Origin of the sequence: Streptomyces sp. NPDC046805, from assembly GCF_040645355.1 — a bacterium.
Classification (GTDB): Bacteria; Actinomycetota; Actinomycetes; order Streptomycetales; family Streptomycetaceae; genus Streptomyces.
Genome location: NZ_JBEYYC010000040.1, coordinates 1 through 57,671 on the forward strand (window position 1 = coordinate 1; position 57,671 = coordinate 57,671).

Annotated in this window: 50 protein-coding genes and 2 pseudogenes (1 of these 52 running past the window's edge); 31 read left to right on the forward strand and 21 right to left on the reverse strand. The window is 69.3% G+C overall.

Translation table 11 applies throughout. The annotated features are described in order from the left end of the window. The 4 genes and pseudogenes from ABZ910_RS31850 to ABZ910_RS31865 all read left to right on the forward strand — a co-directional run. Nucleotides 1-143: pseudogene (locus ABZ910_RS31850) on the forward strand (4-hydroxy-3-methylbut-2-en-1-yl diphosphate synthase); the annotation flags it as partial. Nucleotides 144-249: 106 nt separating this feature from the next. Beyond that, a complete protein-coding gene (locus ABZ910_RS31855) occupies nt 250-1,098 on the forward strand; it encodes a GNAT family N-acetyltransferase (RefSeq protein WP_361371981.1) in 849 nt (282 codons plus the stop codon). 44 nt (nt 1,099-1,142) lie between these two features. Continuing rightward, on the forward strand, nt 1,143-1,673 hold the full coding sequence (locus ABZ910_RS31860; protein WP_361371984.1) for a GNAT family N-acetyltransferase: 531 nt from the start codon (nt 1,143-1,145) through the stop codon (nt 1,671-1,673). A gap of 114 nt (nt 1,674-1,787) precedes the next feature. Next, nucleotides 1,788-3,494, forward strand: coding sequence for a proline--tRNA ligase (locus tag ABZ910_RS31865; RefSeq protein ID WP_361371986.1), 1,707 nt, complete (start codon nt 1,788-1,790; stop codon nt 3,492-3,494). Nucleotides 3,495-3,638: 144 nt separating this feature from the next. Here the strand turns inward: ABZ910_RS31865 and ABZ910_RS31870 are convergent, their stop codons facing one another. From ABZ910_RS31870 to ABZ910_RS31880, 3 genes are all read right to left on the reverse strand, one after another. Continuing rightward, on the reverse strand, nt 3,639-4,556 hold the full coding sequence (locus ABZ910_RS31870; protein ID WP_361371988.1) for an aminoglycoside phosphotransferase family protein: 918 nt from the start codon (nt 4,554-4,556) through the stop codon (nt 3,639-3,641). Between the two features lie 67 nt (nt 4,557-4,623). Next, nucleotides 4,624-5,106, reverse strand: a complete 483-nt coding sequence (locus ABZ910_RS31875; protein WP_361371990.1) for a ferritin-like domain-containing protein — start codon at nt 5,104-5,106, stop codon at nt 4,624-4,626. After that, nucleotides 5,103-5,654 (reverse strand): hypothetical protein, encoded by a 552-nt coding sequence (locus tag ABZ910_RS31880; RefSeq protein WP_361371991.1) that lies wholly within the window; start codon nt 5,652-5,654, stop codon nt 5,103-5,105. Before ABZ910_RS31880 ends, ABZ910_RS31875 begins: the two co-directional genes overlap by 4 nt. A 253-nt stretch (nt 5,655-5,907) precedes the next feature. Between ABZ910_RS31880 and rimP the strand changes: the two genes are divergently transcribed. The 8 genes from rimP to ABZ910_RS31920 all read left to right on the forward strand — a co-directional run bounded on the left by rimP (nt 5,908) and on the right by ABZ910_RS31920 (nt 14,418). Beyond that, complete coding sequence (gene rimP, locus ABZ910_RS31885) at nt 5,908-6,423, forward strand: ribosome maturation factor RimP (protein ID WP_361371994.1); 516 nt, start codon at nt 5,908-5,910, stop codon at nt 6,421-6,423. Nucleotides 6,424-6,425: 2 nt separating this feature from the next. Continuing rightward, nucleotides 6,426-7,421 carry a transcription termination factor NusA gene (gene nusA / locus ABZ910_RS31890; RefSeq protein WP_361371997.1) on the forward strand — a complete coding sequence of 332 codons (996 nt, stop codon included), beginning with the start codon at nt 6,426-6,428 and terminating at the stop codon, nt 7,419-7,421. Between the two features lie 151 nt (nt 7,422-7,572). Then, nucleotides 7,573-7,869 carry a YlxR family protein gene (locus ABZ910_RS31895; protein WP_361372000.1) on the forward strand — a complete coding sequence of 99 codons (297 nt, stop codon included), beginning with the start codon at nt 7,573-7,575 and terminating at the stop codon, nt 7,867-7,869. Between the two features lie 146 nt (nt 7,870-8,015). After that, nucleotides 8,016-11,102, forward strand: a complete 3,087-nt coding sequence (infB, locus tag ABZ910_RS31900) for a translation initiation factor IF-2 (RefSeq protein ID WP_361372003.1) — start codon at nt 8,016-8,018, stop codon at nt 11,100-11,102. A 221-nt stretch (nt 11,103-11,323) separates the two neighbouring features. After that, on the forward strand, nt 11,324-11,617 hold the full coding sequence (locus tag ABZ910_RS31905; RefSeq protein ID WP_361372144.1) for a DUF503 domain-containing protein: 294 nt from the start codon (nt 11,324-11,326) through the stop codon (nt 11,615-11,617). 40 nt (nt 11,618-11,657) lie between these two features. Beyond that, the gene (gene rbfA / locus ABZ910_RS31910; protein ID WP_361372005.1) at nt 11,658-12,110 is read left to right on the forward strand and encodes a 30S ribosome-binding factor RbfA; all 453 of its coding nucleotides are present in this window, start codon (nt 11,658-11,660) and stop codon (nt 12,108-12,110) included. Then, on the forward strand, nt 12,107-13,012 hold the full coding sequence (gene truB / locus ABZ910_RS31915) for a tRNA pseudouridine(55) synthase TruB (protein WP_361372008.1): 906 nt from the start codon (nt 12,107-12,109) through the stop codon (nt 13,010-13,012). The genes rbfA and truB overlap by 4 nt, the downstream gene beginning before the upstream one ends. 458 nt (nt 13,013-13,470) lie before the next feature. Continuing rightward, entirely contained in the window at nt 13,471-14,418 is a 948-nt protein-coding gene (locus ABZ910_RS31920; protein ID WP_361372011.1) for a bifunctional riboflavin kinase/FAD synthetase, read from the forward strand. Between the two features lie 37 nt (nt 14,419-14,455). Here ABZ910_RS31920 and ABZ910_RS31925 read toward each other — a convergent pair whose 3' ends face one another. Beyond that, nucleotides 14,456-15,109 carry a hypothetical protein gene (locus tag ABZ910_RS31925; RefSeq protein WP_361372014.1) on the reverse strand — a complete coding sequence of 218 codons (654 nt, stop codon included), beginning with the start codon at nt 15,107-15,109 and terminating at the stop codon, nt 14,456-14,458. Nucleotides 15,110-15,215: 106 nt separating this feature from the next. Here ABZ910_RS31925 and ABZ910_RS31930 point away from each other — a divergent pair, with 106 nt between their 5' ends. Continuing rightward, entirely contained in the window at nt 15,216-15,446 is a 231-nt protein-coding gene (locus ABZ910_RS31930) for a DUF397 domain-containing protein (protein ID WP_361372017.1), read from the forward strand. A gap of 83 nt (nt 15,447-15,529) precedes the next feature. Here the strand turns inward: ABZ910_RS31930 and ABZ910_RS31935 are convergent, their stop codons facing one another. The 3 genes from ABZ910_RS31935 to eccE all read right to left on the reverse strand — a co-directional run bounded on the left by ABZ910_RS31935 (nt 15,530) and on the right by eccE (nt 20,523). Beyond that, on the reverse strand, nt 15,530-18,175 hold the full coding sequence (locus ABZ910_RS31935; protein WP_361372020.1) for an SCO5717 family growth-regulating ATPase: 2,646 nt from the start codon (nt 18,173-18,175) through the stop codon (nt 15,530-15,532). A gap of 189 nt (nt 18,176-18,364) precedes the next feature. Then, a complete protein-coding gene (locus ABZ910_RS31940; RefSeq protein WP_361372023.1) occupies nt 18,365-19,207 on the reverse strand; it encodes a hypothetical protein in 843 nt (280 codons plus the stop codon). Then, nucleotides 19,207-20,523, reverse strand: a complete 1,317-nt coding sequence (gene eccE / locus ABZ910_RS31945; protein ID WP_361372026.1) for a type VII secretion protein EccE — start codon at nt 20,521-20,523, stop codon at nt 19,207-19,209. The genes ABZ910_RS31940 and eccE overlap by 1 nt, the downstream gene beginning before the upstream one ends. Before the next feature lie 313 nt (nt 20,524-20,836). Between eccE and eccB the strand changes: the two genes are divergently transcribed. The 12 genes from eccB to ABZ910_RS32005 all read left to right on the forward strand — a co-directional run bounded on the left by eccB (nt 20,837) and on the right by ABZ910_RS32005 (nt 32,160). Then, nucleotides 20,837-22,561 (forward strand): type VII secretion protein EccB, encoded by a 1,725-nt coding sequence (gene eccB / locus ABZ910_RS31950; RefSeq protein WP_361372029.1) that lies wholly within the window; start codon nt 20,837-20,839, stop codon nt 22,559-22,561. 207 nt (nt 22,562-22,768) lie between these two features. Continuing rightward, nucleotides 22,769-23,080, forward strand: coding sequence for a WXG100 family type VII secretion target (locus tag ABZ910_RS31955; protein ID WP_361372032.1), 312 nt, complete (start codon nt 22,769-22,771; stop codon nt 23,078-23,080). A gap of 154 nt (nt 23,081-23,234) precedes the next feature. Beyond that, entirely contained in the window at nt 23,235-23,519 is a 285-nt protein-coding gene (locus ABZ910_RS31960) for a WXG100 family type VII secretion target (RefSeq protein WP_361372035.1), read from the forward strand. Nucleotides 23,520-23,738: 219 nt separating this feature from the next. Beyond that, a complete protein-coding gene (gene mycP / locus ABZ910_RS31965) occupies nt 23,739-25,037 on the forward strand; it encodes a type VII secretion-associated serine protease mycosin (RefSeq protein WP_361372038.1) in 1,299 nt (432 codons plus the stop codon). A gap of 58 nt (nt 25,038-25,095) precedes the next feature. Continuing rightward, nucleotides 25,096-25,443 (forward strand): hypothetical protein, encoded by a 348-nt coding sequence (locus ABZ910_RS31970; RefSeq protein ID WP_361372041.1) that lies wholly within the window; start codon nt 25,096-25,098, stop codon nt 25,441-25,443. 41 nt (nt 25,444-25,484) lie between these two features. After that, a complete protein-coding gene (locus tag ABZ910_RS31975) occupies nt 25,485-27,008 on the forward strand; it encodes a hypothetical protein (RefSeq protein WP_361372044.1) in 1,524 nt (507 codons plus the stop codon). Between the two features lie 122 nt (nt 27,009-27,130). Continuing rightward, nucleotides 27,131-28,396 (forward strand): S8 family serine peptidase, encoded by a 1,266-nt coding sequence (locus ABZ910_RS31980; protein ID WP_361372047.1) that lies wholly within the window; start codon nt 27,131-27,133, stop codon nt 28,394-28,396. Between the two features lie 298 nt (nt 28,397-28,694). After that, the gene (locus ABZ910_RS31985) at nt 28,695-28,979 is read left to right on the forward strand and encodes a hypothetical protein (protein ID WP_361372050.1); all 285 of its coding nucleotides are present in this window, start codon (nt 28,695-28,697) and stop codon (nt 28,977-28,979) included. A 174-nt stretch (nt 28,980-29,153) separates the two neighbouring features. After that, the gene (locus ABZ910_RS31990) at nt 29,154-29,468 is read left to right on the forward strand and encodes a hypothetical protein (RefSeq protein ID WP_361372053.1); all 315 of its coding nucleotides are present in this window, start codon (nt 29,154-29,156) and stop codon (nt 29,466-29,468) included. Continuing rightward, entirely contained in the window at nt 29,468-30,748 is a 1,281-nt protein-coding gene (locus ABZ910_RS31995; RefSeq protein ID WP_361372056.1) for a putative T7SS-secreted protein, read from the forward strand. The genes ABZ910_RS31990 and ABZ910_RS31995 overlap by 1 nt, the downstream gene beginning before the upstream one ends. Before the next feature lie 34 nt (nt 30,749-30,782). Next, nucleotides 30,783-31,487 (forward strand): hypothetical protein, encoded by a 705-nt coding sequence (locus ABZ910_RS32000; protein ID WP_361372059.1) that lies wholly within the window; start codon nt 30,783-30,785, stop codon nt 31,485-31,487. A 28-nt stretch (nt 31,488-31,515) separates the two neighbouring features. Beyond that, nucleotides 31,516-32,160, forward strand: coding sequence for a hypothetical protein (locus ABZ910_RS32005; protein WP_361372062.1), 645 nt, complete (start codon nt 31,516-31,518; stop codon nt 32,158-32,160). Between the two features lie 74 nt (nt 32,161-32,234). Here ABZ910_RS32005 and ABZ910_RS32010 read toward each other — a convergent pair whose 3' ends face one another. Further along, the gene (locus tag ABZ910_RS32010; protein WP_361372065.1) at nt 32,235-32,447 is read right to left on the reverse strand and encodes a DUF397 domain-containing protein; all 213 of its coding nucleotides are present in this window, start codon (nt 32,445-32,447) and stop codon (nt 32,235-32,237) included. Beyond that, nucleotides 32,444-33,283, reverse strand: coding sequence for a helix-turn-helix transcriptional regulator (locus ABZ910_RS32015; RefSeq protein ID WP_361372068.1), 840 nt, complete (start codon nt 33,281-33,283; stop codon nt 32,444-32,446). The genes ABZ910_RS32010 and ABZ910_RS32015 overlap by 4 nt, the downstream gene beginning before the upstream one ends. A gap of 236 nt (nt 33,284-33,519) precedes the next feature. Between ABZ910_RS32015 and ABZ910_RS32020 the strand changes: the two genes are divergently transcribed. Further along, entirely contained in the window at nt 33,520-33,996 is a 477-nt protein-coding gene (locus tag ABZ910_RS32020) for an ATP-binding protein (RefSeq protein ID WP_361372071.1), read from the forward strand. 261 nt (nt 33,997-34,257) lie between these two features. Here the strand turns inward: ABZ910_RS32020 and ABZ910_RS32025 are convergent. Both ABZ910_RS32025 and ABZ910_RS32030 read right to left on the reverse strand, forming a co-directional pair. Continuing rightward, nucleotides 34,258-34,488 (reverse strand): annotated as a pseudogene (locus ABZ910_RS32025) (IS3 family transposase); the annotation flags it as partial. Nucleotides 34,489-34,719: 231 nt separating this feature from the next. Next, entirely contained in the window at nt 34,720-35,370 is a 651-nt protein-coding gene (locus ABZ910_RS32030) for a hypothetical protein (RefSeq protein WP_361372074.1), read from the reverse strand. Between the two features lie 222 nt (nt 35,371-35,592). Here ABZ910_RS32030 and ABZ910_RS32035 point away from each other — a divergent pair, with 222 nt between their 5' ends. Next, nucleotides 35,593-36,027 (forward strand): hypothetical protein, encoded by a 435-nt coding sequence (locus ABZ910_RS32035; RefSeq protein ID WP_361372077.1) that lies wholly within the window; start codon nt 35,593-35,595, stop codon nt 36,025-36,027. A gap of 42 nt (nt 36,028-36,069) precedes the next feature. On the opposite strand, the gene ABZ910_RS32040 is transcribed toward ABZ910_RS32035, so the two are convergent. The 4 genes from ABZ910_RS32040 to ABZ910_RS32055 form a co-directional block, all read right to left on the reverse strand. Continuing rightward, a complete protein-coding gene (locus ABZ910_RS32040) occupies nt 36,070-36,867 on the reverse strand; it encodes a hypothetical protein (RefSeq protein ID WP_361372080.1) in 798 nt (265 codons plus the stop codon). A 73-nt stretch (nt 36,868-36,940) separates the two neighbouring features. After that, entirely contained in the window at nt 36,941-37,297 is a 357-nt protein-coding gene (locus tag ABZ910_RS32045; protein WP_361372083.1) for a hypothetical protein, read from the reverse strand. A gap of 84 nt (nt 37,298-37,381) precedes the next feature. Continuing rightward, nucleotides 37,382-38,710 (reverse strand): SUKH-4 family immunity protein, encoded by a 1,329-nt coding sequence (locus ABZ910_RS32050; protein WP_361372086.1) that lies wholly within the window; start codon nt 38,708-38,710, stop codon nt 37,382-37,384. Nucleotides 38,711-38,793: 83 nt separating this feature from the next. After that, nucleotides 38,794-38,961 carry a hypothetical protein gene (locus ABZ910_RS32055; protein ID WP_361372089.1) on the reverse strand — a complete coding sequence of 56 codons (168 nt, stop codon included), beginning with the start codon at nt 38,959-38,961 and terminating at the stop codon, nt 38,794-38,796. Between the two features lie 472 nt (nt 38,962-39,433). Here ABZ910_RS32055 and ABZ910_RS32060 point away from each other — a divergent pair, with 472 nt between their 5' ends. Continuing rightward, nucleotides 39,434-39,895: a hypothetical protein gene (locus ABZ910_RS32060; RefSeq protein ID WP_361372092.1), complete on the forward strand. Its 462-nt coding sequence runs from the start codon at nt 39,434-39,436 to the stop codon at nt 39,893-39,895. A 52-nt stretch (nt 39,896-39,947) separates the two neighbouring features. On the opposite strand, the gene ABZ910_RS32065 is transcribed toward ABZ910_RS32060, so the two are convergent. The 6 genes from ABZ910_RS32065 to eccCa all read right to left on the reverse strand — a co-directional run bounded on the left by ABZ910_RS32065 (nt 39,948) and on the right by eccCa (nt 53,485). Then, nucleotides 39,948-40,703 carry an immunity 49 family protein gene (locus ABZ910_RS32065; RefSeq protein WP_361372095.1) on the reverse strand — a complete coding sequence of 252 codons (756 nt, stop codon included), beginning with the start codon at nt 40,701-40,703 and terminating at the stop codon, nt 39,948-39,950. A 359-nt stretch (nt 40,704-41,062) separates the two neighbouring features. Further along, the gene (locus tag ABZ910_RS32070; protein ID WP_361372098.1) at nt 41,063-43,048 is read right to left on the reverse strand and encodes an ATP-binding protein; all 1,986 of its coding nucleotides are present in this window, start codon (nt 43,046-43,048) and stop codon (nt 41,063-41,065) included. A gap of 80 nt (nt 43,049-43,128) precedes the next feature. Beyond that, complete coding sequence (locus ABZ910_RS32075; RefSeq protein ID WP_361372101.1) at nt 43,129-44,136, reverse strand: hypothetical protein; 1,008 nt, start codon at nt 44,134-44,136, stop codon at nt 43,129-43,131. A 71-nt stretch (nt 44,137-44,207) separates the two neighbouring features. Further along, complete coding sequence (locus ABZ910_RS32080; RefSeq protein ID WP_361372104.1) at nt 44,208-48,887, reverse strand: toxin glutamine deamidase domain-containing protein; 4,680 nt, start codon at nt 48,885-48,887, stop codon at nt 44,208-44,210. Nucleotides 48,888-49,038: 151 nt separating this feature from the next. After that, complete coding sequence (locus ABZ910_RS32085; RefSeq protein WP_361372107.1) at nt 49,039-49,419, reverse strand: hypothetical protein; 381 nt, start codon at nt 49,417-49,419, stop codon at nt 49,039-49,041. 121 nt (nt 49,420-49,540) lie between these two features. Continuing rightward, nucleotides 49,541-53,485 (reverse strand): type VII secretion protein EccCa, encoded by a 3,945-nt coding sequence (gene eccCa, locus ABZ910_RS32090; RefSeq protein WP_361372110.1) that lies wholly within the window; start codon nt 53,483-53,485, stop codon nt 49,541-49,543. Nucleotides 53,486-53,762: 277 nt separating this feature from the next. Here eccCa and eccD point away from each other — a divergent pair, with 277 nt between their 5' ends. The 3 genes from eccD to ABZ910_RS32105 all read left to right on the forward strand — a co-directional run. Beyond that, nucleotides 53,763-55,220: a type VII secretion integral membrane protein EccD gene (gene eccD, locus ABZ910_RS32095; RefSeq protein ID WP_361372112.1), complete on the forward strand. Its 1,458-nt coding sequence runs from the start codon at nt 53,763-53,765 to the stop codon at nt 55,218-55,220. A 198-nt stretch (nt 55,221-55,418) separates the two neighbouring features. Then, nucleotides 55,419-55,706, forward strand: coding sequence for a 30S ribosomal protein S15 (gene rpsO / locus ABZ910_RS32100; protein WP_361372115.1), 288 nt, complete (start codon nt 55,419-55,421; stop codon nt 55,704-55,706). Nucleotides 55,707-56,172: 466 nt separating this feature from the next. Continuing rightward, nucleotides 56,173-57,671: the 5' portion of a polyribonucleotide nucleotidyltransferase gene (locus tag ABZ910_RS32105; protein ID WP_361372118.1), read on the forward strand. 724 nt of this gene lie beyond the right edge of the window; only the first 1,499 of its 2,223 coding nucleotides appear in the window; the start codon lies at nt 56,173-56,175; its stop codon lies off the right edge, out of view.

Consider the following 57,671-nt stretch of genomic DNA (forward strand, 5'->3'; position numbering starts at 1 on the left):
TCTTCGTCAAGGGCGAGGTCATCAAGACCGTGCCCGAGTCGAAGATCGTGGAGACCCTCATCGAGGAGGCCATGAAGCTCGCCGCGCAGATGGAGGCCGCGGGCGTGAGCTCCGGCGAGCCGTCGGTCGCGGTCGCGGGCTGACCGTTTCCCGGTAGCCGTCCGCTGTGCCGTCCCGCGGGGCGGCACAGCAGAATGTCGCCGGGTACAGTGCGGAGACCAGCAGAACCCCCAGGGTGAGGCCCCGCACGTGTTGACCCAGACCACCTCCCGGGTGCTCGAACCGAGCGACCTGGACGCCGCGCTCGCGGTCCTCGACCGCGAGCCCGTCGCGAACGCCTTCGTCGCGGCCCGGGTGCAGGTGGCCGGCCTCGATCCGTGGCGCCTCGGCGGCGAGATGTGGGGCTGGTACGAGGACGGCATGCTGACGTCCCTCTGCTACGCGGGCGCCAACCTGGTCCCGATCTGCGCCACCCCGAGGGCCGTACGCGCCTTCGCGGACCGCGCGCGCAGGGCCGGCCGCCGCTGCTCCTCGATCGTCGGCCCCGCCGACGCCACCGCCGAGCTGTGGGGCCTCCTCGAACCGCGCTGGGGACCGGCCCGCGAGGTCCGCGCCCACCAGCCGCTCATGGTCACCGACCGCATGCCCGCCGGCATCGCCCCGGACCCGGACGTCCGCCGCATCCGCAAGGACGAGTTGGAGACGATCCTGCCGGCGTGCGTGGCGATGTTCACCGAGGAGGTCGGCGTCTCCCCGATGGCCGCAGACGGCGGCCTCATCTACCAGGCCAGGGTCGCCGAACTCGTCGCCTCCGGCCGCTCCTTCGCCCGGCTCGACGAGCACGGCAAGGTCGTCTTCAAGGCGGAGATCGGCGCGGCGACCCCCCGGGCCTGCCAGATCCAGGGGGTGTGGGTGGCCCCCGAGCACCGCGGCAAGGGCGTCGCGGCCCCGGCCATGGCGGCGGTGCTGCGCTACGCCCTGGCCGATGTGGCCCCCGTCGTCAGCCTCTACGTGAACGACTTCAACACGGCGGCGCGGCGGACGTACCAGCGGGTGGGCTTCCAGGAAGTCGGCGCGTTCATGAGCGTCCTGTTCTGAAGCCCGGCGCGCAGCCGCGAAGCGCCCGGGTAGGCTCAGCCGCCATGGACCTCGTGATCGGCCCCCTGGACCTCTCGTCCCACGTCGACGAGGCCCTGGCCGTCCAAGCGCTCGCCTTCGGACTCGGCGCCGATGAAGTGGCCGTACGCCGCCACATCGTGCTGCGCCACATGACCTTCCCCGGAGCGCGGGCCCTCGGCGCCACCTCCGCGGGACGCCTGGTCGGGTTCGTGTACGGCATGCCCAACGACCGTTCCCACTGGTGGTCCGCGGTCGTGGAGCCCTACCTCCGCGCCGAGGGCAACGACGCCTGGCTCGACGACTCCTTCGTGATCACCGAGCTGCACGTCCACCCGCACCACCAGAACCGCGGCATCGGCCGCGCCCTGATCACCACGATCACCGACGGCGCCGCCGAACCCCGCTCGATCCTCTCCGCGATCGACATCGACAGCCCCGCCCGCGGGCTCTATCACTCCCTCGGCTACCAGGACCTCGCCCGGCAGGTGGTCTTCCCCAGCGCACCGAAGCCGTACGCCGTCATGGGCGCCCCGCTGCCCCTGCGCCGCAGATGACCGATCGCGGAGGAGGAGAGAGCGGGTACGGCGGCGGATAACGGATTTCCGGCGACGGCGGCCACCCGGCTAACCTCCTAGCCATCACCCTTACCCGGCAGGAGTACGAGAACCATGGCGAACGCACCGGTCCAGCGCATGTCCCAGTTGATGGCGAAGACGCTGCGCGACGACCCGGCGGACGCCGAGGTCCTCAGCCACAAGCTCCTCGTCCGCGCCGGCTACGTCCGCCGTACCGCCGCCGGCATCTGGAGCTGGCTGCCCCTCGGCAAGCGGGTCCTCGCCAACGTGGAGCGCATCGTCCGCGAGGAGATGGACGCCATCGGCGCCCAGGAGGTCATGCTCCCCGCCCTGCTGCCGCGTGAGCCGTACGAGGCGACCGGCCGCTGGGACGAGTACGGCGCCGAGCTGTTCCGCCTCAAGGACCGCAAGGGCGGCGACTACCTGCTCGGCCCCACGCACGAGGAGATCTTCACCCTGCTGGTGAAGGACCAGGCGTCCTCCTACAAGGACCTGCCGGTGATCCTCTACCAGATCCAGACCAAGTTCCGTGACGAGGCCCGTCCCCGCGCGGGCATCCTGCGCGGCCGCGAGTTCCTGATGAAGGACTCGTACTCCTTCGACACCGAGGACGAGGGCCTCGCCCAGTCGTACGCCCTGCACCGCCAGGCCTACCAGCGGATCTTCGAGCGCCTCGGCCTCGACTACCGCATCTGCGCCGCGACGGCGGGCGCGATGGGCGGCTCCAAGTCCGAGGAGTTCCTCGCCCCGGCCAGTGCCGGCGAGGACACCTTCGCGGACTGCCCGAACTGCGACTTCGCCGCCAACACCGAGGCGATCGCGTACGAGCTCGCGGCGGTCGACGGCTCGGCCGTGCCCGCGCTGGAGGAGATCCCCACCCCCGACACCCCGACCATCGAGACCCTCGCCGCCTCCCTCGGCGTCCCGGCCTCCGCCACCCTGAAGAACCTCCTGGTCAAGGTCGACGGCGAGATCGTCGCCGTGGGCGTGCCCGGTGACCGCGAGGTCGACATGGACAAGGTCGAGGCCCACTTCGCCCCGGCCGTCGTCGAGATGGTCACCGAGGCGGACTTCGTGGCCCGTCCCGACCTGGTCCGCGGCTACGTCGGCCCGCAGGGCCTGGAGAAGGTCACGTACATCGCCGACCCGCGCGTGGCGCCGGGCACCGCGTGGATCACGGGCGCCAACAAGGAGCACACGCACGCCAAGAACGTCGTCGCGGGCCGTGACTTCGAGGTCTCCGAGTACGTCGACGTCGTGGTCGTCCAGGAGGGCGACCCGTGCCCCAACTGCGGCGCCGGCCTCAAGCTCGACCGCGCCATCGAGATCGGCCACATCTTCCAGCTGGGCCGCAAGTACGCCGACGCCCTGAAGCTCGACGTGCTGGGCAAGAACGGCAAGCCGGTCCGCGTGACCATGGGCTCCTACGGCATCGGCGTCTCCCGCGCCGTCGCCGCCCTCGCCGAGCAGACCGCCGACGAGCAGGGCCTGTGCTGGCCCGAGGAGGTCGCTCCGGCCGACGTGCACGTGGTGGCCGCGGGCAAGGCCCTCCAGACCGAGCTGGCCCTCGACGTCGCCGGCCAGCTGGCCGCGGCCGGCGTCCGCGTCCTGGTCGACGACCGGGCCGGCGTCTCCCCGGGCGTGAAGTTCACGGACGCCGAACTCATGGGCGTCCCGAAGATCCTGGTGGCGGGCCGCCGCTCCGCCGAGGGCGTCCTGGAGCTCAAGGACCGCAAGACCGGCGAGCGCGAGGAACTGCCCGTGGACGAGGCGATCGCCCGCCTGACGACCAACCGCTGACGCCCCAGCGCTGGACAGACGCCGATCGGCCCCTCCCCGACGGCCTCCGACGAGGCCGTCGGGGAGGGGGCGGTCGGTTCTTCGCCCGTCTCCTTCTCGGCGGCGCGGCAGCACCGGGGAGGGGAAGGTCCGGGGCGCCCCGCCCTACAGCCAGGTCGCGAACTCCAGGAGCAGTTCGGAGTCCTGGGGGCGGCCGACTCTGCGTGCCCGTACGCCGGATTCCACCGCGCGGAACAGGGTCCAGCCCCGCAGTCGTTCCTGGTCGACCTCCAGGGACTCCGCGAGGCGCTTCACCCGGCGGCGGGTGATGGCCGCGCCCGACGGTGCGGCGATCAGGTCCTCCACCCGGTCGCGGACCAGTCGCGCCAGGTCGAAGGCGCTCTCGCCGACCACCGGGTCAGGTCCCACCGCGAGCCAGGGCATGCGGTCCGCGGCCAGGACCTTGCTCTGGCGGAACGTGCCGTGCAGCAGCCGGTGATCGGGCGGCGCCGCGAGCAGTTCCTCGCGGACCGCGAGCGCCGCGTCGACCAGCGGCGCCACCTCGTCGTCGGCCTCGGCGCTCGCCCGCATCGCCGCCGCCTGCCGCCCCGTCCGCTCGGCCACGGTCTCGAAGCGGTGCGCGGGAGCGCCGGCCTCGTCGACGGGCGGCTCCACCCACAGGCGGCGCAGCGTCCCCGCCGCCTCCAGCAGCGCCTTCGCCTCGGGCAGCGTCCGCACGGAGACGTCCGGGTGCAGTCGCTCCAGGAGCAGCACGCCTTCGCCCGCAGGGGGCTCCAGGAGCTGTACGGCGCCTCGTCCGCCCCAGTGCGCGAGCGCGGCCCGCTCGCTCTCGGGCCGGGCCCAGGCCGGGGCCAGCTTCAGCACCGCCGGGGTTCCGTCCGGGCGCCGTACGAGCACCACCAGGCTGCTGCGCCCGCCCGGCACCTGGACCCGCTCCACGGTCAACTCGCCCAGCGCGACGGCCTGTTGTGCCGCCTCGGGCAGCCGCTCCAGCCAGTCGTCGCCCTCGGGTGCCGTCTCACCGAGCGCCCGCACGAGGCGCCGCGGCGGTTCGAAAGCCATGCGCGAGTTGTTCCCTTCCTGCGGTACAGGGCCTGTCGCCAGGGACCTGTACGGGGTCTGTACGGGGTTATGCCATCGGTGTCGCCGAGGCCGAGGCCGTACCGGCCGATGTGCCCGCCCGCTCGGCGAGACCAGGGAAGGCTACGCTCTCCCCGCGCCAGCGCACCGCCCGTACCGCCGCCTCCCGCACCGCCGCGGCCGCCGAGCCGCGCCGCGCGCCCGACGCCGCCCGCACCAGGTCCGCGTACACGCCCGCCACCCGGTCCTCCAGCTCGGCGGCGAGCCGTATCGCCGCGGGCGAGTCCGGCACCGGGAACGGCAGCGCGTACGCCGCGCTCGCCGCGACCGGCTCGCCGTGCAGGTCGCGCACCTCGCGCACCAGCGCGTCGCGGCGCGCCCGGTGCGCGTCGTACGCGGCCTGCGCCTCCGCGCGCCGCTTCGCGTCGACCCGGCCGCCGACGACCCCGTACCCGTACACCGCCGCGTGCTCGGCGGCCAGCGCCGCCTGCAGCGCCTTCAACTCCTCGGCGTGCCCGGCCTCGTCGCTCACTTCTCACCCTCCGTCAGCAGATACGCGTGCGCCGCCCCGGCGGCCGCCACCGACGCCAGCAGCCGCGCCAACTCGCCCGGAACCTCCAGCAGCGCCTTGGCCCGCCGGTCGGCGAGCGCCCGCTCGCCGGCGGCGAGCCCGGCGAGCGCGTCCTTCGGGTCCGCCGGTACGGCCTTGTCTGCCGCCACGGCCGCGGACGCCGAGGCCGATATCGAGGGCGACGGTGACGCGGAGCCCGCGGGCGACGGAGAGGCCGAAGCCTTCCCGGTGTCCCCGAACGCCTCGGCGTGCCGCACGACTTCCGCCCTGAGCGGGTGCAGCCGCTGCGCCAGATCCGGATGCGCGGCGATCACGGCGTCGTACCGTGTCACGAGTGCCCGGCTGTCCCGGGCCGCACGCGCGCGGGCCCGATCGGACACGGCCCGGACGACGGCGGCGGAGTCGGGACCGGGGGAGCAGCCCGCGAGCAGGGCGACCGAGGCCACCGAGACGAACAGGCTCCTTCTACGCACGCCCGCGGGGGTGCACGACGACAGGGGGAACGGCACGGCAGACGTCCTCGGGAACTTGTACGAAACCTGGTACGAGCGAAGATGGGCCGCAGGCCCGTGAGTGATCACCGTACCCGCGTACCTGACCGGTACCGGTCACCGGCACCGCCCGTACTGGTGACCGGCATTGCGCGGACTCGGCGGCACCGCCCGGGCGCAGGTGGACGGCAACACCCCGTGCGACCGGATACCCTTTGACGAGACACGCGACCCATCCCACAACAGCACACGCGGCCGAGGAGTCACCCGGATGAGCACCACCCAGAACGAGAGGCTGCGAGAACTTCTGGAACCGCTCGTCACCTCACAGGGTCTGGACCTCGAAGAGATCGCCGTGGACTCCGTCGGACGCAAGCGCGTGCTGCGCGTCGTCGTCGACTCCGACACCGGTGCGGACCTGGACCAGATCGCCGATGTGAGCCGTGCGCTCTCGGCGAAGCTCGACGAGACGGACGCGATGGGCGAGGACGCGTACGACCTGGAGGTCGGAACGCCGGGCGCGGAGCGCTCCCTCACCGAGCACCGCCACTTCGTGCGTGCCACGGACCGCCTGGTGAAGTTCCAGCTCAGCGAGGGCGGCGAACTTATCGCCCGCATCACCGCCGTGGACGAGGGCGGCCTCGACCTCGAAGTGCCCGGCGTCAAGGGCCGCAAGCCCACCACGCGCAGGCTCACCTTCCCCGACATCGCCAAGGCGCGCGTCCAGGTCGAGTTCAGCCGCAAGGACGACAAGAACATCAAGAACGAGAAGGAAGAGGAGGCGTAGCCGTGGACATCGACATGAGTGCCCTGCGGGGCTTGGTTCGGGAGAAGGAGATCTCCTTCGACCTGCTGGTCGAGGCGATCGAGTCGGCCCTCCTCATCGCCTACCACCGCACCGAGGGAAGCCGCCGCCACGCGCGCGTGGAGCTCAACCGGGAGACCGGGCATGTGACCGTGTGGGCGAAGGAGGACCCCGAGGACCTCGAGGAGGGCCAGGAGCCCCGCGAGTTCGACGACACCCCGTCCGGCTTCGGCCGCATCGCCGCCACCACCGCCAAGCAGGTCATCCTGCAGCGGCTGCGCGACGCCGAGGACGACGCGACGCTCGGCGAGTACGCCGGCCGCGAGGGCGACATCGTCACCGGCGTGGTCCAGCAGGGCCGCGACCCCAAGAACGTGCTCGTCGACATCGGCAAGCTCGAGGCCATCCTGCCGGTGCAGGAGCAGGCGCCGGGTGAGACGTACCCGCACGGCACACGCCTGCGGTCGTACGTCGTCCGGGTCGCGAAGGGCGTCCGCGGTCCGTCGGTCACCCTCTCCCGTACGCACCCCAACCTGGTGAAGAAGCTCTTCGCCCTGGAGGTGCCGGAGATCGCCGACGGTTCCGTCGAGATCGCCGCCATCGCCCGCGAGGCCGGCCACCGTACGAAGATCGCCGTCCGGTCCACCCGTTCGGGCCTGAACGCCAAGGGCGCCTGCATCGGCCCCATGGGCGGCCGCGTCCGCAACGTGATGGCCGAGCTCAACGGGGAGAAGATCGACATCGTCGACTGGTCGGACGACCCGGCCGAGATGGTGGCGAACGCGCTGTCCCCGGCCCGGGTCTCCAAGGTCGAGGTCGTGGACCTGGCGTCCCGGTCCGCCCGGGTGACCGTGCCCGACTACCAGCTGTCGCTGGCGATCGGCAAGGAAGGGCAGAACGCCCGCCTCGCCGCCCGCCTCACCGGCTGGCGGATCGACATCCGCCCGGACACCGAGCCGTCCGGCGACGCCGGCGAATAGGCTCGGGCGGGTCCCTGGGGAGTAGCCCCGGGGGAACAGATCCAGCCGCAGATCGCCTGGATCGCGACAGTTACACGACAGTTATTTACGCGGCAACCGTTCGATTCCTCACCCAAAGGGGTGAGGTCGGTACGGGGAGGTAGACTTAACGGTGTCTGGCCGGACGCACGCCGGTTCATGCCCTGAACGCACCTGTGTGGGGTGCCGGAAGCGGGCGGCCAAGCGCGATCTGCTGCGCATCGTGGCGATCGAGGACGCTTGCGTCCCCGATCCTCGCGGTACGCTGCCCGGCCGGGGTGCGTACGTACACCCCGCCTTGGTCTGTCTCGACCAGGCGGTACGCCGCCGGGCGTTCACGCGGGCACTGCGTGCCCCGGGAGCGCTCGACACACAGGCGTTGCGCCGGTACGTCGAGCAGATGACAGTTGCCGAGCAGGCAACACCGTAAGAAGCGTCGCGCGGAACCCCGTGCGGCCCTGGTACCTCGCGAGTCGGAAGTAGGTCGAGATTGCGATGAGCACTCGATGAGTACGCGATGAGTACGCCCATGAAGTAGCGACGGTCCGGCCGCAACCCGGACCTAAAAGGAGCGAAGTGGCTAAGGTCCGGGTATACGAACTCGCCAAGGAGTTCGGTGTAGAGAGCAAGGTCGTCATGGCCAAGCTCCAGGAACTCGGTGAATTCGTCCGTTCGGCGTCTTCGACCATCGAAGCGCCCGTTGTCCGCAAGCTGACGGACGCCCTCCAGCAGGGCAACGGAGGCGGCAAGCCCGCCCCCGCCCGCAAGGCTGCCCCGGCCAAGCCGGCAGCCCCCTCTCCGGCGCAGGCTGCCCGTCCGGCCGCCCCGCGCCCGTCGGCTCCCAAGCCGGCCGCTGCCGAGAAGCCCGCGGCTCCCGCCGCGCCGGCCACTCCCGGCCCCCGTCCCACCCCGGGCCCGAAGCCCGCGCCGAGGCCCGCCCCGGCGTCCCCGGCTCCGTCGGCGCCCGAGTTCACGGCACCCCCGGCGGCCCCCGCCGCGCCGGCCGCCTCCGGCCCGCGTCCGGGTGCTCCTCGCCCGGGTGGCCAGGCGCCGCGTCCGGGTGCTCCGCGTCCGGGCGGTCCCGCGCAGGGCGGCCAGGGCCGTGGTGAGCGCGGCGACCGTGCCGGCGCTCAGCGTCCGGGTGGTCAGGCTCCGCGTTCCGGTGCCCGTCCGACCGGTCCCCGTCCCGGTAACAACCCCTTCACCTCCGGCGGCTCCACCGGCATGGCGCGCCCGCAGGCGCCCCGTCCGGGCGGTGCCCCGCGTCCCGGCGGCCCCGGTGCCCCCGGCGGCGCTCCGCGTCCGCAGGGTGCGGGCGGCGGTCCCCGTCCCCAGGGCGCGGCGGGCGGTCCCCGTCCGCAGGCTCCGGGCGGCTCGCGTCCGACCCCGGGCGGCATGCCCCGTCCGCAGGGTGCCGGCGGTGCCCCGCGTCCCGGCGGCGGCCCCCGTCCGAACCCCGGCATGATGCCGCAGCGTCCCGCTGCCGGCCCCCGCCCCGGTGGCGGTGGTCCCGGTGGTCGTGGTCCCGGTGGCGGCGGTCGTCCCGGTGGCGGCGGCGGTCGTCCGGGTGGCGGCGGCGGCTTTGCCCGTCCCGGTGGCGGCGGCGGTGGCTTCGCCGGTCGTCCCGGTGGTCCCGGTGGCGGCGGCGGTGGCTTCGCCGGTCGTCCGGGTGGTCCCGGCGGCGGTGGCCGTCCCGGCTTCGGTGGCCGTCCCGGTGGTCCCGGTGGCCGCGGTGGCACGCAGGGCGCCTTCGGTCGTCCCGGTGGTCCCGCGCGTCGTGGCCGTAAGTCGAAGCGGCAGAGGCGCCAGGAGTACGAGGCCATGCAGGCCCCGTCGGTCGGCGGCGTGATGCTGCCTCGCGGCCACGGCGAGACCATTCGCCTGTCGCGCGGTGCGTCCCTCACCGACTTCGCCGAGAAGATCAACGCCAACCCGGCGTCGCTCGTCGCGGTCATGATGAACCTCGGCGAGATGGTCACGGCCACGCAGTCCGTCTCCGACGAGACGCTGCAGCTCCTCGCCGGCGAGATGAACTACACGGTTCAGATCGTCAGCCCCGAGGAGGAGGACCGCGAGCTGCTCGAGTCCTTCGACATCGAGTTCGGCGAGGACGAGGGCACCGAGGAAGACCTCGTGGTCCGTCCTCCGGTCGTCACCGTCATGGGTCACGTCGACCACGGTAAGACCCGACTGCTCGACGCCATCCGCAAGACGAACGTCATCGCGGGCGAGGCCGGCGGCATCACCCAGCACATCGGTGCCTACCAGGTCGCGACCGAGGTCAACGACGAAGAGCGCAAGATCACCTTCATCGACACCCCGGGTCACGAGGCGTTCACCGCCATGCGTGCCCGTGGTGCGAAGTCGACCGACATCGCGATCCTGGTCGTCGCGGCCAACGACGGCGTCATGCCGCAGACGGTCGAGGCGCTCAACCACGCCAAGGCGGCCGAGGTGCCGATCGTCGTCGCGGTCAACAAGATCGACGTCGAGGGCGCGGACCCGACCAAGGTGCGCGGTCAGCTGACCGAGTACGGCCTGGTGGCCGAGGAGTACGGCGGCGACACGATGTTCGTCGACATCTCCGCCAAGCAGGGTCTGCACATCGACTCGCTGCTGGAGGCCGTGGTCCTCACGGCCGACGCCTCGCTCGACCTGCGGGCCAACCCGAACCAGGACGCGCAGGGCATCTCGATCGAGTCCCGCCTCGACCGCGGCCGCGGTGCCGTGTCGACGGTCCTCGTCCAGCGAGGCACCCTCCGGGTCGGCGACACGATGGTCGTGGGCGACGCCTACGGTCGCGTGCGCGCCATGCTCGACGACAACGGCAACAACGTCGCCGAGGCCGGCCCGTCGACGCCGGTCCAGGTCCTGGGCCTGACCAACGTCCCGGGTGCGGGCGACAACTTCCTCGTCGTCGACGAGGACCGTACGGCCCGCCAGATCGCGGAGAAGCGCGCTGCCCGTGAGCGCAACGCGGCCTTCGCGAAGCGCACGCGCCGCGTCTCCCTCGAGGACCTGGACAAGGTGCTCAAGGCCGGCGAGGTCCAGCAGCTGAACCTGATCATCAAGGGTGACGCTTCCGGTTCGGTCGAGGCCCTCGAGTCCTCGCTGCTCCAGCTGGACGTCGGCGAAGAGGTCGACATCCGCGTCCTGCACCGCGGTGTCGGTGCGGTCACGGAGTCCGACATCGACCTGGCGATGGGCTCCGACGCCATCGTGATCGGCTTCAACGTCCGCGCGGCCGGCCGCGCGGCGCAGATGGCCGAGCGCGAGGGTGTGGACGTCCGGTACTACTCGGTCATCTACCAGGCGATCGAGGAGATCGAGGCGGCCCTCAAGGGCATGCTCAAGCCGGAGTACGAAGAGGTCGAGCTCGGTACGGCGGAGATCCGCGAGGTCTTCAAGTCGTCCAAGCTGGGCAACATCGCCGGTGTCCTCATCCGCTCGGGCGAGGTCAAGCGCAACACCAAGGCGCGCCTCATCCGCGACGGCAAGGTGGTCGCGGAGAACCTCAACATCGAGGGTCTGCGTCGCTTCAAGGACGACGTCACCGAGATCCGCGAAGGCTTCGAGGGTGGTATCAACCTCGGAAACTTCAACGACATCAAGGTCGACGACGTCATCGCGACGTACGAGATGCGCGAGAAGCCGCGGGTGTAACAACCCAAGGTGGTCGCTGGCCGGCGGGACCTCGGTCCCGTCGGCCAGCGCCGCGTTTGCCGGGGTTTCGGCCCCGGCCCCGACGGGCGCGCGGGAGACGTACGCGAAGCGCGCGAGAAACCCCGTCGAGCCGGTCGCCCGATCGTTGTACGGTTCTGATGTGCCCGCCCTTCTGGATGGCGGGCCCATCGATCCCGTGCCGGCGGGTGAACCGGTTGCATATGTACGTGGGGACTCTGTCCTTCGACCTCCTCCTCGGCGACGTCCGGTCGCTGAAGGAGAAGCGCTCCGTCGTCCGCCCGATCGTCGCCGAACTCCAGCGGAAGTACGCGGTGAGCGCGGCCGAGGTGGACCACATGGACCTCCACCGGCGGGCCCTCATCGGCCTGGCCGTGGTGTCCGGCGACGCGGCACATCTGACCGACGTACTGGACCGGTGCGAACGGCTGGTCGCCGCCCGCCCGGAAGTGGAGCTGCTGTCCGTCAGACGGCGCATCCACGGCGACGACGACTAGACCACAGAACCAAGAAGAAGAAAGAACGGGAGACGGACCAGTGGCCGACAACGCGCGGGCGAAAAGGCTGGCGGACCTCATCCGAGAGGTGGTGGCCCAGAAGCTGCAGCGCGGGATCAAGGACCCGCGGCTCGGCTCGCACGTCACCATCACGGACACCCGGGTCACGGGTGACCTCCGGGAAGCGACCGTCTTCTACACGGTGTACGGCGACGACGAGGAGCGGAAGGCCGCGGCCGCCGGACTGGAGAGCGCCAAGGGCATCCTGCGCTCCGAGGTCGGACGGGCCGCGGGCGTGAAGTTCACGCCGACCCTCACCTTCGTCGCCGACGCCCTCCCGGACACCGCCCGGAACATCGAGGACCTCCTCGACAAGGCGCGCCTCTCCGACGCGAAGGTGCGCGAGGCGTCCGCGGGCGCGGCGTTCGCGGGCGAAGCGGACCCCTACCGCAAGCCCGGTGAGGACGAGACGGACGGCGACGCCGCCGAATGAACCGCAAGCCCACCCCGCCCGACGGCCTGGTCATCGTCGACAAGCCGTCGGGCTTCACTTCGCACGACGTGGTCGCCAAGATGCGCGGCATCGCCAGGACGCGCCGCGTCGGCCACGCGGGCACCCTCGACCCCATGGCGACGGGCGTGCTCGTCCTCGGCATCGAGAAGGCCACCAAGCTCCTCGGTCACCTCGCGCTGACAGAGAAGGAGTACCTGGGGACGATCCGGCTCGGGCAGACGACCGTGACCGACGACGCCGAGGGCGAGATCACGGGGTCGTCCGACGCCTCGAAGGTCACCCGCGAAGCCGTCGACGCCGGGGTCGCCAAGCTGACCGGCGCCATCATGCAGGTGCCGTCCAAGGTCAGCGCCATCAAGATCGACGGCGTGCGCTCCTACAAGCGGGCCCGCGACGGCGAGGACTTCGAGATCCCGGCCCGTCCGGTCACGGTCTCGTCCTTCACCGTGTACGACGTCCGGGAGGCCGTCGCCGAAGACGGCACCCCGGTGCTCGACCTCGTGGTCTCGGTGGTCTGCTCCTCCGGCACCTACATCCGGGCCCTCGCCCGGGACCTGGGCGCCGACCTCGGCGTCGGCGGCCACCTGACCGCGCTGCGCCGCACGCGCGTCGGGCCGTACAAGCTGGACTCGGCCCGCACCCTCGACCAGCTCCAGGAGGAGCTGACCGTGATGCCGATCGCCGAGGCCGCCGCGGCCGCGTTCCCGCGCTGGGACGTGGACGCCAAGCGCGCCCGGCTGCTCACCAACGGCGTGCGGCTCGAGATGCCCGACGAGTACGCGGGCGGCGGGCCGGTCGCCGTCTTCGACCCCGAGGGCCGCTTCCTCGCACTGGTCGAGGAGCAGAAGGGCAAGGCCAAGAGCCTGGCCGTGTTCGTCTGAGTCCAGGCGGACCCAGGGGAGTTCCTTCCCGTGGAGCGGCGGCCACGGGGTGCCTTCGCCGCCGCTCCACGGTCCCCCCTCGGTTCCCCCACCCCTAGGGTGTATCCAGCTACCCTCCGTCCAGTCACCCGACCGGGCAGGCGCTCGGAGTGAGTCGGGGGAGTGCAAGGGGGCGCGTTCGGTGGCTCTGGTGATGAGCCCGTACGCGATCTCGTCCACCGCACCGGCCGTAATGGGCCCCAGCACACGCCGCATGATCGAGAACCTCGCGGTCATACGCGTATTACCGGCCTGACGGCGTGCGCGGCACCCCGCGGGCGTGCGCCCCGTCACAGGGCCGGTACCGATGACGGGCGGGGGCGGGCGGCATGGCACCCTTAGACCTGCGTAAGTAGACCCGCGTAAGAGGTCGACGGCAGATACGGCAGATACGGACACGGGTTCGAGGAGCGGTCACAGTGCAGCGCTGGCGTGGCTTGGAGGACATTCCCGAGGACTGGGGGCGCAGCGTCGTCACCATCGGCTCCTACGACGGGGTGCACCGCGGCCACCAGCTGATCATCAAGCATGCCGTGGACCGGGCCCGCGAGCTGGACGCACCCTGCGTCGTCGTCACCTTCGACCCGCACCCCAGCGAGGTCGTACGCCCCGGCAGTCACCCGCCCCTGCTCGCCCCGCACCACCGCCGCGCCGAGCTGATGGCGGAACTCGGCGTCGACGCGGTGCTGATCCTGCCCTTCACGGCCGAGTTCTCGAAGCTGTCCCCGGCCGACTTCGTCGTCAAGGTCCTGGTCGACAGGCTGCACGCCAAGGCGGTCGTGGAGGGCCCCAACTTCCGCTTCGGCCACCGGGCCGCGGGCGACGTGGCGTACCTCGTCGAGCAGGGCAAGACGTACGACTTCGACGTCGACCCCGTCGACCTGTACGTGAGCGGCGCGGCGGGCGGCGGCGACCCCTTCTCCTCGACCCTGACCCGGCGCCTGGTCGCCGCGGGCGACGTCGAGGGCGCCCGCGAGATCCTGGGGCGCCCGCACCGCGTGGAGGGCGTGGTCGTCCGCGGCGCCCAGCGCGGCCGCGACCTGGGCTTCCCCACGGCCAACGTCGAGACCCTCCCGCACACCGCGATCCCGGCCGACGGCGTCTACGCCGGCTATCTGAACGTGGCGGGCGAGGCGATGCCGGCTGCGATCTCCGTCGGTACGAACCCGCAGTTCGACGGCACCGAGCGCACGGTGGAGGCGTACGCCATCGACCGCGTCGGCCTCGACCTGTACGGACTGCACGTGGGCGTGGACTTCGTGGCGTACGTGCGCGGCCAGGCGAAGTTCGACTCGCTGGAGGCCCTGCTGGAGCAGATGGGCGACGACGTGAAGCGCTGCCGGGAGATCATCGCTGCGGACCGGTAGGCAGCGCTTTTCGCCGCTACCAGATCGTTCGCCGGCGTCAGACGAGGAACATGACGAGGCGAACCAGCCCGGCGATCAGGGCGACGACGACGTCCAGGAGAGCGATCAAGCCGCCGGTCATGCCGATCGCCTGGGTCACGGTGAGCTTGTCAGAGGCGTTCCGTGGAGTGGCCGGCTTCGTCGGCTTCGGTGCCTTCATCTGCTTGAACACGGAGAGGCCCAGGCCCAGGAAGACCAGCCCGACGCCGGCGAGGAAGACCGGGAACAGCGTCGGCCACAGCCCGGTTTCCCGGTAGGTGTCGCCAGAGCCCAGCGGGTTCTCGCGCACCCTGAGCTTCTCGTCAGCCGGGTAGTCCTGGGCCTCGTCCAGCGCCGCGTCGAACGAGGAACTCGTGCCGTCGTCCGAGCGGAAGGTCCCCTCGCACTCGTAGCTGGAGTGGTGGCTCCGGTGGTCGGTGTCGTAGCAGTCCGACACGGTGTACGTGCCGGGTGTGCCCAACACCCCTGCTGACACTGCCGCGTTCGTGCCGCTGCCTATGGCCAGGGCCAGCCCTCCGAACGTGATCGCGATACCGAGGACGGGAGCGCCGAAGTACCGCCATGCCGGATGGTGGTTGGCGGGAGGCTTTTTCGGGTTTCCCTCTTCTGCCTTGCTCTGCGGGCCAGTTGACTGCTTCTGCATGTCGGGCACGTGCTCGACGGTCCTTTCGGGTCGGGAATTTCGGTTTCGGAGGGGCGTCCTCAAGGCAGTTGTAGACTCCCCTCGCCCATTAGGTCAGCGGAACGGAGTGAACCCGGTGGCGACCGAGCAGGAGAAGGAAGCGCTGTACGCCCTGGACATCAGTGGCGTCGAGTGGGTCGGCTCCCCTGACGGCCCCCAGGACGAGCGGGTGGAGATCGCCTACCTGGAGGGCGGCGCCGTCGCGATGCGCAACTCCGCGGATCCGGACACGGTGCTCCGCTACACCGCTGCGGAATGGCGGGCGTTCGTCCTCGGGGCGCGTGACGGGGAGTTCGATCTGCAGTAGCGACAACGGGGTTGACGTGAGAGGGCCGGCACCATGATGGTGCCGGCCCTCTCACGTTGCCCGGCCGAGCCGGCCGTCCGCTGCTACTGTGTCCAGCCGGGCGGCACCGCGCCCTGCTGCGGCGGGCTCTGCGGCGGGTTCTGCTGCGGACTCTGGGGTGCCGGCGGCGGCTGCTGCCAGCCCTGGCCCTGCCCGGGGTACCCCTGCGGAGGTACGGCGCCGGGCTGGGCGTACGGCTGCTGCTGCGCGTACCCCTGCTGGGGCTGCTGGTACTGCATGTTCGGGTTGCCGAAGCCCTGTTGGGTGCGTGTGATGTCCTCGGCGACGAGGGCGGCGAGGTCGAAGTAGGCCTCGCGCGTCTTGGGACGCACCATGTCGAGGTCCACCTCGGCGCCCGCCGCGAGGTGTTCGTCGAAGGGCACCACGATGACGCCGCGGCAGCGGGTCTCGAAGTGCGCGACGATGTCCTCCACCTTGATCATCTTGCCCGTCTCGCGGACACCGGAGATCACGGTGATCGACCGCTGCACGAGATCGGCGAACCCGTTCGCCGTCAGCCAGTCGAGCGTCGTCGAGGCGCTGCTCGCGCCGTCCACCGAAGGGGTGGAGATGATGATCAACTGGTCGGCGAGCTCCAGCACTCCGCGCATCGCGCTGTAGAGCAGACCGGTACCCGAGTCCGTGAGGATGATCGGGTACTGCCGCCCCAGCACGTCGAGCGCGCTGCGGTAGTCCTGGTCGTTGAAGGTCGTCGAGACCGCCGGGTCCACGTCGTTGGCGATGATCTCGAGGCCGGACGGCGCCTGCGAGGTGAAGCGGCGGATGTCCATGTAGCTGTTCAGCTGCGGAATCGCCTGCACCAGGTCGCGGATCGTGGCGCCCGTCTCGCGCCGCACCCGTCGGCCGAGCGTGCCGGCGTCCGGGTTGGCGTCGATCGCCAGGATCTTGTCCTGCCGCTCGGTCGCGAGCGTCGCGCCCAGCGCCATCGTCGTCGTGGTCTTACCGACGCCGCCCTTGAGGCTGATGACCGCGATCCGGTAGCAGGACATCACCGGCGTACGGATCAGCCCCAACTTCCGCTGGCGCTCGGCCTCTTCCTTCTTGGCGCCGAACTTGAAGCGGGACGGGCCCTGGTTGTTCTTGCGCGCCTTGGGCTGATGACGCAGCAGCCGGTCGGAGGAGAGCTCCACGGCGGCGTTGTAGCCGAGCGGGGTACCGGGCGCGGCCTGCTGCTGGGGGGCACCGGGTCCGGCCTGCGGACCGGTCGGGGCGCTCCAGCCCTGGTTGCCGTACGCGGCGGGCGGCGCAGGGGGCTGCTGCTGTTGCGGCTGCTGTTGCTGCGGGGCGGCCTGCGGCTGGGCCGGAGGCTGGGCTACCGGCTGCTGTCCGGGCTGCCCAGGCTGTGGCTGCTGCTGGGCGCCCTGCGGGTAGCCGTATCCGGGCTGCTGGGGCGGGTAGCCGTAACCGACCTGTCCGGGCTGCGGCTGCGGGTAGCCGTATCCGGCGGCCTGCGGCTGCGGGGGCTGCGGCTGTCCCGGCTGAGGCGGCGGCGGGCCGAACGCGCCCTGCGGAGGCGCCTGGTACGCGGGCTGCGCGGGCTGCGCCGGAGGCTGAGGGTAGCCGTATCCGGCGGCCTGCGCGGCAGCCGCCTGCTGGTCCGGCTGGCCGGGCTGCTGCGGTGCCCCTTGCGGGGGCTGCGCGGGCATGTAGCCCGGCGGCAGCGGGGGAATCAGGTGGTCGGCCTGGGGCGCGGGCGGGACCGGCGGGGCGGTCGGCGCCTGGGGCTGCTGGCCCTGCGCCGGGGGCAGGGGTCCGGGAGCGGCGGGTGCCGGCTCGGCCGCCGTCTGCGGCGCAGCCGCCTCCGCCGTCGCCGACGCGGCACCGGACCGGACGTCCGCCGCCTCGTCGACATCCGCGTTCACGTCCGCGTCCGTGTCCGTTCCGGTCATGGACGGCGCAGCCGCGTCACCCGAACCGGCCTCGTCGTTCCGCTCCTCCTCCGGCGCCTCGTCGTCGTCACCACCGAACAGCCTCGCCGCCTCGGCGTCGGCGGCGGCATGGTTGAGCTCGGACGGCTGCTCCGGCGAACGCTGCTCGGACGCGGGCCGCTCGCCCGACGACTGCTCGCCCAACGACTGCTGCGGGGAGGCCTGTTCAGGGATGCCGACCGTCGGGGCCGCGGGCTGGGGCGCGTTGGCCTGGGCGTCCTCGTCGACCGGGCGCAGCACGGGGAAGCCGGGCGCCACGGGGGGCTGGGCCGAAGGCTGTTGAGGCACACCCGCTGCCCCCTGCTGCGGGTAGCCGTAGCCGCCGGGTGTCACGGGTGCGCCCGGTGCCGACTGCTGCTGCGGGAATCCGTAACCACCGGTGCTGCCGTATGGGTTCGGGGCCGCGGCGCCCTGGGCGGGCGGCTGCGCCGGCGCCGGAGGCTGGGGCGCGGGAGGCTGCGGTGCCGGCGGAGCGGCACCGCCTGGCGGTCCCACGGGCGACCCGAGGGGCGGGCCCGTGGGAGGCGCGGGCGCCGGTGGCGGCGACGCCTGCCCGGCGTCCCGCTGCCCGTCGGCCGGGGAGTCACTGCCACCTTGCGTGCCGGATCCGCTTTGCGTGCTTTGGGCGTACCAGGCGGGAGGCGTGTAGACGATTTCGAACTCGCCCGTGAGATCGACGTCGTGATCGTCCCCGTCCGCGGACGGGCTGCCGCCGTTGTACTCGGACCGATCGCTGTTCACTGCTTGCCTCCTGGTCAGCCACTGCTGCTGAGTTGGTCGTCGTCGCGGCCGGGCGGACCGAGTGGCGAGTTCCACGCGGCTGCGATCGTCACCGCATCACCAGAAGCCTAATCACTCGCATCGCGGTACGGAAAAGCGCCCATGAGCGAGGCCGGTTCGCTTCCCCGTACCCCCGCGGACGACGACGCGTCAGTCCATGCGGCGGGCCGCGCCGAGCAGGCCGGTCTCCGCGTCCGTCGGCTCGGTCATGACGAACTTCCGGTGCTTGCGGGTGCACCACAGGGCGACGCCGTCGTGCAGAGTCGGGAGGTGCTGGAGCGTGTCGTCCGGGACGCCGAGGGTGTCTCGCACGATCTCGGTCTCCTGCGGCGAGATGCGCTGGATGCCGACCAGATGGGCCTGCCCCAGCCAGCGCGGCGCGTGCTCCCCGACGAAGGGCAGCACCGTCACCACGGACTGCCAGGGCAGGGAGGTCACCCGGCCGCGCGGCGGGCGGATGCCGCAGTCCCGGATCAGCACCACCGGGCTCGAGACGGAGGGTCCCTGCGCGGGCACCCGACCCACCGGATAGACCGTCACGCACTGCTGGCCGCCGCCCGCCGTCTGCGCCAACTGCTGCCAGGCCTGCGGACGGCCGGTCTCGACGCCCACGCGCGCGCCCGTCGCGGCCGCGCGCAGCGCCAGCACCTGGGCGAGCCAGAGGCCGCCCACGAGCACGACGTCGAAGGGGGTGGGCCGGGCCAGGCCGAGCACGGCCGGGTGCGACTCCGGGTCGGCTCCGATGATCACGCCGTCGTCACCGATCGGCATGCTGATCGCCGCGAGCTCGTCGGCGGTGACGACATGGCGGTTTCGGCGCGGCCCGCGCAGCCCGAACCCCGGACTGAAGATACGCCGTTGCTGCTGCGGCGCCTGGGGCTGCTGGATGATCGGGATCATGCCGGTGTCGGTCGGCGAGGCCACATGGGCCGGCGTACGTCCGGGCGCACGGCCCTGCTGCCCGGGGTCCATGGCCGTAACGGGCTGGGACATCAGTACGTACCTCCGAGCGGCAGAGTGGCGAGGGCTCCGGGGACCTGCTCACGGTCGAGGCGTACCAGACCGACCTTCGCGGCGCTCGCGGTGCGCTCCAACTGCCGCCCCACCTGGCCGAGTTCACTGTCGCCGCGGTTGGTGACGCGGATGTGCCCGGTGAGGGAGACACCCCGGCTGCCGGCCTTGCCCAGGGTCACGCTGAACGTCGTGGCGAGCACCGGCAGCGAGGTGAGCCGCGTGATCAGCTCCGGCAGCCCCACACCGCCGTTCCCCAACTGCGGCCAGCGGGACAGCCAGTACGTGGTGTGCCACCGGTCGTCGACCCGCCAGGACCGCACCGCCTCGACCGTACGACGCTGGGACGCCCGACCGTCCTGCGTGTGCTGGGCGTTGGCCCGCGGGTTCAGACAGCTGGACGTCGCCAGCGCCTGCACCAGCTCGTTCTCGTCCAGAATGGTCGCCTTGAAGCCGGCCCCGGCCAGCCGGCTCGCCAACTGGTCCGCCACGCGCAGCAGGGCGCGCTGCGCCCCGGGAACCCCGTCGCCGCGCGCCTGGACCGCCTCCGGGCACAGTTCCGGGTCGAGCTTGAGCGCGATCCAGGTCAGCCGCAGCGCGGGCGAACCGGCCTTCGCCTGCAGAGGGCCGTACGACTGCGCGGCCAGCGACTGCTGCGGCAGGTGCGGAGCGGGCGCCGGCTGGGTGTGCTGCACGATCTGCGCGGACGCGAGCCGGATCCCGTCGACCTCCAGGGCGTCGTGGACCAGATGCAGCGGCACCTGCCGCCCGGCGGCCTCGGGGCGCAGCGGCTCGTCGCCCGGCTGCACGAAGAGCACGGCGGTCAGGAAGGTCCCGTCGCCGATCATGCCGATCGAGCGGTCGTCACGGGACACGAAGGAGTACGTCCGCAGCGCCGGGTCGCACTCGACGACGGGGGCCAGCATCGGGTCCGTGCCGGGTGGGACGGGTGACTTGGCCTCGCGGCGGCGGCTCCTGAGCGCGCGCGTCGTCTCGTACCACTCGGGCATCGGCCGACGGCCCCGGCGTAGAACCGCCATGAGCAGCAGCAACGCGGCCACGGCACCGGCGGGCGCCAGCAGCCAGGACATGTGGGTGGCCCAGGCGACCAGCATCAGGGCCGCGGCGAGTTCCACCAGGATGAGCTGCTGCAGCCGCAGCGGGCCCAGACCGCCGGGGCTCGGCAGTTTGCGCGGCGAGGCCGCGGCAGGGGCCGGAGCCGGCACTCGCCCTCGGCCCGGATCGTGTTCTTGCTGCTGTGCGCGGCGTCCACGCCGAGTGCTCGTAGCGCTGGTCATCCCCCGGGACATCCCTTTCGCGAAGTAGTGGCCGCTCGTCGACCGGGGATCCTCGTGATCCTCGTGTGGAGATCCCGGCGACAGGGCCAGGGGCACCGATGGCCCACAACATCCATGCGAGTGGCTCACGGTACCCGCCGCGGAACGCAGGGGCGACACAGGGGATACCGAAACCCCAGGTGGCCAGCCTGTCACGGAACGGCCCGCGACGGTGGTGTGCCGTGGTAAAGCTCTGTGAAGATGCGGAGGCGGGCGCGCACCTGATGAACCGTCGTAACACGGCGCGGTGCATAGTAGGTGCCTGCTGACGTAGATGCCGCTCGACCGGAGCGCCCTTTCGAGCGCGATCGCGCACCACCACACGATCGAGCACCACCACACGATCGGCGCGATCGAGCATCACCACACGATCGAGCATCACAAAACGGGAGACCAGGGGACCATGGCAAAGCGTCGGGACGAGCTCGCCGCCTACACGTTCGCTCGCAAGCGCACCGTCGCGGCCTTCCTGGCGCCATCGCCGGGAGGCTCGGAGGAGGGCGCGCCGCGCCCCGTCCACACGGTGATGCCCAGTCTGGCGGTGGGCGTCGTGCTGGTGGTGGGCTTCATCGCGTGGGGCGTCATCAGGCCTACGGCGCCGCAGGGTTGGGACACCCCCGGTGAGTACATCATCGTCGACAGCGACTCCACCACGCGCTACGTCGTCCTCGACGACAAGGCGCGCAGCGGCAAGAAGACGCCGACGCTGCACCCCGTCCTCAACTACGCCTCCGCCAAGCTCCTTCTCGACAAGGGCAAGGGCAGCGTCATCGAGGTCCCCGGCAAGGAGATCGACAAGAGCGGCATCCCGCACGGCGCCACGCTCGGCATCCCCTATGCCCCCGACCGGCTGCCCGCCGCCGACGACGCCGAGAAGGCGAAGACCTGGGCGGTGTGCGAGCGCCCGGCGCCCGGTTCGGACAAGGCCGTCGACCGTGCCGTCTTCGTCCTCGACGCCGCCGACGCCAAGACCCTCGACAACGCGGGGAAGGTCGACGCGCGCGAGGCCCTGTACGTCGTCGACCCGAAGACCTCCCACGAGTACCTGGTCGACGGCAAGGGTCACGCCTTCCCCCTGGGCGACGCGGCAGCCGCCGACAGCACCGGGATGGAGCAGCTGCGCGCCGCCGTCATCGGCACCACGGCCCAGCCGCAGCCGGTGAGCCAGGAGTGGCTGCACACCCTCGACCAGGGCGGCGCCATCAGCTTCCCGACTGTCCCGTCGGCCGGCCAACCGACCACCGTCCAGGGACTCCCCGCCCAGGCGCAGACGGTGGGTCGCGTCCTCAAGGCGCAGGACGCGCAGGGTGCCCAGTACTACGTCGTCCTCAAGGACCGGGTCGCCGCCATCACGCCCTTCGTGGCCAGCCTGCTGAAGAGCGCGCCCTCCGCCCAGCTGGCATACGGCACCGACGAGAAAACCGACATCAAGGCCGACACCGCGTCCATCATCGCCGCCAACGGTGGCCAGGCGGACAGCTTCTACGCCGACCGGGGCTGGCCCCAGACGGTCCCGCGGCAGGCCAATTCCGCGGCGACGGGGGCCGACGCGGCGCGCAACACGGCGTGCAGCGTCTACGACGGCACCATGGGCGCGAACAGGAAGCCGAAGCTCGCCGCCTGGGCCGGGGCGACGTATCCCAAGAAGGTCATCGGCGACTCGCTGAGCGCCTACGTCTCCTCCGGTTCGGGCCTCCTCTTCCAGGAGGTCACCGGCACGGCACAGGGCGGCGGCGCGACGTACCTGCTGACGGACACGGGTCTGCGTTACTCGCTGCCGGCGAACAACGACAGTACGGCGGGAGGCGCGACGGGCTCGTCCGCCTCCTCCTCTTCGTCGGCTTCGGGGAGCGAGCCGACCGAGACGGACAAGGCGCGCACGCGGCTGGGCTACGAGAAGGTTTCCAACCCGGCAATTGTTCCGCAGTCCTGGGCGGCGTTCATCCCTAAGGGCCCCACCCTGGACACCGGCGGCGCGGCCCAGCCGCAAAGCCAGTGAACCTTCAACTGGCTTACGGTCAGGGCGACTTGACGGCCAGTCACGAATCAGCCGCGCGGGAATGTGAAGCATGTAACTGATTGGCTTCGCCTGTGGATGTGTGACGGGCTGGCGATAGAGTGTTTGCAGCACTCGAGGGTGCGAAGCTTCTCCGGGGACCGGTGACGGGATGCCCCGGATCCACAACGACATGGGGGAAGGTCCATCATGGCCGGCCAGTTCCGGGTAACAGAGGATGAGCTCACCAAGCTCTCCGGCGACCTCAGCAACGCCAACGGTCAGCTGCAGGGCGAGATCCGCCGCCTCAACGGCGTGATCGACCAGATCGCGGGCGGCTGGCAGGGCCAGGCGGCCCAGTCCTACCGTCAGCTGCAGGAGCGCTGGAACTCGGACGCCAAGAGGATGAGCGACATCCTCAACGACATCAAGGAAGCCGTGGACTCCACGCGGAGCAACTACTCCGCGTCGGAAGAGGAGCAGAACTCCCAGATCAGCAAGATCATGTCCGACTTCGGCTGATACGGCTGATGCGGCCGGTAAGCCTGATGGGCCCGACAGGGCCGATAAGGCCGATAAGGCTGCTCGGGGACGGTAGTTCTCCGCTCCTCTGCTTCTTCCTGAATTCCACAGACTTCCACTGACTTCCTTCGGTTCTTCCGGAAAGGGAACGACGATGTCGATCCTCGTCAATTACGCCACCATCACCAACGCCTCGACGGACGTCCGCTCCACCGCCGGCCGCATCAAGCAGCAGCTCGACGACCTCGAGGCCGCGGTCAAGCGCGTCGCCAGCACCTGGGAGGGTGAGGCGCAGGAGGGTTACCAGCGCAAGCAGCGCGAGTGGGACCAGACCGCCGCGGACCTGCACGCGACCCTCCTGAAGATCTCCTCGGCGCTGCAGAGCGCGGCCGAGAACTACCAGGCCACCGAGAAGAGCAACGCCTCGACCTGGGGCTGAGCCAGCCGGCGACCCGAGGGACATGACATGAGGAGATTCGGCCCAGCAGACGCCACGGCGTCAGCTGGGCCGACCCCGTCTCAGGGGTCGCACACAGCAGGGGCAGGAAATGCCGCGAACGGACATGACCACGCGCGCACTTCCACCTTCGTACCGATCGCCACACACACCAACATGACGCAGCTTCGAAAGAAGCACGCAAGCCCTGGGGGCCTGGACATGGGGGGCTTGACAGCCCGTTCGCGTAGCGCCGACAACGGAACCCGCGCACTGCAGCGGGCTTTTGGCGTACTCGCGGCCACTGGTATCTGCCTGGCATCGGCGTCGCCGGCACTGGCGGACGCGGACAGCGCCGCCGGCCGAGGGCCCGCTCACGCGCGGCCGGACTTCGGCCTGGCGACCAGCTCGGAATGTGTCTTCGGCGGCGACGTCATCAAGTCGACGCCCTGGTCACTCCAGCGGATCCTCCTGGACCAGCTGCGCGAGCAGGCGACGGGCAAGGGCGTCACCGTCGCGGTGATCGACACCGGCGTGGACGACACCAACGTTCAACTGCACGGCGGCGTGGCGCCCGGCGGCGACTACGTCGGCTCCAAGGGCGGCACCCAGGACCTCGAAGGCCACGGCACCCGGGTGGCCGGCATCATCGCCGCCCGCCCGCTGAAGGGCACCGGCTTCGTGGGCATCGCACCCGACGCCAAGATCCTCTCCTTCCGCTACACGGGAGGCGAGCAGAAGCAGGGCAACTCGCAGACCATGTCCGAGGCGATCCGCGCCGCGGTGGCCAAGGGCGCGAAGATCATCAACATCTCGTCGGACACGGCGAACCGCCAGGACAACGCGCAGCTGCGGAACGCCGTGGCGGCAGCCGTCAATTCGGGCGCCCTGATCGTGGCGGCCGCGGGCAACGACGGAGCCGACGGCAAGTCCGCGAACACCTACCCGGCGTCGTACCCGGGCGTCCTGGCGGTGGCGGCATCGGACCGCAACGACGAACGCGCCTTCTTCTCACAGTCGGGCACCTTCTTGGACGTGGCGGCACCGGGCGTGGGCATGGTGTCGACCGTCCCCAAGGGCGGCCAGTGCACGGCCGACGGCACGAGCTTCGCGGCGCCGTACGTCGCGGGCGTAGCGGCTCTCCTGAAGGAGAAGCACCCGACGTGGACCGCAGCCCAACTCACCACCCGCATCGAGGAAACCGCCCAACGCCCGGGCCGCGGCCCCAACCGCTACATCGGCTGGGGCGTGGTCGACCCGACAGCAGCCCTGTCGGCCGACTCCACCCCGGGCACCTCCCCGAAGCTGGATCCCCCGGTGACGGCCGAGTCGGCGGGAATCATCCCCATGTCCGTCACGATGGGCGACAGCGAGGCGGACCGGCAACGCCGGTTGGCCATCTATGTCCTGGGCGCGGGGCTCATCCTGGTACTGGTGATTACGGGCAGCGGGGTGGCTGTACGGGATTGGCGGAGCCGGCGCGGCGCCCCGGCTGGGCCTACGGGACGGGCCGGGCGATGACTTGGGCACCTGGAGTCGGTGCCTTCAACTTGCATAACAGGGGAGAGGACAACGGGGTATGAGCAACGGCATGCGGGTTGATCTGAGCGCGCTGGATGAGGTCATCCGGAAGCTCAACGGCCTTCTCTCGGACATGGACAACGCTCACAACAAGGCCAAGTACGAGACGGACATCCCGAGTACTGCGTTTGGCAGCATGAAGTTCCTGGAATCCAACGAGCTTCATAAGGCCCACCAGGAGCAGAAGACCAAGATCGAGAACATCATCAAAGGGTTGCACGAGCTGATCGACCACTTCGGGACGAGCACCTCCAAGGTCAGGGACAAGTACAGCAACCAGGAACACGCGAACAAGCAGCGCGTGAGTGCTGCTCCCGACCATGGGGGCAACGGCTCGGCTTTTTAAGCGGTTCAGCGACAAGTCACTGACGGAGGGGATGTTCGAGGATGGTCTACGACAGTTACTACAGCAGTCCTGAGTACATCAAGGCTCAGCAGAAGGCGCGAGAGCAGCACATCAAGGACAAGCACGACGAGAAGCTCGAGTCGCTCAAAGACGGCGGCATGGGCGGCCCGGACCGCAGCCAGCTCGACACCCATTTCATGACGATGGGAATCCCCGAGCTGCGATCCATGATCCTGGACGCGGATCCCAATCGGATCTACGAGGTAAGCCAGCACTGGAAGTCGGTCCACAACACCCTGTCCGGCGGCGACGGTAACGGTAAGACCGGCGGGGTGGACCAGGTTTCCGCTAAGGACAGCGTCGCGGGCATGATGGAGAGCGCCGTTGAGAACGTCCTCGAGCACTGGGAGGGCGACGCGGCCGATGCCTTCCGTAAGAAGGCCAACGAGATCATGCAGAACATCCGGAACGGAGCTGCATGGGCCAATCACTACGCGGAAACCATGCATGGCGTTCAGAACGACCTGCGGACGTCCATGCACAAGATGCGGGACGTCGAAGTACCGTCAGGCTGGTCCAGTGCTTGGGACAGCCTCTGGGACGACGACCGCAGCGACAAGCAACTGCTCGAAGACATCAACAAGGGTGTGAGCACGGACGCTGCGCGCCAGGCGAACGCCGACTCCCTGTCGAAGGGTAAGGAAGAGCAGCTGAAGGGGGTGGCGATCATGGAGCAGCTGGGGGTCAATTACAAGACATACGCGAAAACCGCCTTCGACCACGACACCAGGGACCCCTACTCCCCTCCGAACCCCCAGACGCCGATGCCGCCCCCCATCGCCATGCCGCCTGCTGGTGGCACCGGGCCGAGCGCCGGAGGCAGCGCCGCCAAGCCGTGGAGCGCAGGGCCGACAGCGAGCATCAAGCCGACGCCTGTGATGCCTCGTGACCCAGGCATCACAGGCGGCTCGCAGCTCCCGACGGCTAAGACCAACATCGACGGCATCTCCCCTGGTCTCGCTGGGACGGGCCCCGGCATGAGTACTGGCGGAATCAGTGGCGGTGGCGGCATCGGCACCAGCGGAGCTCAGAGTTCGGGCTTCCTGGCTCCTGGCGGAGTGCCCGGCATCGGCAGCGGTACTGCAGGCCGGGGCGGCCTCGGATTTCCGGGTGGCCGCGGTGGTGTGACTGGCGAGGGCGCGGCAACTGGTCGCGGCACCGGAGGACGAGCCGGCATGGGTGGCATGGGCAGCGGAGCAGGTGGGCTCGGTCGAGGCGGTGCTGCTGCTGGTGGCCGCGGAGCCCTAGCCAGGGCCCGTGGTGGTGTTGTGGGTGCAGCCAAGGAGGTCGCCGGTGGTGAGGGTGGCGGTGCAGGCCTGCATGGCAGCCGCGGTGGAACTCAGCGCGGTGCTGGCGGTATGGCTGGCGGTGCGGGCGGTCGCGACGGTCGGCGATCGGAGAAAGGGAACGGCCGAGGGGACCGTCCTGACTACCTGGTCGAGGACGAAGAGACCTGGATCTCGGATGAGAACCTCAACCGCAACGTACCGAGGACCATCGAGTAACCAGGCAATCGGGCTAGACAGATAGTTGTCGGGTGCCCGTGCATGATGGCTGGTGCCCCAGCCGTAACTGAGTGAGGAGCAAGGAATTGGGTTTCAAGCGAGTCTGGTCCACGACAAGCGTCGTGGCGTTGACGGGAGCCTTGCTCCTCACTTCGGTTCCAACTGCGTCAGCGGATCAAGTACGAGACGATCAGTGGCCGCTGACAGCGTACGATGCGAAAAGGGTCTGGAAGATCTCCCAAGGAGCGGGAGTCACCGTCGCTGTAATCGACTCAGGTGTAGATGCCAGCCAGTCGGACCTCACCGGACAGGTGCTGCCCGGCAAGGACTTCAGCGGCGCGGGAGATCCTCACGAAGACAGCAACGGGCATGGTACGGGAATGGCCAGCCTCATCGCCGGTCATGGGCATGGGGTAAATAGCTCCGCTGGGGTGATGGGTCTCGCACCGAAGGTGAAGATTCTCCCGGTGCGGATTGGCTTTAATAAGGATTCGACAGAGCTGCCTGCCGGAGTTCGGTACGCGGTAGACCATGGCGCGTCAGTAATCAACCTGTCGATCGGCGATCCATCAGCTTACCCTGGTTCGCGTGCCGCGAAAGCAATCAAGTATGCGCAAGAGCATGACGTTGTAGTTGTGGCGGGTACGGGAAACGACTCAGGGACAGTTAGTTACCCTGCCGCATTGCCGGGAGTCGTTTCCGTTTCTGCTGTAGACAAGGGCCTGAATTTCTGGGATCTGTCAAACACTGGAAAAGTTACCGTCGCGGCCCCCGGAGTGGGAACCCCTCAGGCCAACCCGACCACCCGTAGTGGTTACGCTGTGGCAGACGGCACTTCCGGCTCCACCGCCTACGTATCGGCCATTGTCGCCCTCCTCCGCTCCAAGTTCCCCGACCTAACCGCAGGCCAGATCATCAACCGCCTGGTCAAGTCGGCGTCCTTCCTGAACAACGAGGGCAAGAAGGCACCCGACAAGGAACTCGGCTACGGCATCGCCCGCCCCGGTTCGGCGCTGACGATGAACATCCCCGCCGGCCCCGAGCAAGGCCCCCTCGCCCAGGCGCCATCCACGTCTACGAATTCCGGCACCGCGGCTAAGGGCACGAATCAGGCGGAGAAAAAGAGTTCCTCCTCCGGCATCATCTTCCTCATCGCCGGCATCACAGCTGTTGTGGTCATTGGCGGCATCCTTTTCGCGGTATTCCGCAGCCGCCGCAACGGCGCTCAGGGTGGACCCGGCTCCGGAGTCCCCCCGCAGGGCACTGGCTACCCGCCCCAGCACCCCACATACCCGCCTGCCCAGCAGCCGCACCCGAACTCAACTCCCAACCAGACCTACCCCAACCCCTATAGCCAACAGCACCCGCACCAGGGGCAGTGGGAGTGAATCCCCATCCGCGGCAGAGGAGGCGCCTCTGCCTCCTGTGCCATCGGTGCGTTCCTGAGGCCTATCAGCATCCGTGAGCTTTCGATCCCTCGCGCCGGAGACATCTCCTGTACTCATCACGATGGTGCATACAACGCCGCGCAGGGAGTCAAGGCCACCGCTGGGTTACCCACTCTCGCCTCATCAAGGAACCTCAAGGGGAGATTCTCTATGTCGAATTTCTTCCTCCTCGGCAGGGTCGATTAGGGGCAACGACCACGCGGCGAATCACGCCAAGAGCGAGAGGGGATTATCCTCCATGGGGGCCATCGTCCTCGTCGTCGGCATCGTCTGCATCGGCGCTGTAATTGCCGCCGTCACCGTCTTCGCTGTGATCCGCAGCCGCCGCACGTCCGCAAACAGCGGACCTTTCGGCGGTACCTACCCCCAGAATACGGGTTACCCGCCCCAGCAACCGATGTACGCGCCCGCCCAACAGCCGTACCCCAACTCAGCTCCGAACCAGTGGTACCCGGCTCCTCAGGCGAAGCCCCAGCAGATGCCCAACCCCTACACCCAGCAGCCGCGTTATCAGGGCCAGTAGACGCAGAGAAGCCCGCCATCCCTCTCGGGAATACACATTCCCTGACTCTCTCTGCTGGCCGACTTCAGCGGATGGATCACGAACTGACTTGACCACCGAGATCGCAACGTCGGCCCATCCGCTGACGCAGACGTGTCCAGCGCGTCGCCACCCATCACGCAAAGGAGTTGTTTCATGGGGGAGTACTTCAGAACGGATACCGATCAACTGGGGCAGTTTCTCAGGACTCTTGAGGGATGCATCAGGGATCTGGATGAGGCGCGGACTGCTCTGGCTCACGTGCGCGCCGACCAGATCGGCACCCAACGTCTGGACGAAGCGTGTGATGGGTTTCAGGAGCGCTGGAAGTACGGGTCCGAGCAAACCAGGAAGATGGTCGACGCCGTCAGTGAAGGCGTGAAGTCCAACAAGAAGAACTACGAAGAGGTCGAAGAAGCCTTGGAGAAGGCCTTCATACAGTGTTCCTCAAGCGGAGGGGGAGCGCAGTAATGGCGGCGAATCCTTACCCTAACCTTGGCTGGAACCCGGTACCCGGCATGCCCAGTGAAGTCAACGCGCTCCGACAGAAGGTCGCTTCTGCCGCCGCCGCACTTCGCAGCTGTCACACCCAGCTTGACAGGCTGATCGGGGAGAGTAGCTACTGGGAGGGCGATGCCGCAAAGGCCTTCCGTGATTCCATTGAAGGTGAGCTGCCGACGTACATCAAGAACGCTGCCCGCTCCCTGGAGAAGGCTTCAGCGCAACTCGGTAAGTGGGACGGCCATCTGACGTCCCACCGCGACTTGGCGCAGAAGTACGACGACGTAGCGGCCGAGAAGAAGTCCGCGATCGCATCAGCCAAGGACCATCACGCTCAGTCTGAGCAGAATCCGGACCTCAAGCTCGCCGGCCAGCAGTTCCCCACCCAGGAAGAGGCCGACGCGGCGACGGCACGGCTGCGATCGGCCGAGCGCAGCCTCAATGAGGCGGCCAGCGCGCTGAACAAGGCCAATGCCGAGTACGACGACGTCATCGCTAAGGCTCGGGCGCTGGAGACCACGCACGAGGACGACGCAGAGGAGGTGGCGAAGTCACTCGATGACGCCACGGACAAGCTCGCACCGAAGGAGCCGGGCTGGTTGAGTAAAGCCGTCGACGCCATCTGGGACGGCATCAAAGCAACGGGTGACTTCCTCCTGGAACACGCGGGGACCATTGGTGCCATCGCCGGCCTGTTGGCGCTCTTCCCCACCCCGCTGACTCCGCTGTTCGCCGGCATCGCGGTGGTGGCAAGCGCGGCCTCCATGGGCTCGAATCTCGCCGATGCAAAGTTCAGAAGCGACTTGCTCGGGGGCGGGAGCGGCATGGATATGTTCTCCGCATGGGCTTCCGTTGCCGGTGACACAGTCGGCATGATCCCGGGAGGTAAGGCCTTGGGGATGGCGGCGAAGGAAGTATCCGAGGGGGTGGGCATGGCTGGCAGAATGGGTGTCGCCGTGTCAAATGCAGAAAAAATCGGGGCCTTCACCAGGGAGGTTGTCCCTGCCTTCTCGAAGACTGCCGCGGACGATGTTGCTGAATCTTGGCGTCTTGCGGGGGAAAGCACCGGTGGCTCGGGCAAGTTGATGGGCGCCATCAGTGCCGGCGGTCTGAACGTTGCGGCGAATATGGTGTCCTCTGCGGAGAGCCTCGGATTCGTTCCCGACGACGGCGGCGAACACAACGCGGCAGAAAGCACGAAGGCTGCTGCCACCATGCGCGACATCGCGGAGCTCGTGGGATGGGTGTAGAGAACACAGCAGCATCTGAAGGGCAGACAGCACAGTGACTGATGTCTTCACCGAGGCACTGAACGTGCCGAAGCCCGTCCTCTGGTACGGACTCCCGTACGGCTATCTGCAACTGGACCTTGACCCGCCCGTCGAACGAGTCGTGGAGCTGATCAAGGAGGTACTCAGTCTGCCGGACGAGCTGCGCGACCGTGCGGAGCAGGTCGTGCGGTTCTATGCCGGCGTTGTGGGCCTGCTGAACGCACAGAGCGTGCTCGGGTGCGCCATGGGATTGCACCCGGATGAGGCCGGCGGATTCACCTCCTCCGTACTCACGGTCTCGGCCTTCCCCGTTAGCGGTGTCAACGCCAAGCTCATGCTCGCCAGTCTGGCTGGAACAGCCGGCGACATGCCGGACGAAGGCTTGCGGCCGCTGGAGCTGCCGTGTGGGACAGGGTTTCTCGCGGAGGCGAAGCGACGTGTTCCGGCCCCTGGAGCGCCGCCTGAGGGAAGCGACGCGCCTCCGGAGGGGACGGTCTGGCAGGGGACCGTCGCGGTGACAGGCCCAGGCACACGTGACATCGTTCTGCTGCAGATGGTGACACCCGCGGTGGATCTCGCTGATTCCTACCGGGACATCCTGCTCGGCGTAGCGCACACTCTGTCGTTCACCGACCCTGCGCTTCTGGATTCCGGGGACAGCGGTAGCGTGATGCCGGAATCGGCTACTGCTGATGCGATCTGGAATGACTTCGGTTAGTCGAACACTGCATCCGGAAGGAGATGATATGTCGGAGATCTCTCCGGGAACGCACACGCCTGGGGTCGTGGACGTAGACCAGGTGATGAAGCAGAACTACAACGGATTGTTCAAGCTTCTCGCTGGGCGAATACTGTTCGCTGCGGTTCTTATCGCCGCGCCGATTGTATTGTTCAGGGTGGGTGCCCCGAGCACCATTTTCCTGGTGCTGCCCATCGTGCCCGGAATTTTCTTGCTCGTTCTTACAGCTTACCGTCTTTGGGGCGGTGTTCGGCTGGTCCAGTGCCGGAAGGTGCTGAGTCACTACCCTCTTCAATTCCACTCGCGCGTGGTCAAGAAGAACTCACAGTGGACCGAGTACGGCAATGTGTACGAGATCAAGGTCTCTATGCGGGGTGAGCATGGGGCTCCGTTGATGAAGGCCATCAACGCTGCGGGACGTCGCCGTTGGCCCCAGGGTGCCGAGAACGGAGCGTGGGTCGCTGGGGACCTTGTCTTCGGTGGGGTGATGGTCGTACCCGGGAGCAATGCCATGCTGTTCTTGAACCCTGCGGACTGGGACAAGTTGGCCTCCAGGCGAGAGCAGGCCGACGCGGAGCGCATCGCTCGGGCAGAGCAGGCAGGCATCAGCAAGAGGAATTGGCGGAAGCCGATCCTGTTCTGGGGCGGGTGATGGCACGTAGCGGTCCCGGATCATGCCTTGTCACTCAGCTGGGCACGTCCCTCGGGCGAGGCTTCCGCGGCCGGTCAGGCGGCCGCACCGGAGGCCAGCTCGACGAAGTGCGCCCATGCCGCAGGTGAAGCCGTCAGGACGGGACCCACGACATTCTTAGAGTCCCTGACGTACACGGCTCCGGTTGCGGACGCCACCTCTACGCACTGACCGCCCTCGGCGCCGCTGTAGCTGCTCTTGAACCAGGTCACCGTCGGGGTGGTGCTCGCGGTCTCAGCGCTGTTCATAGCTCTCCCAGCAACTTCTCGATGAATCCCAGAGTCTCTCGGGGCGTGAGAACCTGCGATCGGATGATCCCATAGCGTGCTGAGGCGAGCAGCGTTTCTTCGCGATCACTCAGCAGAGTGCTACGTCCCTGCACCTCCATGTAGGCGAATTGGTCACCGCCTTTTCGGGTGATCACCGTGAACGGGCCGTCCACTCCTGCGTTGTCGTCCCGCTGGAGTGGCATGACCTGAATCTCGACGTTCCGCTTCTCGCCGACCAGCAACAGGTTCTCGAGCTGGCCCCTGAGCACGCTTTCGCCGCCCAATGGGCGCTGCAGTACAGGCTCTTCGAGGACGAAGCTCAGCAGTGGTGCCGGCCAGCGGTTGAAGATCTCCTGCCGCGCGAGTCGGCCCGCCACACGCTGCTCAATGGTCTGTTCGCCCAGCAGCGGACGTCTCATGCCCAACAGGCCCCGGGTGTACTCCTCGGTCTGCAGCAGGCCGTTCACCACATGCGTGTCGTATGCCAGCAGTTCGACCGCCTCTGCCTCCAGCCGGGCCATGTCCCGGAAGAACGGCGGATACTGCGCCCGCGCCACCTCCTCCTTCATGGCCTTCAACACCCCGCCCGCGTCCAGCACTTCGTCCGCGCGGTCGATGAAGGTCGGCTGGGGGATCCTGCGGCCCTGCTCGATCGAGGCGATGCTGGACGGGGCGTACCCCGTCAGCTTTCCGAACTGCTCCCGGTCGTGCCCGGCCCGGATCCGAAGCAGCTTCAACTGCCGCCCGAACGCGGCGAAGAGTCCCTGCCCCGGCTCATCCTCGGGGCGTGGCCCGGCCTCAGTCTCGCGGTGCACGCCGCCCTCCGATCCGACGGTCGTCCTGCTCCCGGCGTCGGGCAGGCCCCTCGACGCCCTCCCCTCCGCTGACTCCGCCACAGCTGCCGCCTTTTCCGGCCCCCAGGCCCGACGCGCACCGCGGTTTCAACGGCACGCCGCAGGCCTCGTACACGTACTGTCCCCGCACGTACAAGACTTCGCGTCAGTGCGTCACCTCTTGGTCACACTACGCCACTGTCGCCACCGTGGTCAGCATGATGAAGAAGACCAACCGCCAGGCGGGCACGGTGAAGTTCGCACCCGTCAGCTCTGGTGGCACTTCGAGCGAGTCGCACCCCGCCTCCACGCGCCTGGATGCCTGCGAACCACCGGGACTTGCCGAGCGGGAGTTCGCCATGCGGTTCAGCTCTACTGCGCGAGGTGCGCGCCTCGCCCGCCGCCTGACGGCCCACCGCCTGGATGCCTGGGGATTGTGCTACGACTCCGATGTGCACCACGACATCACGCTGATCGTGGCCGAGTTGTGCGCGAACGCCGTACAGCACGGGCGTGTGCCCGGCCGAGACTTCCATCTCCGGCTTCGCCTCACCGCGGCGTCCCCGGGCGCGGGTCGTGTCGTACGCATCGAGGTGACCGGCACCCGCGCCGAACGGCTTCCCCTATCCGACCCCGCATTCGCTCGTATCCGAGCCTTGGCCGAGCGAGGTCGAACTGGCACTCACTATCTGTGACTCGGGGCGCGGACTGCTCATCGTCGCCGGAGTGTCCACCCGTTGGGGCTGGCATCAGCGCTCCGACGGTCCAGGGAAGACCGTATGGGCGGAGTACGTCATGGACGCGCTTCGGAGCGTTCCCGTTGGGCAGGGAGGCTTCGGCTAACCCGGCGCGTTGCAGTGCGAAAGTGCGTGGGCCGGGGGGAGCCCAGTTCGGGTCTGCTGCACGATCGGGTGACATCTTGACCTGCCCCACGGTTTGGGTTCCAGCTGCGGTGGCTAACTGGCGGCGGGGATGATGTCTTGTTCGGAGAGTAGTTCGTACTCGATCGGGGTGCGGTAGCCCAGTGCTGAGTGGCGCCGCTGTCGGTTGTGGAAGACCTCGATGTACTCGAAGATCGCGTTCGCCAACTCGACCCGGGTCTTCCACCGTTTGCGGTTCAACAGCTCGATCTGCATCGAGGACCAGAACGACTCCATCATTGCGTTGTCCAGGCCGTCTCCGACCGCACCAACGCGATGGCGCGGGCGCGGAACTCAGCGGGGTAGGCGCGGGGCATGTCCGGCAGCCTTTCGTGAAGGCCGTCAGTTAGCCAGCAGAACTGGAACCTGAGAGGTGGGGCAGGTCAACCTCACCACTGCTGAGCTGGCGCGGCGCGGTCGTACCCGTTGGGCGTACGCGGCCTTCGTCGTGGGGGCCTTGGCCCAGGGGACGGGAGACGCCCTCTAGCGGGGCGGCTGTCAGAAGAAGTAGCCGGCCAGGTACAACACCGCGGCCCCCAGCAGTCCCGCACCGATCATCCCGATCACCGTAGGGCGCGTCGCTCCGCGGCCCGACGTCTCCCATGCCTCGTCGTACGAGATGGCGCTTTCGCCGAACGGGGCGTAACCGGTGGCGAGGCAGAAGACGCCGAGGCCCGTGAGGACCCAACCCCCGGCGAATGCGGCGAAGAAGCGCAGGGCGCGGTCCATGCCCGTGGCGACGTAGTCCGTGTTCGTGGTGTTGGCCGTCGTCGGTTCGGCCGTCTGCTGTACCGCCAACTCCGTGCCGGTTGCGTACCGTTGCCTGACCTGGACCCCGGCGTGGGTGTCCTTGTTTCCGCCGTCCTCGGAGACGAAGGCGCCCTCGCAGAGGATGGGGCGGCGGTTCTTGCGGCTGCTTCGGGAGGCGTTGTTCGGGTAGCTGATCTCGCAGTGTTCCACCGTGAGGGTGCCGTGGATGCCTGCCCATCCCGCCGCGTACGCACCCTCGTACGCGCCCCATCCGCTCAGGGCCAGGCCCGCGAGAAGGAAGACCAGGCCGCCCGCGCGGCCGAGGCGGCCGAAGGCTCTGCCGACGAGGCCTCCGGGGGAGCGGTCCATTGCGGTGGCGTTGCTCTGCTTTCGCGTCATGACGTCCCGTCCTTCTGCTCTCTTCAGCCCCCGGCCGGTGGGAGGTGAGGCGAGTCAGCATGGCAGCTGCGCCCATGGGCACGTTGGGGAGGGGCATCGCTGGTGCGTCGCTGGAGCGTCACTGGTGCATCGCTCATGCGTCAACTGCGGGCGCTCCCCGGGCGGGAGATACTGCCGGGGACGCGATAGCGCGATATGAGGAGAGACGAGGAGTGGTGGGCGATGACCAGGCGAACCGAGAACTCCCTTGATCCGCAAGGCACTTCGCAGGACCGCGGGGTCCTGGACGAGGCGCTCGAACCGGCGCAGATACGTTCCCTGAACTCCGCCCTGCGCAAGCTGACCGAGACCGACGGGGTAAGCAAGGAACTGCAGGGCGTGGCCAAGAGGCTGCTCTCCGGCCGGCTCACTCTGCGCGATGCCCTGGACGACCCTGCCGCGGCACACGCCTTGGGTGCAGGCATGGCATCCCTGCGTGGGCAGTGGGAGGCGCTCTCCGAGGAGGAGCGGGAGCAGATCAGGCAGGGGGAGGCGGCTGCGAGCGGTGAACTCCCGCCAGGGGCGGCCGAGTCGAGGGGTTCGGCGGGTGCGGGTGCGTCCTCGCACGGCGGCAGGAAGAGCCCGGGACGGCACAGCGGTGGGTTCTCGCTGTACTGACCACCTGGCACACACGGCGTACGGGACGCGTCCGCGGAGCTGTCAGGCCTGGCGGCTTCTGCCGCCGACGACGTAGGCGAGGCCCCAGGCCACGACCGCGGCGACCAGCAGGCCGAGCAGGGAGACCAACGTGCTGCCGGCCGAGTGGCCCCACCAGGCCTTCGCCGGGAGGAAGGGGTCGTCCTCCAGCATGTACTGGATGGCCTTGGGCGTCCGGCCGTCGGCGATGATGAGCGGAATGGCGTTGGTGTAGCCGAAGACGGCGCCGAGCGGGGCGATGACGGCCGCTCCCACCCGGGCGCCCGTGCTGCTGCGCCCCACCTTGCCGGCCAGCGCACCGACGACCGCTCCGTTGACGAACGCGTGGGTGACGTAGAGGACGTAGGCCGCGGTGTTCGACTGGTCCTTGTACGTGGCCAGGGTGAGACCGGTGTAGAGCAGCGAGACGATGAACGAGGCCAGGAGCGCGAGGAGTATGGCCCCGACAGGCCGTCCGTCGGTGGTCGGCTGCTGCTGCCCGTAGGGGGAGGGCTGGTACGCCGGAACCGGAGCCGGAGTGGGGTACGGCCCGTACGGCTGGTACGTCGGCTGCTGCGCGGCGGGGGCGGGCGGCGGGCCGGGATATGCCGGGGACTGAGGAGGGGCGCTTGGCGTCCCGGCCTGCATGGGGGGTTGGGCGGTCGGCGGGCCGGCCTGCATGGGTGGTTGCTCAGGTGCGGGCGGTGGGCTGAACCCCGGTTGCTGTTGCTGCTGGGGAGGGGCCGGCAGGGTGTAGGGGTTGTACGGGTTTTGCGGGTTGTAGGGGTTGTGCGACGGCGGCTGGAACTGTGGTTGGCTCATTGGTTTCCCATGGGATACGAGGCGGGGACCAGGCGGCGGCTCGGTTCATCACCGTGTGCCGCCACGGATTCGGTTACGTCTGGGGGCGCTGCGCCTGCTGCTGACGGCGGTACAGCGCGATGGCCGCCTCGGTGGGGAAGTTGGGGACGGTGACGGTTTCGCCCGTGGCCTTCGAGACCACGATCTTGCTGCCGCCGGGGGGAGCGGGGGCGGCGGGGGCAGTCGGGGCGCCTGCCGGGCCGGGGGCCTTGGTGGCGCGTGGGAACTCCGCGTACACCAGGTAGCCGATGTCGAACTCCTCGACGCGCAGTCGGGCGGGGGTGCCGTCCGGCAGCTTCGGCTGGGCGTAGCGGCTGCGGACGATGTCGAGGGCCTCCTCGGGAGTGGTCGGCGGGGGCGTCGGTGCCGGTGCCGGGGTCTCCGAAGCCATGTGTTGCTCTCCTTGTTCTCGATGCTCGCGGGTTCTCTGAGTTCTGAGTTCTGAGAGGGGAGGAGCCGATGAGCCGATGAGCTGTCAGAAAAGGCCGTCCCACATCTGGTCGATGATCAGCGACCACCACGTCGTCGGATTTCCCAGCGCGGAGGGGTCGATTGCCGTCAACTGCTCCTGCAGACTGGCGACTTCGGCACCCGCCGCGAACGGGTCCATGCCCCGCATCCGATGCCGCGTCGTGGCGAGGGCGGCGAGGGAGCGGGCGAAGGCCGCGGCCGAGACGTTGACGTAGCGGGCGGCCGCGTTGACCGGGTCCACGGCCCACAGCGCACCGAGACCGTCCGGCTGCCCGGTACCCGGCTCGCACTGCACCGCGATGACCGCGACCCCGTCGAAGCCGATCCGCACCAGATACGACAGGGCGTTGATCTTCTCCTCACCGGCCGGGCTGTGGCGCTCGCGCAGGTTCGTGGAGACGTCGGTGAACAGGCCGCCCGCCGGCGGGGAGTCGGGACGGTCGGCGGTGAAGAAGAGCGGGACGTCGGCGGGGACGCCTGCCCGGGTGAGCGTCGACTTGGTGGGCTCGGGCAGCGGGGTGCCGGCGACGTCGTCGGCGTCGTAGCGACGTACGCCCTCCTCGCCGAAGACCTCCACCAGATGACGTCCGAGAGTCACGTCGCGCATCGGCTCCGCGGGCGTGACGTGGGCGGGGACCGGGACGCGGTGCGGACGGGGCGGCGGCGTCCGGCCGGCCATCCGGTTCATGGCGTCGACCTGCTCGATCAGCCCGGCGATGCCTTCCGCACGGTCCTCGGGACGGGCGCCGTAGTTCTGCGAGCAGGAGAGCTCGGCGTCGCGGAAGCGGTTGAGGAGCTCGGCGGTGTAGCCGCCGGGAAGCAGGCTGGGGCGCAGGTCGGTGTGGACGGCGATGACGTTGCTGTCGGGCACGTTCATGCGCCGCAGCTCGTCCCAGGCCTGGTACTCGGCGGGGGGCAGGCCCGGGCCCGAGTTGCGGAAGAGGGTGGTCTCCTCGCCGCCCGCCGGGTCGGTGTAGGTGAAGACGGCCGTGTTGCCGGGGCCGGTGACCGGACGGGCACCTTCCGGCGAGCCCTCACCCCGGCGTGCCGGGCCGTGCTTCTGCTGGTACATCTGTACGACCTCCTCGACCGGTACCGAGGGCCAGACCGTCAGCTCGCCGGTACGACGGTCGACCACTCCGCACGCGTCGCCGATCTGGGCGGGCGGCCGGCGCTCCCCGGTCACCGGGTCCCGCTCGGGTTCGGCGGGCGCGGCCCACACTACCCAGCCCAGATCGAACTCCTGCGTCCTGACCTCGCGGCGCGACGCCGTCGAGCCTTTCGGGTTGAGCCAACGGTCGGCGATGGCGAGCGCCTGCTCCTGGCTGATCACGACGAGGCTCCTTCGAGTGTTCGGTCGAGGTGGTGTGGTGTGGTGTGGTGAAGGGAGGGGAGGGGGACGGGTGTCGTCCGTGCCTACGAGGCTATCGCCGGGTCCGTCGCGGCCGCCCGGTGCTCCGGGAGGATGCCCAGGGCCTTCGCCCCGCGGTCGGTGGCGACGAGGAGGATGCCGTCGGGGGAGAGGCCGGCGGCGGTGAAGGGGCTGTCGGAGATCAGCGCGGCTCGCGGAATTCCGGCTCGCACAGCATCAGGAACCCGGGTAGCAGTCACGAACGTCCGCTGCCGGAACCGTCGGTGAGCACGACCACGCGTGGGCCCTGCCCGCCGTCGGCGGCGCTTCCGGGCGCGGCGCGCGCCACGCGGCGATCGCGCGCAACACCGCCGTACGGCCGCCTATGCGGGGGTGCGGTGCGTAGTGCTCGGTCGAGCCGGTCATGGGTATCCCCCCGTCCTCCGCCGTCGCGGACTCATTCGCCTACGGCAACGGTCCTGGGCCGCGATCGCGGATGGGCCCCGTGGGCGAGGTGATCGAGCGTCGGAGCCGCTTACCGCAGAGCCATCGATCTCGGTCAACTGGGCGAAACCAGCCAGCCGTTGCGGCAGCAACCGGGTCGGCGGACGAGCCATCGGTCCCCATCGATAGCCTGCACCTGCCAACTTTGCGTTGATCTTCAAGCGTCCAGCCGACTGAGCCAACTACGGGGGATTCCCAGGCATGTCCGCAACACCGCCTTCCTATCCGAACCATCCGAACCAGCCCCAGCAGCCGTACGGTCACCAGCAGCAGCAACCCCCGCGTCGGCCCCAGTCGGGCGGCCCGCTGCGCGTCCTGAAGTCGGTCCTGATGGTCACGGTGATCTTCGGCGCCCTGGCCTACTACGTCTGGGACTACAACACCAGCCCCACCGGCGGCAAGGCAAGGGCGTCGGCTTCGGCCTCCGCGCAGGCCGAGGAGGACGCGACGCACAACCCGGACGTCGGCGACTGCGTCAAGGTCCAGGACCCCCAGGGCGACCCGGTGCCCACGATCGTCGACTGCAACTCCCCCGAGGCCGAGTACAAGACGGGCGACAAGCTCTACGGCGACGACCTGAAGTGCCCGTCGAAGTACGAGTACGGCATCCAGTACCACGACCTCCACCAGCTCGACTACACGCTGTGCTTCACCAAGGTCTGACGGCAGTACGACCACACGAGTGAGGTGACCCGGCGGCATCATGTGTCGGGGCTCAGGTGGGGAAGTCGCCGACGCGGCTGCCCTCCAGCAGGTACTTGGGGATGTAGCCGGACTCCACCTCGACGGCGATGTCGCCGTCGTGGGCAAGGCAAGCCATCGCCAGGGGGCCCAGCGCGACGAGACCACTCACCTGGGCAGCCGTCGATTCATCTGCCGTCCAGTACTCCTGGTGCCATTCCAGGGCCTTGACCAGTTCGACGTCGAAGCGTTCGCCATCGCCTCGGAGCAACCGGTGGAACAGATTGAGCGGGGGATACAGGACACGCAGCGTCAGACTGCGGTCGGAGACCTGCAACACCTCGGGATTCGTGCCGTTGACCGCGGCCGTCAACTTGTCCCCGAGAGCGGGACCTTGCTTCCAGTACGTCTGGAGGGCGTCGACCCAGTCGTAGATGTACTCGTCGTACACCGCTCCGGACTCACGCAGAAGTGAGATCGGGACCTCGCCCAGCTCCGTGAGGCGTTCCCGTTCGCGGCAGACGAGCGCCACATAGAAGGCGGTGAGCCAGTTGCCCGCGTTGGCGGGCGGCTGAGGGCCGGTGAACGGGATGGTGCGCGGCTTGCCCGAGATCAGGCATTCCACCGCGGGTTCCGGTGACGTCGCCGCCCGGAAAAGGGCGGAGCCGATCTGCATGGTCGTGACCCACGCCTCCCACGTCTCGATGCGCGCGGCACGAGGGTCCAGGGCGCATTGGCTCTTGGCGTTGGCCAGTGCCCTGTTCAGAGCGGTGTTGAACGTGCTGGGCATCGTTTCGAGCTTCCGGACACGAGCTTCGGTGTCGTCAACAAGTGCTTGCACGCTCAGAACACGGTCGGCTGGCACTTCGTGACGTGTCACTTGCGTAGTCATTCCTGCCTGCCTTCCGGTTTCCGGATGTGCACGTGCGGTTTTTTGCCCGCTCTCTGAAGGCTGTCGTTGTCGTTTTACGGCTCGCCGTTCGCCGGGGCCGGCGACGTGTCTGCATCAGTCGTCAACGGCTGTGTGGCGTCCGCATTGATCGATCGTCCGGTGTCGCCGGGTGCAGCGGCTCGGGGGCGTTGGTTGCCGTGTCGCTGTCGGCGTCCTGTTTCGGGATGTCGCCGTATGTCCGCGAGGCCGTCGTGTGTCTACGAGGCCGGCGCCGAGGCATTCGGGAGGATGCGGAGGGCTTTCGCCCCGCGTTCGGTGGCGACGACGAGGATGCCGTCGGGGGACAGGTCGGCGGAGGTGAACGGGGCGTCGGAGATCAGCGCGGCCACGACTTCCCCGCTCTCCCGGTCCCAGACGCGAAGATAGTCCGCCCCACGGCTCAGCCCCAGCGGGGAGACGGCACGTTCCTCCTCGGCCGGGCGCAGGATCTGCTCGAGGTCGACGTCACGGAGGGCCGGGCCGACGGGGTTCGTGTCGACGGGGTCCGCGTCGCCGGGACCGTCCGGTGGTACGAGGCCGTGAACGAGTACCGCGGATGTGGATTCGTCCCCCTCACCTATCGACTGTGCGCCCGGAGTGCCTGGTGGCACGACGAGCACCGCCACGCGGGTCGCGGGTCCCTCGGCGTCGCGGAGGCTGCCGACCGTCACTTCGCTGATGCCGGCGACCGGCAGGCTCCACAAGGTCTGCCAGGGCAGTTCGAAGCCGAGCCGGTGCAGGGCGTCGGCGTACTCGGGCAGTCCGTCCTCGACGAACGCCGTCTCCAGCAGAGCGGCACGCCACGGCGCGGAGACCTCGTTGCGGGTCAGCAGGGGTGCGGCACGCAGGTACGTACGCGCCGGCGCGCCCAGCTCCTCCACGGGGACGGCCTCGACGGCGGCGCGCAGCGGCACCGGGTCTGCGTGGACGAACAGCATCGGGTCCGTGAGGAGTTGGGGCAGAAGACCGGCCGCCAGCGTGTGGCCCGCGATGTGGTCGCGTACGTAGGGGTCGGCCTTGTTCCAGTCCTGTTCCGGCACGGCCTCCAGCAGCGCCATCGAGATCCGGGTCTGAGCGGCGCGGACGTCGGGCAGGCCGGCTCGGATCTCGTCGCCGACGGCGGGGTGCAGCAGGCGCAGCAACGTATGCCCGCCGCTCTCGTGGTCGTCTCCGTCCGCCTTCTGCTCTACGGGCTGTACGAAGGGGCCGACGAGCGACATCCCGCCCGCGATGGCCTGGCTCATGTCCTGTCCGGCGGCTGCGCTCGCCAGTCGCGCCCACAGGTGGACGGGTAGGCCGTCGGCCTCGCACAGTGCGAGCGGGGCCAGCATCAGCCGCAGCGTCTGCGGGTCGGCGCCGAGTCGTTCGGCATGCAGGTCGAGTGCTTCGCCGACGGAGGTGGGCAACTGGCCTTCGTCGGTCGGGTCGAAGTCCTCGGGAGCGGCGAGAATGCTCTGCACGGCGAGCTGTACGACCAGTGGACTGGTGCCCGCACGGTGCCCGATGGCCGTGGAGAGGGCGTGCCGGGCCTGCGGATCCACGGTGAACGGTACGTCCGTTCCGGCGAACGAAGGGCTCAGCGCCGCCTCCGCGTGCCGTACGAGCCCTTCGGGGTCGGTCCACTGCGGCTCGTCGAGATCGATGATCTGCAGGGCGCCCGCCGGCAGCCCCTCAGCGAGTTCGGTGACGAGATGGCGCGGCAGCTCCGCCACGAGGCGGACCGAGTCAAGGGCGGCGAGCGGCTTGAGTACGTGGCGTACGAGTACGGAGGGTTCGTCCGTGTGCCGGACAGGGCCCGCCTGATCCACGTCCAGAACGACGAGTGACACGGGTTCGCCGGTGGCTGCCAGCTCTGCGTAGATGTCCTCGGTGCGGGTCGCCGGCAGCTCGTAGTGATCGGCGAGGGCCCAGAGGAATTGCTGGGCTGTCAGTCCGCGTGCATTCGCCGCGGCGGGTGCGGGCAGTTCAGGAGGCACGCATGACGGGTCGAGTTGATCGAGATCCAGTCGGTTGCGGGAGTCCGGGTCGCAGAGCATCAGAAAACCGGTGAGCAGCCGCGACCGGCCACTGCCGGAGTTTCCCGTCAGAGCCACCACACGAGGTGCCCCCGGCCGCGCCGTGCGCCAGGCGGCAAGCGCACGCAGGGCGTTGCTGTGGCCACCTATGTAGGGGTGCGGAGCGTAGCCATCGGTTGAATCGGTCATGGATTCCCGTTCTCTGCCGGCGGGGACGTGTGCGAAGGCTCTCGACTGCCGGACAGTTCAAGCCACCGGCCTGTGGGGCTTCAGACGGGCAGGGCGCCCTTGAAGCGGGAGTTGGGCACGTCGGGGTGGGTGGTGGCGAGCCAGCCATGGCCGTGGGTGTCTTCCGCGAGTTGAGGGCCGGGTTCGACCGAGAGGTTGTCGGCTGCCTTGGACGCGTCGGGTACGCCTTCGGCGTATTCCTCGGCCTCATCCTCGTTCGCGATCTCCAATTGCAAGACCTCGAAGGGCAGTGGCTCTCCTTCGAACTGCGGGTATTCGTAGGTGCCGTAGCTCCGTAGCAGATGACCGTCGCGGGCGATGTACCAGTTCTCGGATGCGTTGTAGGGATCGAGGATGTAGAAGTGAGCCTCACCGCATCGCTCACTGAGTTCCCTGGCCAGCCGAAAACCGTCGAGTTCGTCCAGGAACGAATTTCCCCACAGCATGCGCCAGTTCTTGATCCGGCCCTTTGCGCGCCGGTTCTCGAACTCCGGGGTGATGAAGACCCGGTAGGCCCTCTGCGTCTTGCCCTGGGCGTCCTGGAAGTCCAGCGAGTCGGTGGCTTGAGTGGCGGCGGCCACACCCATGACGGAAGTGACCGGCCGAACGTCGTGCAGGCCGAGAGCAGCTACGGCGTCGTCCAGCCGGTCCGCCGGGAAGGCCAGCCAGCGGCCGGCCTCGAAGGGCGTTTCCACAGGGAGTTCGTCCAGGAGCTTGATCCGTACGAGGCGTTCCACGGCACGCTGGTCGACCTCGTCGAGCGCGTCCGCACCGCCCAGGTCGACCAGGATCTCGAGCGCTTTGCTGCGCAGCTGCCCGGGGCCCGCACGCCGGATTTCACGGAGGCGCGGCAGTGCCGCCTCGCCCAAGTGTTCAACGATGGACTGGACGTCACGCCTCAGGTGCTTTGTCCCTCCGGCGACGGTGTGCGCCAGGAGCTGGTCAATAGCCTCTGCTCCGAGTGCGGCCAGGGCGTCCCTTGCGGCTCTGCGAACGGTGCGGTCCCTGACGGAGAGGTCCTGTACGAGGGCATCAATGGATTCGGGCATGGGGCACAGCCTAGTTCTGGTTCATGGAAGCGGTTCAGGGTGTTCGCCTGAGCGGTCCGGCCTGTGTGTCGTCACTTCTTCAGATCAGGGAGGATTGTGTTCCACGTTTTCTCGAGGGCGTCGACGTGTCGATCGAATTCGGCTTTCACCGCTTGTTCCTTGAGGGTCCTGGCCTCGTCGCGTTGCGCATCCAGCTCATTGGTTATGGACTCGATGAGCTTGGTGCCGGACTTTCCTTCGAGTCGGTTCAGCGCCCTCGCGAGCCGTTTTTCGTCGTCTTTGTAGCGCTTGCTCCACCGCTCTGTCATGTGCTCCTTTATTTTGTCGTCCGACATGCCGTTCAGGGTCTTGAGTGTCTCTCTCTTCTCGCTGCGCATCTGCTTTCGTATTGCGATGCCCTCAGGGTCGTCCCGATAGGTTGTGCTGTAGTGAATCGGAATGCCTTCGAAGCGGTCGTCCAGGAGGACCGTGGAGCACCTCATGTGCCCCTCGCCCTGTCCGCACGGTTCGCGCTCGGTATAGAGCCCCAGCGGTGTGTACTTCTTGCCCTCGGGGTCCATGCGTTGGAGCCATGCGAGCAGATGTTTCTCCGAATGGCGTGGTTGGACCCCTGGCAGTTTTTGATTGGCCGGAACAGATGAGTCCACGACATAGGTGACGTCGTGGTCCGGTGGCGGGCCCTGAACTTCGAGGACCGCGAAGTTCTTGCCGCTGAAGTCTGGTCCGCTGCGCCTGACTTTTCCTGCCTCGTCCGAGGGAAGCTTCTTGAAAGACGCCTTCTTGAAGAGCTGGTTGAGCGCCATTCGATGGAGTCGTACGCCGAGTGACTCCTTGGAGATCTTGGCGCCCCGGTCCGGTGTTCTCGGTGCGGGGTCGCCTTCGTTCTCGCCTCGGTAAGGGTGGCTGATTCGCTCGGGGTTGGCGCCCACGCTGTGCGCCTTGTGGTACGAGAGGCTGAGCCGGGCAAGCGAAGCCACGACCGCCTGCTGCTCTCCCCGTGAGAGCCGATCGAACCCTTCCAGGCTCTGACTGAGCTGGGCCCTGGTGAAGCTTCGTGGACCGTCGGGGCTGGGGTGCGGACCGTCTCCGGAGGCCGCCCTCAGTACGTTCGTGAGTTCGCCCGACTCCGCCCACCGGTCGAGACGGTCGTGAACCCGGTCCAAATCGACCCTGTGGACATCTCGCTGCTCACGCAGAGTGGTCTGCAGCTGGTCGGGCTCGATGCCGTATTCCCTGGCATCCGGGGCTTCGTGTTCCGCATGCGTGCGCGAGGTGTCGCTGTCCGGGCCGTCCTCGGTGACACGACGGCTCTCGTCCGAAGTGTCACTGTCGCCTCGGTCGTGAGGGGCGGTGTAGGGCTTGTTGTCCTGACCGTCCGTGTTGTCGTTGGTGGCGCCCGGGGACTCGGGCCGGGCCGGGCGCTCCGTCGTTGTGGTCGGCTGATCGGACCCCTTGTCTCGGGTGCGACCCTGCTCGTCGGGGCGCGTCACCTCGCCCGGGCGTGACTGCTGGCGCGGGGTGCTCGGCGTCTGCTGGGACGGCTCCCGCCCGTGGGGTCTGCCATCCGGCTTGGACGGGTTGTCGCTCTCGCTCTGGGGGCGGCGGCCGTTGTCGCCTTCGCGATCGCCGCTCGCCGGCGGCTGCGTGGGGTCCGCGTTGTTCGACGCATCGATGGTCAGCCGGGCCGGCTTGGTGGAGTCGGTTCCCGTGTCGGTGTCGTCGCCTTGCGGCGGGGTGTTGCCCGAGACATCGGTCTGCGGGTTCTGGTTGTTCTCCGGATGCCCGTTGATCTCGGAGCTCTTCGACTGAGACTCGTCGTTCCGGCTCTCGGAGTGGTCGGCGTCGGAGCGGGTGAGGTCGACGGGGTGGCGGTTGGCGTCGAGGGGGATGTGCCAGACATGTTCGGCGTCGGCTATGTGGAGGGGATCGTGGCTGACCTCTCCGCTCTGGGTGTCGATCCAGACGATGTCGCCGTGGTGGTTGACGGCGTTGAAGGCGTGGCCGCCTCCGCCGGGCCAGTCGACCTGGACGATGGCTGCCGCGCCATGGCCGGCTTGCTGGAGTGTCGACGCGATGGTGTTGGCGGTGTCCGGGTTGTTGCCCGGGCCGGCGTAGGCGTGTTCGGCGCCCGTCCACCGGATCTGGTTGTCGTTCGCGTTGTCCTCGGGCGACCAGGGGTCGGGGTTGCCGTGTTCGTCGGTGTCGAGCGTGCGGGGGGCCGAGACCTGCGGGTTTCCGTACCAGGTCTCCAGGAACGAACGGGAGCAGTCCGCGCAGTTGTTGCTGCGTCCGGGGACCTGGTTGCCGCCGTCGTTCTGGAGTTGGGCCCAGTGGCCGAAGGGGTCGGGGAAGCGCTGCGGGGTTCCGTCGGGGTTGTGCGGTACGGCGTCGGCCAGGGCCTGTTGGTCGTCGGGGTGAGGGTCGGCCAACCCGCCTGGATGGTGGTCCAGGCCGCTGCGGATGTCGTTCAGGCTCTCCTGCTGCGACTGCTGGTGGTGCTGCGGCATGCCGGGGGCAGCCTGGGGTGCGCCTGGTGCGTGGGGTGCGGCTGGGGATGCGTGCGACGGCAGCGGTGTCGAGGGGCGGGCGCCCGGGATGACGGTGGGGACCGGCACCGGGGTCGCCTGTTGCTGCTGGTGCTGTTGCTGCTGCTCGCTCGGCAGGTTCGTCGCGGTGCCCGAGGGCGCCTGTGGGGTGTTGGGGGTGCTGCCTGTCGGCTGCTGAGGTGGCCTGGTGGGGGTGGAACCGGTCGACGGCCGGTTCGGGGTGCCGGGTGCGCCGGGGGTGTCGCCTGGGGCGGGCCGAGTCGAGGGGGTCGGGGTGGTACTGCTGGGAGCTGATGGGCGGTTGGGGGCGGTGCTGGGTGCGTTCGAGTCAGCGGACGGCGCGGGTGTGGGCCTGGGCGGAGAGGACTGGGGCGTCTGCGTCTGCGTCCGGTTCGCGGTCGTCTCGCGCGTGGTCGACCTCGGGCCCGAGCTCGAGTCGTGGCTCGGAGTGGAGGCGCGGGTGCCCGTCGGGTCCGGGGAGTTGCGCGGCGACGTGCGCTCGCCCGGCGTCGAGCCGGGGGTGCGGCCGTCCGGTGTGGGGTTCGGGGTGGTCCGGGGTGTCCTTGCGTCCGGAGTGTCCCGGGGCGGCCTGCCGTCACTCGGCGTGTCACCGGGCGTGTGCCGGGGCAGCGTCCCGTCGCCCGGTGCCGTACCGGGGACGCGCTGGTTCGGTATACGGCCGTCCGGCGTCGGGTTGGGGGTGTGGGCTGGCGTGGTGGAAGGCGTGACGGGCGGCGTCGGTATGGCCGAGCCGATGTCCGTACGGCTGCTTCCGGTACCGGTGGGGGACGGGTCGGCCGGTGGCGGGGTGTCGGGGGCGTGGGACTGGGTGGGGACGGTGGCGGCCAGGCTGTCGATCGAGGTGCTGATGCCGCCGCCACTCCCGGTCGAGGGCGTCGTATCGCCGGACGGTGCCGACGCATGCGTGGAGTGCGTGGAGTGGGGGGTGGGCGAGGAAACGCCCGACGGTGAGGAGCCGCCGCTGCTTCCGGAATGGCTGGGCGATCCACTCAGGTCAGGCAGGTCGGGAGCGTGGTGTGACGGACCGTCGGGTGCGGGATCGTCGAAGTCCGACAGGGTCGGGCCGGACAGGGAGGGTGTCGGCCTGGGGACTGCGCTGTCCGAGGCCAAGGGGCCTTGTACGGAACCGGAGTCGACGTCGGAACCGGAAGCGGAGTCGGGTCCCACGCCCACGTCCGGGGTACTGACGCTGAGGCCGCCCGTGTCGGCGGATATCCCGCCACCTATGTGCGTGCCGGCACCGCTGTGCGCGTGCGTCGTCGACGGCGAGGAGTCCGACCCGGACGACCCCGACGCCCCGGAGCCGTCGGACGATGTCGAGGAGGAGTCGGACGCGGAGCCGGACGGCGAGCCCGAGGAGGAGTCGGACTCCCCCTCACTGCCACCGTCCCCGTCTCCGCCGTCGCCCCCGTCCGACCCCGACGACGAGCCGTGCCCCTCGATACGGCTGTCGATGGCGTGGTGGAAGCGATGGCCTGCCTTCTCGCCCAGGCTGTCGCGTACGCCCTCGGCCAGTGTCTGCGGGGTCTGCAGGAGGGCCTGTCCGCCGGCGTCCGCTCCGGCCTTGACGGTCTGGCCGACGTTGTAGCCCTGCTGGGCGCCGAAGCCGACGTTCACCGTCTGCTTCACGAGGTCGGTGATGATGGCCTCGACGGCCGAGATCGCGGGTTCCTTCATCGCCTCGGTGATGGCCTCCATGAGAGCCTTCTTGAGCTCGTCGAGGAGGCGGCGCACGATCAGCCGGGTGACCTGGGTCGCGCCGAGTGCGCCGGCCTCGGACAGGCCGAAGGTGAAGGGTGCGGAGGCCTGCGCGGCGGCGATCTCGAAGGCCAGGGCCACGAGTTGCGCGATGACGGCCCACTTGGCGACCTCCACGGCGAGCGCGCAGGCTTCCAGCACGGTTGCAATGGTGTAGGCGGCCTGGGCGGCGTTCGCGAGGTAGCCGTCGGAGCCGCCTCCGCCGTCGAACTTGGCGTAGGTCTTGGTGAACGCGTCGATCGATGCACCGGCGTTGTAGGCCGTGACCTTCCTGGCGCTGCCGTTCGCCGCGGTGTGCAGTTCGGTGACGTCATCGCCGAACTTGCGCCACAGGGCGGCGGCTTCTCTGAGCTTGTCCTCGTCTGCCGTCGGCCAGCGGTAACCGAGCATCTCGAGTACCCACTCGAGCTCGTCCGGCAGCATCATCGACACAGCAGAAGCACCCCCGTCAGAACGACGCGACCGTACAACTGCCCCCATGGGCACGGGGAATCACACAGCAGCACAACCGCGCGTCAAGCTTACGGGCCCACCCGCGGACTGCTGCTGAGAGTTGCTGTCACAAATCTGTCGCAGGTCATGGCTCCTGCCGACGGCGCACGTGGTGCACGCCCGTCGGCATCTGCACCTGCCCGTCGTACTCAGCCGTGATGTCTCGCCAAGCGGCGTCCTCGTCACCCTCGTTGCGCTCGTGCCGGACGCCCATCTCGGTGAAGGCGATGCCCATCCCCGCAAGTCGCTCCGCCAGGCTGCCCATCGACTTGAACATGCCGTCGCGCAGGCCTTCGTAGACGACGCCGAACTTCTCGCCCAGGTCGTCGTCGCCCCACGGCGGGGTGCTGCCGCCTTCGAGCTTGCCCAGTCCGTCCGCCAGGTGTTGCACGGCCTTGCCGAAGTCCTGGCCCACCGCGAGCATGTTGCCGCCCTCGTCCTTGAGGACCTTGGGATCGGCGTTCATGAAGTCCGACGACACAACTGCCCCCCGTGGCTTGCCCTTTCTTCCACCCTAGCGGGGACACGCAGAGGGGCGGCACCCGTCGGGTGCCGCCCCTCTCCATGCGCCGTGACTGCGGGGTCGATCAGAACCGCGCCGGCAGCCACCCCGTCTGGATCAGCTGCCCGCCACGGCGACGCGTGTGGAAGTGCCCACGGCCGGGCGGCAGTTGCGACGGAGAGATGTTGCCCAGCAGGGCGCCCTCCGTCCGGTCGCCGGAGAGGACGATGCCCTGGGCGCCCAGCTCGCGCAGCCGCTGCATCACCGGCTCGTACAGCGAGCGGCTGGCGCCGCCCGACGAACGCGCGATGATGACGCGCAGGCCGACGTCGCGGGCGAAGGGCAGGTACTCCAGGAGCGGGGCCAGGGGGTTCACGCCCGTCGCCACCAGGTCGTAGTCGTCGACGATGACGAACGCGTCCGGGCTGCTGTACCAACTGCGGTTGCGCAGCTGCTCGGGCGTGACGTCCGGGCCCGGCATACGGCGGCTCATCGAACCGGCGAGGCCCTCCAGCGTCTCGGCCAGCGCCGGCGCCGACGCGCAGTAGCGCGAGAGGTGCGACTCAGGGACGCCCTCCAGGTGGGCGCGACGGTAGTCACCCATGACGATCTTGGCCTGGTCCGGGGTGTAGCGCTCGGTGATCTGCTTGATGAGCAGCCGCAGCACCGCCGACTTACCGGACTCGCTCTCACCGAACACGATGAAGTGCGGGTCCGTCTCGAAGTCGACGAAGACCGGCGCGAGCGACGACTCGTCGATGCCGATGGCGACACCGCGGTCCGGGTGCTCGAAGCCCTTGGGCAGCCGGTCCGCCGGGAACTGGGTGGGCAGCAGCCGTACGGCCGGGGCGTGGTTGCCCTGCCAGTTGTCGTTGATGCCGCGGATGAGGATCGACGTCGCCTCCGACAGGTCCTCCGTCTCCGAGGAGCCGTCGACGCGGGGCAGCGCGGTCATGAAGTGCAGCTTGTCCGGGCTCAGGCCGCGGCCCGGCACGGTGGCCGGCACGTTCTGCGCGACCTTGCGGTCGATCTCCGACTCGGTCGGGTCGCCGAGCCGCAGCTCGATGCGGTTCTGGAGCATGTCCTTGAGCGCGGGCCGCACTTCGGTGTAGCGGCTGGCGGTCAGGATCACGTGCACACCGAAGCCGAGACCGCGGGTGGCGATGTCGGTGACGGTCGCCTCCAGCAGCTCGTAGTCCGTCTTGAAGGTCGCCCAGCCGTCGATGACGAGGAAGACGTCTCCCCAGGGCTGGTCGGGCAGCTGTCCCGCGGCCCGGCGCTGACGGTAGGTCTGCACCGAGTCGATGTTGTGCGCGCGGAAGTACTCCTCGCGCGTGTCCAGGATGCCCTCGACCTCGCTGACCGTACGGCGCACCCGCTCGGCGTCGAGCCGGTTGGCGACGCCGCCGACGTGCGCCAGCTCCTCCATGGCGATCAGACCGCCACCGCCGAAGTCCAGGCAGTAGAACTGCACTTCGGAGGGTGTGTGGGTGAGGGCGAACGACGAGATGAGCGTGCGCAGCAGCGTCGACTTGCCGGACTGGGGGCCACCGACGAACAGACCGTGGCCCGCACCGCCCGAGAAGTTGCGGTACAGCACGTCACGCCGCTGCTCGAACGGCTTGTCCACCAGGCCGACCGGCACGTTGAGCCGGCCGAGCGCCGTGTAGTCGGGCGCGGTCAGGCCGCGGTCCTGGCTGACGGCGAGCTGGGGGAGGAGCTGCTCCAGCGAGGGGGCCTCGTCGAGCGGGGGCAGCCACACCTGGTGGGCGGGCGGGCCCTGGTTGACCATCCTGCTGACGATGACGTCCAGGACGGTGTCGGCCAGCGCGTCGTCGACCCGGTTGTCGGCCTCCGGCTCCTCGATCACCGGTTGCGGGGGAAGTGCCACGTGCTCGGCCGTGAACAGCGCGGGCCGCAGCTGGGTGGAGCGGTGCACTCGGGACGGGCCTTCGCCGTGGTACGGCCCCGACACGTACGCGGCCTTGAAGCGGACCATGGTGTCGGTGTCGTACCGCAGGTAGCCGGAGCCGGGGATCGACGGCAGGTGGTAGGCGTCCGGGACGCCGATCGCTGTACGCGACTCGGCGGCGGAGAAGGTGCGTAGACCGATCCGGTAGGACAGGTAGGTGTCCAGGCCGCGCAGCTTGCCCTCCTCCAGGCGCTGCGACGCCAGCAGCAGGTGGATACCCAGCGATCGGCCGATACGGCCGATCTGGATGAACATGTCGATGAAGTCGGGCTTGGCGGTGAGGAGTTCGGAGAACTCGTCGAGCACGATCACCAGGGAGGCCATCGGCTCGAGCGCGGCGCCCGCCGCCCGGGCCTTCTCGTAGTCGTGCAGGTTGGCGTAGTTGCCGGCCGTGCGCAGCAGCTCCTGACGGCGCTGCGTCTCACCCATGATCGAGTCACGCATACGGTCGACGAGGGTCAGGTCGTCCGCGAGGTTGGTGATCACCGCCGCGGTGTGCGGCATGTCCGCCATACCGGCGAAGGTCGCGCCACCCTTGAAGTCCGCGAGGATGAAGTTCAGCGTCTCCGAGGAGTGCGTCACCGCCAGACCGAGCACCAGCGTTCGCAGCACCTCGGACTTGCCCGAGCCGGTCGCGCCGACGCACAGGCCGTGCGGGCCCATGCCCTCCTGCGAGGCCTCCTTGAGGTCGAGCATGACCGGCTCGCCGCTCTCGCCGACACCGATCGGCACGCGCAGCCGCTCGTGCAGTGTGCGCGGGCGCCAGGTGCGGGACACGTCGACGGTGCCCGCGTCACCGATGCCCATGAGGTCGGTGAAGTCCAGGTTGGACAGGAGGGGTTCGCCCTCCTCGGCGGAGCCGACCCGGAACGGGGACAGCTGGCGCGCCAGGGACTCGGCCTGTGCCGCGTGCAGCACGTCGGGTTTGCCGACGTACGCCGACTCGTGGCCGACGAACAACTGCATGCGCTCAGGCTTCACATATGCCGTCAGGCCGGCGCGCAGCTCCTCCTCCAGCTCGCCCGGGGCGATTTCGAGGAAGGTGACGCCCTGCAGGCCCTCGGTGCTGGCGAGTTCGGAGTCCGGCGGCACGGTGCCGCCGTCGAGCACCACGATCAGGTGCGGCTGGTCGTAGACCGGGTTCGCGTCACGGTTCCAGCGCGGGCGGTCGTCCAACTGGTCCGCCAGCGCCTCCTCCAGCTCGCCGAGGTCGTCGAAGAGGAGCCGGGCCGAGCCCGCGCCGTCCTTGGCCTTCGGGTGCTGGCTGTGCGGCAGCCACTTGATCCAGTCCCAGTCCGCCGCCGCGGACGGGTGCGCCACCACGGCGACCATCAGGTCCTCGGGCGAGTGCAGCGTCGCCAACTCGGCCAGGACAGAACGGGCGTTGCCGTAGACGGTGTCGGTCTCCCCGCACACCGTGACGTGGTAGAAGGCACGCAGCGAGACGGAGACCGGCAGGTCGGACAGGCTGCCGTGCGCGTCGAGGAAGGCCTTCATGGCCGCCGCGGTCAGCGGCTCCAGCTCCTCCTTGGGCGCCGTCTCCGGGGCGACGAGCGGGGTGTTGAGCTGCTGGGTGCCGCGGCCCATCCGGACCGAGGCGAAGTCCCCGTCGACCGGGCGCCGTTCCCACAGACGCTTGCCGTCGGCCGCGACCGCCCACAGCTGCTCCGGGTCGGGGTGCTGGAAGAACTGGCTGCGCCGCTGGAGTTCCGCTGTCTTGTGCACGTCCTTGCGCACCTGCTCCAGGTAGCGGAAGTAGTCGCGCCGGTCCTGGGCCATCCCCGCGCCGCCGCCCTGCCGCGACTTGGCGAACTGGGCGATGGCCATGGCCAGGGTCGAGGCGAGCATCAGACCGCCGACCACCCGCATGTAGGACGGGAGTCCCGGCATGAAGAAGAAGCCGACGGACCCCACCATGCCCATCATGGGCAGCAGGGTCATCAGCATGCTCTCCTCGCCCTCGCGCGGGAGCTCGGGCGGCGCCTCCAGTCTGACCTCGCCGTCCGGGACGACCGGGGGAACTGTCCGCGGCGGCCGTTTGATGATGACGACGCTCACCGATGCACTCATCCTTCGCGATTGATACGTCTTGGTACCGACGCCCCCGTGTATCGCGACGTGTTCCCGTTCGCGTAGGCGTCGTCCGCGCAGGCGTCGATCCTACTGATGCGCGATGTGCCCGAGGGAGTCAGGCGGATGGAGAAGCCGAGGGGGTCTGGAGCAAATGAGGGAGGTGGACCGGAGGCCTGCCGCGACAACGGATAGGGTGACGCGACGCGTCGTATCGGGCGGCGCCGAGCAGCCTTGTCCAGCAGCCAGCAGGGGGAACAGCCAGGTGAGCACGGGGACTTCGACGGGTTTCTGCCGAATCACCATCGCAGCGCCGGACAGCCGTGTGGACGTCGCGCTGCCGGAGGACCTTCCGGTCCAGGACCTCTTTCCCGAGATCGTCCGGCTCTCGGGACTGACCCAGTCGGACGCCAGCCCGGCCGGCTACCACCTGGTGAGCCGCGAGGGCCAAGTGCTCGACGCGAGCCGCTCGTTGCTGGAGCACCGGGTCAGGGACGGAGAGGTGCTGCTGCTGCGCACCTTCGCCGACTCGCTGCCGCCGGCCGTGCACGACGACGTGGTGGACGCGATCGCCGCCGCCGTCAAGCAGGACGTCCGCAGCTGGAACGACCACCTGATGCGGGCGGCCGGTCTCGTCTCCGGTGTGCTGCTGCTGGTCATGCTCGGCTTCGTCTTCTGGTTCGCCGATCCGGTACGGCACGACATGCACGGCCTCCAGGGCATCCTCGCCGGTGTCGTGGCGGTGGGCCTGACCGCGCTCGCGGGCGTACGGGCGCGGGTGTACGAGGACTACCGGTCCGCCGTCGCGCTCGGCCTCGCGTCCCTGCCGCACGCGCTCATCGCGGGCTCCGGCGTGATTCCCCAGGACGCGGGCGCGGGCCCCGGCAGGATCCAGTTCCTCGTCGGCTGTGTCGCCGTCCTGCTGGTCTCCGTCGTCCTGGTCATGCTGCTGCCGGAGGGCGACGCCCCCTTCGTCGGCTCCGCGCTGGCCGCGGCCCTGGGCACGCTCGCCGTGTTCTGCGGCATCCTCACCGGGGCGCAGCCGCGGGAGGTCGCCGCCGGCACCTCAGTCGTCGCGCTGGCCGTCGTCGGCTTCCTGCCCGGCTGGTCGGCCCGCTTCGCCAAGCTGCCCATCGGCTTCCGCAGCCCGGAGGACCTGGCCCGCTCCCGCCGCGAGGGCCGGGACGGCGACCTCGAGGCCGTCGACATCCAGCGCATCGTCGCCCAGACCAGCCGCGGCCACGAGCTGCTGCTCGGCCTCGTCGGCGGCTGCGCCACCGTCGTCATCGGCGCGGCCGGCGGCGTGCTCGGCTTCAGCGACAACGGCTGGGCCCAGCTGCTGGCCCTGTGCGCCGGCCTCGCCGCGATGCTGCGGGCCCGCCTCTTCCGCTACACCGCCCAGGTCACGTGCCTGTTCGTGGCCGGTGTCGGCACGCTCGCCCTGCTGGTGCTCGGCCTCGCGATCTCGCCCCCGGCCGGGATCGTCCGCGAACTGCTCCAGGGCAACTCCGGCCCTGTCGACCTGCGGACCCTGTGGCTCGGCGCCTCGGTCGCGGCCGGCGTCCTGCTGCTGATCGCGATCGCCCTGATCGTGCCGCAGAAGGGACTCTCCCCCTTCTGGGGCCGCATGCTGGACCTCGCGGACTCCCTGGTGCTGCTCTCGCTGATCCCGGTCTGCCTGGCCGTGCTCGACGTCTACGGCAAGGTCCGCGGCGGAGTCTGAGACCGGCCCCACGGCCGTCGCGCAGGGGTGGAATACCGGCCACTACGGGGCTGGTACCCTGTGTGACGGCCGTTCGTGTACGCGCTCCCGGTTCTTCTGGGAGCCGCGCTCGGCGGATCCCCGCCTCCCGAGTAACGGAAGCTTCCCCGAGATGTAGACCGGGGGCACTCGGAGGCACTCACACCATGAGGAGTACGCGTGTCGCTCGACGCCGCTACGAAGAAGCAGATCATCGCCGAGTTCGGTCAGAAGGAGGGCGACACCGGCTCCCCCGAGGTCCAGGTCGCCATGCTCTCGCGCCGCATCTCGGACCTGACCGAGCACCTCAAGATGCACAAGCACGACCACCACTCCCGTCGTGGTCTGCTGATCCTGGTCGGCCAGCGTCGCCGCCTGCTGCAGTACCTGGCCAAGAAGGACATCCAGCGCTTCCGTACGCTGGTCGAGCGCCTCGGCATCCGCCGTGGTGCGGCGGGCGCCAAGTAGGACGCCGTGAAGGGAGCGGTCCCCGGAAGAACCCGGGACCGCTCCCTTTGCCATACGCGGGAGACCGCGATGCGCGGGCAACCGCGCGATAGCAGGAAAGACGCAGGACATCCGCGATACGCAGGGACTTGCCGTACGCGCGTCAGCGCGCCGTACGCCCCAGGCCCTGGCTCGTACGTGGGGAAACATGCGGACTGTCACCGACGCTTTGTAGTGTGGTAGCAGAACGCAACGCACTACGTACGACACAGCGTGGGACGTTCTGCCCGGACGGGCAGGGTGTCACCGCGCAAACCGAACAAGGAGAAGCGCGCCTCGCCGCCGCCGGTCCTCGGTAGTGGCCCCCGGGGGGAAACCGATCCCGGGTGCTTCGATCGAAGACCGGCCAGCACCAGACGGAGCGCCTCTCCGCAACCGTCCCCCTGCCACACGGGCAGCCAGGGACGAAGACGAGGAGATAACGCTAGTGGAGAACGAGACCCACTACGCCGAGGCCGTCATCGACAACGGCTCCTTCGGCACCCGTACCGTCCGCTTCGAGACGGGCCGCCTGGCCAAGCAGGCCGCCGGTTCCGCCGTGGCGTACCTGGACGACGACACCATGGTGATGTCGGCGACCACGGCCTCCAAGACCCCCAAGGACCAGCTCGACTTCTTCCCCCTCACGGTGGACGTCGAGGAGCGGATGTACTCCGCCGGCAAGATCCCCGGCAGCTTCTTCCGCCGCGAGGGCCGCCCCTCCGAGGACGCGATCCTCACCTGCCGTCTGATCGACCGCCCGCTGCGCCCGTCCTTCAAGAAGGGCCTGCGCAACGAGATCCAGGTCGTCGCCACGGTCATGGCCCTCAACCCCGACCACCTGTACGACGTCGTGGCGATCAACGCCGCGTCCGCGTCGACGCAGCTGGCCGGCCTGCCCTTCTCCGGCCCGATCGGCGGCGTCCGCGTCGCGCTGATCAACGGCCAGTGGGTCGCGTTCCCGACGCACTCCGAGCTCGAGGACGCCGTCTTCGACATGGTGGTCGCCGGCCGCGTCCTGGAGGACGGCGACGTCGCGATCATGATGGTCGAGGCCGAGGCCACCGACCAGACGATCAAGCTGGTCGAGGGCGGCGCCGAGGCGCCGACCGAGGAGGTCGTCGCCGCCGGTCTCGAGGCCGCGAAGCCCTTCATCAAGGTCCTGTGCAAGGCCCAGGCCGACCTCGCCAAGAAGGCCGCCAAGCCGACCGGCGAGTTCCCGATCTTCCTGGACTTCCAGGACGACGTCTTCGAGGCGCTGTCCGCCGCGGTCAGGCCCGAGCTCGCCCAGGCGCTCACCATCGCCGGCAAGCAGGAGCGCGAGGCCGAGCTGGACCGCGTCAAGGCGCTCGCCGCCGAGAAGCTCCTTCCGGAGTTCGAGGGCCGCGAGAAGGAGATCTCCGCCGCCTACCGCGCGCTGACCAAGAAGCTGGTGCGCGAGCGCGTCATCAAGGAGAAGAAGCGCATCGACGGCCGCGGTGTCACCGACATCCGCACCCTGGCCGCCGAGGTCGAGGCCATCCCGCGGGTCCACGGCTCCGCGCTGTTCGAGCGTGGCGAGACCCAGATCCTGGGCATCACCACCCTCAACATGCTGCGCATGGAGCAGCAGCTGGACACCCTCTCCCCGGTGACCCGCAAGCGCTACATGCACAACTACAACTTCCCGCCGTACTCCGTCGGTGAGACCGGCCGCGTCGGCTCCCCGAAGCGCCGCGAGATCGGCCACGGCGCGCTCGCCGAGCGCGCGATCGTGCCGGTGCTGCCGACGCGCGAGGAGTTCCCGTACGCGATCCGCCAGGTGTCCGAGGCCCTCGGCTCCAACGGTTCGACGTCCATGGGTTCGGTCTGCGCCTCCACCATGTCGCTGCTGAACGCCGGTGTGCCGCTGAAGGCCCCGGTCGCCGGTATCGCCATGGGCCTGATCTCCCAGGATGTCGACGGCGA

Coding starts and splice junctions, on each gene's coding strand:
- mycP (WP_361372038.1), top strand. CDS start 23,739: ATGGGGGGCTTGACAGCCCGTTCGCGTAGCGCCGACAACGGAACCCGC.
- ABZ910_RS32035 (WP_361372077.1), top strand. CDS start 35,593: ATGACCAGGCGAACCGAGAACTCCCTTGATCCGCAAGGCACTTCGCAG.
- ABZ910_RS32085 (WP_361372107.1), bottom strand. CDS start 49,419: ATGAACGCCGATCCCAAGGTCCTCAAGGACGAGGGCGGCAACATGCTC.
- ABZ910_RS31940 (WP_361372023.1), bottom strand. CDS start 19,207: ATGTCCCAGCCCGTTACGGCCATGGACCCCGGGCAGCAGGGCCGTGCG.
- ABZ910_RS31970 (WP_361372041.1), top strand. CDS start 25,096: ATGAGCAACGGCATGCGGGTTGATCTGAGCGCGCTGGATGAGGTCATC.
- ABZ910_RS31865 (WP_361371986.1), top strand. CDS start 1,788: ATGGCGAACGCACCGGTCCAGCGCATGTCCCAGTTGATGGCGAAGACG.
- ABZ910_RS31985 (WP_361372050.1), top strand. CDS start 28,695: ATGGGGGCCATCGTCCTCGTCGTCGGCATCGTCTGCATCGGCGCTGTA.
- ABZ910_RS31995 (WP_361372056.1), top strand. CDS start 29,468: ATGGCGGCGAATCCTTACCCTAACCTTGGCTGGAACCCGGTACCCGGC.
- ABZ910_RS31905 (WP_361372144.1), top strand. CDS start 11,324: ATGTACGTGGGGACTCTGTCCTTCGACCTCCTCCTCGGCGACGTCCGG.
- ABZ910_RS31860 (WP_361371984.1), top strand. CDS start 1,143: ATGGACCTCGTGATCGGCCCCCTGGACCTCTCGTCCCACGTCGACGAG.
- ABZ910_RS32045 (WP_361372083.1), bottom strand. CDS start 37,297: ATGGCTTCGGAGACCCCGGCACCGGCACCGACGCCCCCGCCGACCACT.
- eccB (WP_361372029.1), top strand. CDS start 20,837: ATGCCGCTCGACCGGAGCGCCCTTTCGAGCGCGATCGCGCACCACCAC.
- ABZ910_RS31955 (WP_361372032.1), top strand. CDS start 22,769: ATGGCCGGCCAGTTCCGGGTAACAGAGGATGAGCTCACCAAGCTCTCC.
- truB (WP_361372008.1), top strand. CDS start 12,107: ATGAACCGCAAGCCCACCCCGCCCGACGGCCTGGTCATCGTCGACAAG.
- ABZ910_RS32060 (WP_361372092.1), top strand. CDS start 39,434: ATGTCCGCAACACCGCCTTCCTATCCGAACCATCCGAACCAGCCCCAG.
- ABZ910_RS31960 (WP_361372035.1), top strand. CDS start 23,235: ATGTCGATCCTCGTCAATTACGCCACCATCACCAACGCCTCGACGGAC.
- rimP (WP_361371994.1), top strand. CDS start 5,908: ATGAGCACCACCCAGAACGAGAGGCTGCGAGAACTTCTGGAACCGCTC.
- ABZ910_RS31990 (WP_361372053.1), top strand. CDS start 29,154: ATGGGGGAGTACTTCAGAACGGATACCGATCAACTGGGGCAGTTTCTC.
- ABZ910_RS32070 (WP_361372098.1), bottom strand. CDS start 43,048: ATGACCGATTCAACCGATGGCTACGCTCCGCACCCCTACATAGGTGGC.
- eccE (WP_361372026.1), bottom strand. CDS start 20,523: ATGACCAGCGCTACGAGCACTCGGCGTGGACGCCGCGCACAGCAGCAA.
- ABZ910_RS32065 (WP_361372095.1), bottom strand. CDS start 40,703: ATGCCCAGCACGTTCAACACCGCTCTGAACAGGGCACTGGCCAACGCC.
- ABZ910_RS32040 (WP_361372080.1), bottom strand. CDS start 36,867: ATGAGCCAACCACAGTTCCAGCCGCCGTCGCACAACCCCTACAACCCG.
- ABZ910_RS32030 (WP_361372074.1), bottom strand. CDS start 35,370: ATGACGCGAAAGCAGAGCAACGCCACCGCAATGGACCGCTCCCCCGGA.
- ABZ910_RS32080 (WP_361372104.1), bottom strand. CDS start 48,887: ATGATGCTGCCGGACGAGCTCGAGTGGGTACTCGAGATGCTCGGTTAC.
- ABZ910_RS32005 (WP_361372062.1), top strand. CDS start 31,516: ATGTCGGAGATCTCTCCGGGAACGCACACGCCTGGGGTCGTGGACGTA.
- ABZ910_RS32010 (WP_361372065.1), bottom strand. CDS start 32,447: ATGAACAGCGCTGAGACCGCGAGCACCACCCCGACGGTGACCTGGTTC.
- ABZ910_RS31870 (WP_361371988.1), bottom strand. CDS start 4,556: ATGGCTTTCGAACCGCCGCGGCGCCTCGTGCGGGCGCTCGGTGAGACG.
- ABZ910_RS31975 (WP_361372044.1), top strand. CDS start 25,485: ATGGTCTACGACAGTTACTACAGCAGTCCTGAGTACATCAAGGCTCAG.
- ABZ910_RS32075 (WP_361372101.1), bottom strand. CDS start 44,136: ATGCCCGAATCCATTGATGCCCTCGTACAGGACCTCTCCGTCAGGGAC.
- ABZ910_RS32020 (WP_361372071.1), top strand. CDS start 33,520: ATGATGAAGAAGACCAACCGCCAGGCGGGCACGGTGAAGTTCGCACCC.